Origin of the sequence: Paraburkholderia sprentiae WSM5005, from assembly GCF_001865575.2 — a bacterium.
Lineage (GTDB): Bacteria > Pseudomonadota > Gammaproteobacteria > Burkholderiales > Burkholderiaceae > Paraburkholderia > Paraburkholderia sprentiae.
On the sequence record NZ_CP017561.2, the window covers coordinates 1,309,556 to 1,367,226 of the forward strand.

The 57,671-nt window shown below is 63.9% G+C and carries 46 protein-coding genes and 4 pseudogenes (2 of these 50 running past the window's edge); 34 read left to right on the forward strand and 16 right to left on the reverse strand.

Translation table 11 applies throughout. The features are described from left to right. A protein-coding gene (locus BJG93_RS06000; RefSeq protein ID WP_027197419.1) for an FAD-binding oxidoreductase crosses the window boundary here: on the forward strand, nucleotides 1-905 show its 3' portion. Its footprint begins 673 nt before the window's first position; only the last 905 of its 1,578 coding nucleotides appear in the window; its start codon lies off the left edge, out of view; it ends in the stop codon at nucleotides 903-905. A gap of 56 nt (nucleotides 906-961) precedes the next feature. After that, nucleotides 962-1,393 (forward strand): hypothetical protein, encoded by a 432-nt coding sequence (locus BJG93_RS06005; RefSeq protein WP_027197420.1) that lies wholly within the window; start codon nucleotides 962-964, stop codon nucleotides 1,391-1,393. Here the strand turns inward: BJG93_RS06005 and BJG93_RS06010 are convergent. The 9 genes from BJG93_RS06010 to BJG93_RS06050 all read right to left on the reverse strand — a co-directional run bounded on the left by BJG93_RS06010 (nucleotide 1,390) and on the right by BJG93_RS06050 (nucleotide 14,010). Then, a complete protein-coding gene (locus tag BJG93_RS06010; RefSeq protein WP_027197421.1) occupies nucleotides 1,390-2,310 on the reverse strand; it encodes a DUF1571 domain-containing protein in 921 nt (306 codons plus the stop codon). The two genes, BJG93_RS06005 and BJG93_RS06010, sit on opposite strands and share 4 nt — an antisense overlap. A gap of 65 nt (nucleotides 2,311-2,375) precedes the next feature. Next, nucleotides 2,376-4,175 carry an AMP-binding protein gene (locus BJG93_RS06015; RefSeq protein ID WP_027197422.1) on the reverse strand — a complete coding sequence of 600 codons (1,800 nt, stop codon included), beginning with the start codon at nucleotides 4,173-4,175 and terminating at the stop codon, nucleotides 2,376-2,378. A 35-nt stretch (nucleotides 4,176-4,210) separates the two neighbouring features. Further along, entirely contained in the window at nucleotides 4,211-5,512 is a 1,302-nt protein-coding gene (locus BJG93_RS06020) for an acetyl-CoA C-acetyltransferase (protein WP_027197423.1), read from the reverse strand. Nucleotides 5,513-5,571: 59 nt separating this feature from the next. Further along, nucleotides 5,572-6,507, reverse strand: a complete 936-nt coding sequence (locus tag BJG93_RS06025) for a MaoC/PaaZ C-terminal domain-containing protein (RefSeq protein ID WP_027197424.1) — start codon at nucleotides 6,505-6,507, stop codon at nucleotides 5,572-5,574. Nucleotides 6,508-6,521: 14 nt separating this feature from the next. Then, nucleotides 6,522-7,937 carry a 3-oxoacyl-ACP reductase gene (locus BJG93_RS06030; protein ID WP_071336541.1) on the reverse strand — a complete coding sequence of 472 codons (1,416 nt, stop codon included), beginning with the start codon at nucleotides 7,935-7,937 and terminating at the stop codon, nucleotides 6,522-6,524. 146 nt (nucleotides 7,938-8,083) lie between these two features. Continuing rightward, nucleotides 8,084-10,582, reverse strand: a complete 2,499-nt coding sequence (locus tag BJG93_RS06035) for an acyl-CoA dehydrogenase (protein ID WP_027197425.1) — start codon at nucleotides 10,580-10,582, stop codon at nucleotides 8,084-8,086. Next, nucleotides 10,495-11,367 (reverse strand): TetR/AcrR family transcriptional regulator, encoded by an 873-nt coding sequence (locus BJG93_RS06040; protein ID WP_027197426.1) that lies wholly within the window; start codon nucleotides 11,365-11,367, stop codon nucleotides 10,495-10,497. The genes BJG93_RS06035 and BJG93_RS06040 overlap by 88 nt, the downstream gene beginning before the upstream one ends. 258 nt (nucleotides 11,368-11,625) lie before the next feature. Beyond that, nucleotides 11,626-12,879, reverse strand: a complete 1,254-nt coding sequence (locus tag BJG93_RS06045) for an MFS transporter (protein ID WP_027197427.1) — start codon at nucleotides 12,877-12,879, stop codon at nucleotides 11,626-11,628. Between the two features lie 228 nt (nucleotides 12,880-13,107). Then, nucleotides 13,108-14,010, reverse strand: coding sequence for a YihY/virulence factor BrkB family protein (locus BJG93_RS06050; RefSeq protein ID WP_027197428.1), 903 nt, complete (start codon nucleotides 14,008-14,010; stop codon nucleotides 13,108-13,110). 178 nt (nucleotides 14,011-14,188) lie between these two features. On the opposite strand from BJG93_RS06050, the gene BJG93_RS06055 reads away from it, so the two are divergent. Then, on the forward strand, nucleotides 14,189-15,598 hold the full coding sequence (locus BJG93_RS06055) for a 3-deoxy-D-arabino-heptulosonate 7-phosphate synthase (protein WP_027197429.1): 1,410 nt from the start codon (nucleotides 14,189-14,191) through the stop codon (nucleotides 15,596-15,598). Here BJG93_RS06055 and BJG93_RS06060 read toward each other — a convergent pair. Beyond that, on the reverse strand, nucleotides 15,595-15,963 hold the full coding sequence (locus tag BJG93_RS06060) for a DUF6566 family protein (RefSeq protein ID WP_082194622.1): 369 nt from the start codon (nucleotides 15,961-15,963) through the stop codon (nucleotides 15,595-15,597). The genes BJG93_RS06055 and BJG93_RS06060 overlap by 4 nt on opposite strands. A 221-nt stretch (nucleotides 15,964-16,184) precedes the next feature. Between BJG93_RS06060 and BJG93_RS06065 the strand changes: the two genes are divergently transcribed. The 3 genes from BJG93_RS06065 (at nucleotide 16,185) to BJG93_RS06075 (ending at nucleotide 18,190) form a co-directional block, all read left to right on the forward strand. Further along, nucleotides 16,185-16,559: a phage holin family protein gene (locus BJG93_RS06065; protein WP_027197431.1), complete on the forward strand. Its 375-nt coding sequence runs from the start codon at nucleotides 16,185-16,187 to the stop codon at nucleotides 16,557-16,559. Further along, a complete protein-coding gene (locus BJG93_RS06070) occupies nucleotides 16,556-16,858 on the forward strand; it encodes a hypothetical protein (RefSeq protein ID WP_063828925.1) in 303 nt (100 codons plus the stop codon). Before BJG93_RS06065 ends, BJG93_RS06070 begins: the two co-directional genes overlap by 4 nt. A gap of 210 nt (nucleotides 16,859-17,068) precedes the next feature. Beyond that, entirely contained in the window at nucleotides 17,069-18,190 is a 1,122-nt protein-coding gene (locus BJG93_RS06075; RefSeq protein WP_027197433.1) for a sensor histidine kinase, read from the forward strand. A 56-nt stretch (nucleotides 18,191-18,246) separates the two neighbouring features. On the opposite strand, the pseudogene BJG93_RS06080 reads toward BJG93_RS06075, so the two are convergent. After that, nucleotides 18,247-18,481: pseudogene (locus BJG93_RS06080) on the reverse strand (SDR family oxidoreductase); the annotation flags it as partial. 184 nt (nucleotides 18,482-18,665) lie between these two features. Between BJG93_RS06080 and BJG93_RS06085 the strand changes: the two are divergent. The 8 genes from BJG93_RS06085 (at nucleotide 18,666) to BJG93_RS06120 (ending at nucleotide 26,258) form a co-directional block, all read left to right on the forward strand. Beyond that, nucleotides 18,666-19,598 (forward strand): hypothetical protein, encoded by a 933-nt coding sequence (locus BJG93_RS06085; protein ID WP_027197435.1) that lies wholly within the window; start codon nucleotides 18,666-18,668, stop codon nucleotides 19,596-19,598. A gap of 182 nt (nucleotides 19,599-19,780) precedes the next feature. After that, entirely contained in the window at nucleotides 19,781-20,209 is a 429-nt protein-coding gene (locus BJG93_RS06090) for a YybH family protein (protein ID WP_027197436.1), read from the forward strand. 93 nt (nucleotides 20,210-20,302) lie between these two features. Then, on the forward strand, nucleotides 20,303-20,704 hold the full coding sequence (locus tag BJG93_RS06095) for a GFA family protein (RefSeq protein WP_034479289.1): 402 nt from the start codon (nucleotides 20,303-20,305) through the stop codon (nucleotides 20,702-20,704). Between the two features lie 274 nt (nucleotides 20,705-20,978). Further along, on the forward strand, nucleotides 20,979-22,100 hold the full coding sequence (locus tag BJG93_RS06100) for an AI-2E family transporter (protein ID WP_027197438.1): 1,122 nt from the start codon (nucleotides 20,979-20,981) through the stop codon (nucleotides 22,098-22,100). A 29-nt stretch (nucleotides 22,101-22,129) separates the two neighbouring features. Beyond that, a complete protein-coding gene (locus BJG93_RS06105) occupies nucleotides 22,130-23,671 on the forward strand; it encodes a TolC family protein (protein ID WP_174566108.1) in 1,542 nt (513 codons plus the stop codon). Then, nucleotides 23,668-24,804, forward strand: coding sequence for an HlyD family secretion protein (locus BJG93_RS06110; RefSeq protein ID WP_027197440.1), 1,137 nt, complete (start codon nucleotides 23,668-23,670; stop codon nucleotides 24,802-24,804). Before BJG93_RS06105 ends, BJG93_RS06110 begins: the two co-directional genes overlap by 4 nt. Before the next feature lie 7 nt (nucleotides 24,805-24,811). After that, nucleotides 24,812-25,825: a DUF2955 domain-containing protein gene (locus tag BJG93_RS06115; protein WP_027197441.1), complete on the forward strand. Its 1,014-nt coding sequence runs from the start codon at nucleotides 24,812-24,814 to the stop codon at nucleotides 25,823-25,825. Between the two features lie 52 nt (nucleotides 25,826-25,877). Beyond that, nucleotides 25,878-26,258 carry a potassium channel family protein gene (locus BJG93_RS06120; protein WP_027197442.1) on the forward strand — a complete coding sequence of 127 codons (381 nt, stop codon included), beginning with the start codon at nucleotides 25,878-25,880 and terminating at the stop codon, nucleotides 26,256-26,258. Nucleotides 26,259-26,307: 49 nt separating this feature from the next. On the opposite strand, the gene BJG93_RS06125 is transcribed toward BJG93_RS06120, so the two are convergent. From BJG93_RS06125 to imuA, 3 genes are read right to left on the reverse strand one after another with little or no spacing between them, the layout of a single operon-like run. Beyond that, the gene (locus BJG93_RS06125) at nucleotides 26,308-29,457 is read right to left on the reverse strand and encodes an error-prone DNA polymerase (protein ID WP_027197443.1); all 3,150 of its coding nucleotides are present in this window, start codon (nucleotides 29,455-29,457) and stop codon (nucleotides 26,308-26,310) included. Nucleotides 29,458-29,476: 19 nt separating this feature from the next. After that, nucleotides 29,477-30,946, reverse strand: coding sequence for a Y-family DNA polymerase (locus BJG93_RS06130; RefSeq protein ID WP_174566105.1), 1,470 nt, complete (start codon nucleotides 30,944-30,946; stop codon nucleotides 29,477-29,479). Beyond that, on the reverse strand, nucleotides 30,876-31,583 hold the full coding sequence (gene imuA, locus BJG93_RS06135; protein ID WP_027197445.1) for a translesion DNA synthesis-associated protein ImuA: 708 nt from the start codon (nucleotides 31,581-31,583) through the stop codon (nucleotides 30,876-30,878). The genes BJG93_RS06130 and imuA overlap by 71 nt, the downstream gene beginning before the upstream one ends. A gap of 184 nt (nucleotides 31,584-31,767) precedes the next feature. On the opposite strand from imuA, the gene BJG93_RS06140 reads away from it, so the two are divergent. Next, nucleotides 31,768-32,175, forward strand: a complete 408-nt coding sequence (locus BJG93_RS06140; RefSeq protein ID WP_027197446.1) for a GFA family protein — start codon at nucleotides 31,768-31,770, stop codon at nucleotides 32,173-32,175. A 56-nt stretch (nucleotides 32,176-32,231) separates the two neighbouring features. Here the strand turns inward: BJG93_RS06140 and BJG93_RS06145 are convergent, their stop codons facing one another. After that, nucleotides 32,232-32,927 (reverse strand): TetR/AcrR family transcriptional regulator, encoded by a 696-nt coding sequence (locus BJG93_RS06145; RefSeq protein WP_027197447.1) that lies wholly within the window; start codon nucleotides 32,925-32,927, stop codon nucleotides 32,232-32,234. 270 nt (nucleotides 32,928-33,197) lie between these two features. Here BJG93_RS06145 and BJG93_RS06150 point away from each other — a divergent pair, with 270 nt between their 5' ends. The 18 genes and pseudogenes from BJG93_RS06150 to BJG93_RS36370 all read left to right on the forward strand — a co-directional run bounded on the left by BJG93_RS06150 (nucleotide 33,198) and on the right by BJG93_RS36370 (nucleotide 55,301). Next, on the forward strand, nucleotides 33,198-34,475 hold the full coding sequence (locus BJG93_RS06150; protein WP_027197448.1) for a Zn-dependent hydrolase: 1,278 nt from the start codon (nucleotides 33,198-33,200) through the stop codon (nucleotides 34,473-34,475). 115 nt (nucleotides 34,476-34,590) lie between these two features. Next, entirely contained in the window at nucleotides 34,591-35,937 is a 1,347-nt protein-coding gene (locus BJG93_RS06155) for an NAD(P)-dependent oxidoreductase (protein WP_027197449.1), read from the forward strand. Nucleotides 35,938-35,990: 53 nt separating this feature from the next. Continuing rightward, complete coding sequence (gene preA / locus BJG93_RS06160) at nucleotides 35,991-37,301, forward strand: NAD-dependent dihydropyrimidine dehydrogenase subunit PreA (RefSeq protein ID WP_071336540.1); 1,311 nt, start codon at nucleotides 35,991-35,993, stop codon at nucleotides 37,299-37,301. A gap of 47 nt (nucleotides 37,302-37,348) precedes the next feature. After that, nucleotides 37,349-38,857, forward strand: coding sequence for an NCS1 family nucleobase:cation symporter-1 (locus BJG93_RS06165; protein WP_027197450.1), 1,509 nt, complete (start codon nucleotides 37,349-37,351; stop codon nucleotides 38,855-38,857). 29 nt (nucleotides 38,858-38,886) lie between these two features. Further along, on the forward strand, nucleotides 38,887-40,338 hold the full coding sequence (hydA, locus tag BJG93_RS06170; RefSeq protein WP_027197451.1) for a dihydropyrimidinase: 1,452 nt from the start codon (nucleotides 38,887-38,889) through the stop codon (nucleotides 40,336-40,338). A gap of 88 nt (nucleotides 40,339-40,426) precedes the next feature. Next, entirely contained in the window at nucleotides 40,427-41,005 is a 579-nt protein-coding gene (gene phaP, locus BJG93_RS06175) for a TIGR01841 family phasin (RefSeq protein ID WP_154671816.1), read from the forward strand. A 205-nt stretch (nucleotides 41,006-41,210) separates the two neighbouring features. Continuing rightward, a complete protein-coding gene (locus BJG93_RS06180) occupies nucleotides 41,211-42,323 on the forward strand; it encodes a BMP family ABC transporter substrate-binding protein (RefSeq protein WP_154671817.1) in 1,113 nt (370 codons plus the stop codon). 184 nt (nucleotides 42,324-42,507) lie between these two features. Continuing rightward, nucleotides 42,508-44,904, forward strand: a complete 2,397-nt coding sequence (locus tag BJG93_RS06185) for a phosphoketolase family protein (RefSeq protein ID WP_027197453.1) — start codon at nucleotides 42,508-42,510, stop codon at nucleotides 44,902-44,904. Nucleotides 44,905-44,995: 91 nt separating this feature from the next. Beyond that, a pseudogene (locus tag BJG93_RS06190) lies at nucleotides 44,996-45,352 on the forward strand (PTS sugar transporter subunit IIA); the annotation flags it as partial. Between the two features lie 72 nt (nucleotides 45,353-45,424). After that, on the forward strand, nucleotides 45,425-47,923 hold the full coding sequence (locus BJG93_RS06195; RefSeq protein WP_027197455.1) for a glycogen/starch/alpha-glucan phosphorylase: 2,499 nt from the start codon (nucleotides 45,425-45,427) through the stop codon (nucleotides 47,921-47,923). Then, the gene (locus tag BJG93_RS06200) at nucleotides 47,910-50,000 is read left to right on the forward strand and encodes a glycogen debranching protein (RefSeq protein WP_027197456.1); all 2,091 of its coding nucleotides are present in this window, start codon (nucleotides 47,910-47,912) and stop codon (nucleotides 49,998-50,000) included. Before BJG93_RS06195 ends, BJG93_RS06200 begins: the two co-directional genes overlap by 14 nt. A gap of 89 nt (nucleotides 50,001-50,089) precedes the next feature. Next, on the forward strand, nucleotides 50,090-51,679 hold the full coding sequence (locus BJG93_RS06205; RefSeq protein ID WP_027197457.1) for an aspartate:alanine exchanger family transporter: 1,590 nt from the start codon (nucleotides 50,090-50,092) through the stop codon (nucleotides 51,677-51,679). 73 nt (nucleotides 51,680-51,752) lie between these two features. Then, nucleotides 51,753-52,748, forward strand: coding sequence for a 2-hydroxyacid dehydrogenase (locus BJG93_RS06210; RefSeq protein WP_027197458.1), 996 nt, complete (start codon nucleotides 51,753-51,755; stop codon nucleotides 52,746-52,748). 34 nt (nucleotides 52,749-52,782) lie between these two features. Beyond that, a complete protein-coding gene (locus BJG93_RS06215; RefSeq protein WP_027197459.1) occupies nucleotides 52,783-53,475 on the forward strand; it encodes a potassium channel family protein in 693 nt (230 codons plus the stop codon). Nucleotides 53,476-53,703: 228 nt separating this feature from the next. Then, nucleotides 53,704-54,381, forward strand: coding sequence for a carbonic anhydrase (locus BJG93_RS06220; protein ID WP_027197460.1), 678 nt, complete (start codon nucleotides 53,704-53,706; stop codon nucleotides 54,379-54,381). 113 nt (nucleotides 54,382-54,494) lie between these two features. Beyond that, nucleotides 54,495-54,575 (forward strand): annotated as a pseudogene (locus tag BJG93_RS06225) (IS6 family transposase); the annotation flags it as partial. Between the two features lie 79 nt (nucleotides 54,576-54,654). Continuing rightward, nucleotides 54,655-55,004, forward strand: a pseudogene (locus tag BJG93_RS36365) (IS66 family transposase); the annotation flags it as partial. A 99-nt stretch (nucleotides 55,005-55,103) separates the two neighbouring features. Next, nucleotides 55,104-55,301, forward strand: a complete 198-nt coding sequence (locus BJG93_RS36370) for a transposase domain-containing protein (protein ID WP_231337462.1) — start codon at nucleotides 55,104-55,106, stop codon at nucleotides 55,299-55,301. 88 nt (nucleotides 55,302-55,389) lie between these two features. On the opposite strand, the gene BJG93_RS06240 is transcribed toward BJG93_RS36370, so the two are convergent. Further along, nucleotides 55,390-57,021 (reverse strand): FAD-dependent oxidoreductase, encoded by a 1,632-nt coding sequence (locus tag BJG93_RS06240; protein ID WP_154671818.1) that lies wholly within the window; start codon nucleotides 57,019-57,021, stop codon nucleotides 55,390-55,392. Between the two features lie 427 nt (nucleotides 57,022-57,448). Here BJG93_RS06240 and BJG93_RS06245 point away from each other — a divergent pair, with 427 nt between their 5' ends. Beyond that, nucleotides 57,449-57,671: the beginning of an MFS transporter gene (locus BJG93_RS06245; protein ID WP_154671819.1), read on the forward strand. The gene runs 1,130 nt beyond the window's last position; only the first 223 of its 1,353 coding nucleotides appear in the window; its start codon is at nucleotides 57,449-57,451; the stop codon falls past the right edge of the window.

The following is a 57,671-nucleotide window of genomic DNA, read 5'->3' on the forward strand; positions in this document are numbered from 1 at the left end:
TCGTCACGAAGCTCGGCGTGTGGCTGATGCCCGCGCCGCCGGCGTATCTGCTCGGCGAAATCCAGTTTCGCCGCGAGGCGGATCTGGATGCGATCGTCGAGCTTCTGCGGCCGTTGCGGCTCGACGGCACGATCCGCAATCACGCGGTGATCGAGGGCGGTTTGCGGCGCGCGGCGAGCCTGTCGCCACGCCGGCAATGGTACGACGGCGCGGGCGCGATGCCGGAGAGCGCGGTGCAGGCGATGCTCGACCAACTCGGCGTCGGACGCTGGAACCTGCATTTCGCGCTGTACGGCACGCCGGAGTTGATCGACGCGCGCCATGCGCTGATCGAGCGCGCGTTTGCGCGGGTGCCGCAGGCGCGGCTCGCGGCGGCGCGCTATGCCGGCGACGCACAGCCGACTGGTGGCGGCGACCGCAACATGGCCGGGATTCCCGCGATGACCGCATTTCGCATGCTCGACTGGCGCGGCGGCGCGGGCGCGCACGTCGACTTCGCGCCGATCTGTCCGGCGACCGGGCGCGACGCGATGCGCCAGTACACGATGGTGAAAGCGCGCGCCGCGGAGTACGGATTCGATTACTACGGCGGCTTCACGGCGGGTGCGCGTCATCTCCATCACATCTTCGCGGCGATTTTCGATCGCGGCGACGCGGACCAGGTGGAGCAGGCCGGCGCGCTGCTGCGCTCGCTGATGAGCGATGCGCGCGCGGCCGGCTACGGCGAATATCGCGCGCATCTCGCGTATATGGATTTTGCGGCCGCGCAATACAGCTTCAACGACGGCGCATTGCTGCGTTTCGCGGAAACGCTGAAGGATGCGCTCGACCCGAACGGCATTCTCGCGCCGGGCAAGCAGGGTATCTGGCCGGCGGCGTGGCGCGACCGGCGGGGCTACACGTGAACGGCGAGTGCGCACTTGCACGATCGAACCGCAAACTGAACGGGACTTGCACGCCAATGGATCGACGCACTTTCATGCTCACCGGCGCGTCGCTCGCGACGGCCGCGGGCGGCGCATGGCCGTGGCTCGCGCAAGCCGCCGCGTGCGCTGACGGCGCCCACGCGTTCGCGATCGTCGACTCGACGCTCGAATGCGGCGCGTCGTTCGCGCGCTATGCCGCGCATTGTCGGTTGACGACTTTCGACACCGGCGACGATGCCGGTGCGCTGTGGTTCACGACGCTCGCGCCGCTGCTCGACGACGGCCGGACCCGGCACGCGGTTCCTGCGCTCATCGGCTTCACGCGGGCGTCCGATTACTTCATCCTGCAACACCTCGCGCTTCGCACAGGACGCTTCGTCGAGCATAGTCACGAAGCGCGCGAGGGGCTGCACGCGCAACCCGCGTACGTGGCCTTCGCGCTGACGCCGCGTGTCGCGCGCGGCTAGAACCGATAGTCCTTGTTCTTCGGATCGAAGGTCGAATCGTCGAAGGTCTTCGGCGTGATGTTCTCGAACACGATCTGCTCGAAAATCTTGCCGTCGTTGTCGTAAGACTCGACGCTGCGAAAGAACGGATGCCGCAAATCGAGCCCGAGCGTTTCCTTCTTCGCGTAGAACCGCGGCTGGCCCACCGGTGTTTCGAACGTAAGCGCGACGACGCGCACGCCGTCGATCGTCTTCACTGCGATCTGCGTCGAACGCGGCAAGCCGGCCTCGCTGTACCTCCTGCCTTCGCTCAGATATTGCTCGGCGATGTACTCGGTGCCCAGATCCCGCACGCTGTGATTCGATTGCGAGCGTGCGAGCGCGCCGCCTAGTGAGGTCCACAACGGCATCACGTTCATGATGCCGCCGAGGTGACCGTAGGTTTCGTCGCTGCGTTTCGATTCGTCGTAGATGATTTCCTGGCCCGCGTGTGCGCCGTCGGGCAGCCACTTCGCATAGATCCGCAGCGGGTCGTGCGCGACGCGCACCAGCATGTGATCGGGCTGGTCGGGCCACACGCCGCGAATGCGTTCGGAGCGCGACATCGTGAACTCGTACGACGGGTAGCCGTTCGGCCCTTCCTTGATATAGCGCGGCAGCGTGAGCGGATCGAGCGACTGGAACAGCGCGACCAGTTGCGCGTCGTCGAGTTTTTCGAGCATGCCGCTTTGCTGCGCGGCGCGCAGCCATTTGACCTGGCTGTCGAGCGACAGCTTGCCGACCTGAGCGGCCGGTGTGGCTGGCGGCTTGACGGCGCTCGCGGTGTCGAGCGGGGGCGGGCGGTCGTCGTTCTGCGCGAAGGCCGTCGGCACCGAAAGCAGGGCGGCGCCGGCAACGAGCGCACTCAGCAACGAACTTCCCAACCCGCGGTGCTTCATGAGTCCCTCCAGAAAAGTGTCATGGCCGACAAGGCAATAACGTACCGACGCGGTCGTTATTCCGGTCAGGCAGACTTCTGCTTCGCGAGTTCCTCGTCGCGCAACGCGCGGCGCAGAATCTTGCCGACGTTGGTTTGCGGCAGCTCGTCGCGGAACTCGACGAGCTTCGGCACCTTGTAGGCGGTCAGATTCTTGCGACAGTAGGCGATTACCTGCTCGGCGGTGAGCGTCGGGGTGCGCCGCACGATAAACACCTTCACGCGCTCGCCCTGCGCGGGGTCGGGTACGCCGATCGCGGCAACTTCGCGCACGTCCGGATGCGCGGCGATCACGTCCTCGATTTCGTTCGGATACACGTTGAAGCCCGACACGAGGATCATGTCCTTCTTGCGATCGATCAGCCGGATAAAGCCGCGCGAATCCATCACGCCGATGTCGCCGGTCGCGAGCCAGCCGTCGTCGTCGATCACCTTCGCGGTTTCATCGGGGCGGTTCCAGTAGCCCTTCATGACCTGCGGACCCTTCACGCATAGCTCGCCCGCCTCGCCGACGTTGGCCCAGCTGCCGTCGTCTTTTCTGAAACGCACCTGCGTGGACGGCGCGGGCAGGCCGATCGAGCCTTCGAAGTCGCGCTGCTTGCTCAGCTCGACCGGATTCATCGATACGATCGGCGAGCACTCGGTCAGCCCGTAGCCCTCGACGATCGGCTTGCCCGTCACCGCCTTGAAGCGCTCGGCGACGGCTTTCTGCGTCGCCATGCCGCCCGCCATTGCGAGCTTCAGGTTCGAGAAGTCGCGCCGGCGGAATTCCTCGTTGTCGAGGAACGCGTTATAGAGCGTGTTGACCGCGGTCATGCCAGTGAATTTTTCGTGACGGATGATCATCATCACGCGCTTGATGTCACGCGGATTCGCGATCAGGATGTTGCGCCCGCCGAGTCCCATGAAGATCAGCGCGTTCACGGTCAGCGAGTAGATGTGATAAAGCGGCAGCGGCGTGAGCACCGTTTCACCGTCGCCGGACAGCTGCCCCGCGGCCCACGCCTTCGCCTGCAACAGATTGGCGATGATGTTGCGGTGCGTGAGCATCGCGCCTTTCGCGACGCCGGTCGTGCCACCGGTGTATTGCAGGAACGCGATGTCTTCGGGGGTCGTGCGCACCGGCGTGTGCGGCCGCGAGTAACCGGCCGAAAGCGCCTTCAGCAGCGGCACCGCCTGCGGCAGCTGGTAGGCGGGCACCATCTTCTTCACATGACGCAGCACGAAATTGAGCAGGCGTCCCTTCAGATTCGCGCCGTCGGCGAGCAGATCGCCGAGCCCGGTCACGATCACGTTGCGCACCTTGGTGCCGGGCAAGGCATCTTCGAGCGTCTTCGCGAAGTTCTCGAACACGACGATCGTCTGCGCGCCGCTGTCCTTCAGCTGGTGCGCGAGTTCGCGCACCGTGTAGAGCGGATTGACGTTGACGACCACCGCGCCCGCCTTGATCGCGCCGAATAGCGCGACCGGGTACTGGAACGTGTTCGGCAGCATGATCGCGACGCGCTCGCCCGGCTGCACGCCGATGCTTTGCAGGTACGCCGCGAACGCCTTCGCCTTGCGGCCGAGCTCGCCGTACGTCATGCTGGCGCCGACGCTGACGTACGCGACGCGCTCGCGGAACTGCGCGACGCATTCGTCGAAGAACTGGTCGAGCGACTCGTATTGCGTGACGTCGATCTCGCGCGGCACGTCGTCCGGATACGACGCGTACCAGATACCGTCGGTGTTCGGCGCGGGATTCGGCGCCGGAGTCGGCACTGGGTTTGGCATATGACTGCCGCCTGCGTCCGGCATGTGCAGCGGGGCGGGGATGGGCTGGGTCATCGGTTGTCTCCTGAAATGTTGGTATCGCTGCCGCGCTAGCGTTCCAGAATCGCGACGACCCCCTGGCCGCCCGCCGCGCAGATCGAGATTAGCCCGCGTGCGCTGCCGGCCGGTTTGTCGAGTTGCGCGAGCATCTTCGCGAGCGCGGCGACGATCCGTCCTCCGGTCGCCGCGAACGGATGGCCGGTCGCGAGCGAACCGCCGTTCACGTTGAGCTTCGCCCGATCGATCGCGCCGAGCGCGCCGGCGAGGCCAAGCTGCGTGCGGCAATATTCGTCATCCTGCCATGCCGCGAGCGTGCATAGCACCTGGGCCGCGAACGCTTCGTGGATTTCGTAGAAATCGAAGTCCCCCAACGCGAGGCCCGCGCGCGCGAGCAGGCGCGGCACCGCGTAGGCGGGCGCCATCAACAGGCCTTCCTGCTTGTCGAAAAAGTCGACCGCCGCCGTTTCCGACCAGCTTAGATACGCGAGCACCGGCAAGCCGCGCTCGGCCGCCCACGCTTCGCTCGCGAGCAGTACCGCGGATGCGCCGTCGGTGAGCGGCGTCGAATTGCCGGCGGTCAGCGTGCCGGCGTCACGGTCGAACACCGGCTTGAGCGTGCCGAGCTGTTCGAGCGATAGGTCGGCGCGCAGGTTGTTGTCGCGCGCGAGGCCCTTGTACGGCGTCATCAGATCGTTGACGAAGCCGCGCGCGTACGCATCGGCGAGCTTGCGATGGCTCTCGTGTGCGAGCACGTCCTGCGCCTCGCGCGAGATGTTCCAGCGCTTGGCCATCAGCTCGCAATGCTCGCCCATCGACAGCCCCGTGCGCGGCTCGCCGTTGCGCGGCAATAGCGGCTTGAAGAGCATGCCGGGCCGCAGCCTGCTGAGCGCGGCGATCCGCTGACCGGTAGTTTTGCCGCGATTCGCTTCGAGCAGGATCTTGCGCATGCGCTCGTTGACGGCGATCGGCGCGTCGGACGTGGTATCGACGCCGCCCGCGATGCCCGCGTCGATCTGCCCGAGCGCGATTTTGTTGGCGACGAGGATCGCGGCTTCGAGGCCGGTGCCGCAGGCCTGCTGCACGTCGTAGGCGGGGGTTTCCTTCGCGAGCGTGGTGGACAGCACGGACTCGCGCGTCAGGTTGAAGTCGCGCGAATGCTTGATGACCGCGCCCGCCGCGACTTCGCCGAGACGCACGCCGTGCAGCCCGTAGCGATCGATCAACCCTTGCAGGGCAAAGGTCAGCATGTCCTGATTCGATGCGCTCGCGTACGCGGTATTCGAGCGGGCAAACGGAATCCGGTTGCCCCCGATGATGGCGACGCGGCGCACGGCGGGTTGCGGGTGGGGCATGCTCGGCTCCTTTGGATCGTTCCCAGGTTATCGGCCGGTGCGAACGATGCGCTCACGGCTCACAGCAGCCGCCACTGCATGCGCCCGCGCAAATGCGGCTTTTCTCCGGCGATATCGCGCACCTCGATATCGCGTTCGATCAGCGAAGGCGATGCGCTCCACAGCGACGCTTCGCCCGGCAGCAGCATCGGCACCTTGAACTCGGCGCTGAGCGTCGCTTCGGCGAGCGGCTTCGGCGGCTGCAGCGACGCCGCGGCGCGCGCGAGCGTCCACATGCCATGCGCGATCGCGCGCGGAAAGCCGAACACCCTGGCCGACAGCGCGCTCATGTGGATCGGGTTGTAGTCGCCCGACACGCTCGCGTAGTCGCGGCCCAGTTGCGGCGCGAGCTGCCAGCGCGCGATCCGCTGCAGCGCATCGGGGCCGAGCGTCAACGCTTCGAGCGGATGGCCGAGCGCCGGCACCGCGCGCTTCAGATAGACGCTATCGCCGTCCCACACCGCTTCGCCGCGTCGATAGATGCGCGTATGCACGACGAACGCCTGGCCCTTGTCGTGACGCAGCAGCGCGCCGAATTCGACCTCGACGCGCAGCAGGTCCTTGTGCGCGAGCGGCCGGCGCAGCCGTACGTGATTGGCCAGATGCACGAGTCCGAGCGCGGGCCATGGAAACGCGGGGTCGGTCAGCATCAGCAGATGCAGCGGAAACGCGAGCAGATGCGGGTAGGTGAGCGGCACGCCGTGCTCGGGAATGAAGCCGCACACGCGCGCATAGCGCCACACGGGGCCGGGTTCGAGCGCGACGGCGGGGCGTACGAGCCGCAACGGCGGCAGCCGCGTGTCGCGTCCGCGCTTGACGATGCCCGTCAGCGCGCGTCCATACAGCTTCGCCGGCGCGGGCAGAGTTTCGATGACGACGGTTTTCGGCCGCGCCCCGTCGCCGCCCGGCGCGGGCGCGAGTTGACGGCTGCCGAACGGATCACGCGGTTCATCCATACCCATGCTCCCGTTCAGGCGCCGATCAGGCTTTGACCGCACACGCGCACGACCTGGCCGGTCACGCCGGCCGAGCCCGGATGCGCGAGCCACGCGATGGTCTGCGCGACGTCGACGGGCTGGCCGCCCTGGCTCATCGAGTTCATGCGGCGGCCGGCCTCGCGGAGCGCGAACGGCATTTTCGCGGTCATCTGCGTTTCGATGAAGCCGGGCGCGACCGCGTTGATCGTGATGCCGCGCGCGCGCAGTTGCGGCGCCATGCTCTGTACGCGGCCGATCACTCCAGCCTTCGAGGTCGCGTAGTTGGTCTGGCCGGGATTGCCCGCAATGCCGCTGATCGACGACACCGCGACGATGCGCCCGCCGTCGCGCAGGATCCCCGCCGCGAGCAGCGCGTCGTCGATGCGCTCCTGCGCGCTCAGGTTGATGTCGATCACGCTTTGCCACGCGGCGTCGGTCATTTTCGCGATGGTCTTGTCCTTGGTGATGCCGGCGTTGTGCACGACGATGTCGACGCCGAGCTCGTCGAGCGCGGCGGCGATCTGCGCGGCTGCTTCGGGCGCGGCGATATCGAACGCGAGCGTGCTGCCGTTCAGCTGACGGATCGTCGCATCGAGCGCGTCGCGCGCCGACGGAATGTCGAGGCCGATCACATGCGCGCCCTCGGCCGCGAGCACGCTCGCGATCGCCGCGCCGATGCCGCGCGCGGCGCCCGTGACGAGCGCGCGCCGGCCGGCGAGCGGCTGGCGCCAGTCGAACGCGGCGGCGTCGTGCGCGAGCGCGCCTTGCGCCGCGATGCGCACCACCTGACCCGACACATACGCCGAGCGCGGCGACAGGAAAAACCGCAGCGTCGCCTCGATGCCGCGTTCCGAGCCCGCCTCGACATACACGAGATTGGCGGTAATGCCGCGCCGCGCTTCCTTGCCGAGCGAGCGCACGAGCCCTTCGAGCGCGCGCTGGGCGGTCCACTGACGCGGGTTCGCGCAGGCCTCGGGCGGCCGGCCCAGCACGACGATGCGCCCACACTTGCCGAGCGAGCGTAGCGTGTCGTGGAAAAAGCCGTGCAGCGGTTCGAGCAGGCTGCTGTCGTCGATGCCGCTCGCATCGAACAGCAGCGCGGCGAGCTTGCCCGGCGAACCGGCTTCGGCCGGCTCGAAGCGGCCGGTCATCAGGCCGTGGCGAGTGGCGAGCGGCACCCAGAGCCCGGCGCTTTCATGCGCGACGCTCGTCATGCCGACGCTCGCGATGAAACTCGCGAACGCGTCCAACAGACGCGGTTCGCGGCCCGCGCCGATCGCGATCAGACCGCCGAACTCGGGCCGGTCCGCGCGATAGCGCCGCAGCACCTCGGGCTTCGGCAGGCCGAGCGAGCGCGCGAGACGGCCGCCGAACGGCGAGTTGACGAACTTCAGGTAGGCGTCGTTCATGTTATCGGTTGCTCCGCTGGACCCGCCGCCGCCGGCCTCTGTATTTTGTGAGGCGCGCCGGGCGTGTGTCAGTGTGCCTTGAGTTGCGTGACTCAGGTACGGTTCGCAGCGCCGCGTCGTCAGTTTTCCCGGCGTGAGCGCGCTCATCAGGGCGCAAACTCCAGCGCCTTTTCGAGCGCCTGCTTGCGCTGTTGCAAATTCGCCAGCATGTCGAAGTCGGCGGGGAAATCGTCGACCTTGACGAAGCGCGCGCCGTAGCGCGCGTAGTCGTCGAGCACGCGCCGCTCGTCCGCGTCGATGAGCCCCTCGCGTTGCGCGGCATCGGCCCACGCGGCGAGCTGCGGCAGGCTTTGCGGCATCGGTTCGAGCAGTCCCTGCTTCACCGCGTCGCGCAGCTTCTGCTCGATCCGCGCGAATGGCGGAGTCAGCGCGAACGCCAGCTCGCCGTAGCCGAGCGCATCGACGTCGGGATGCGGCACGTACGAGTCGGCGACGAGCCGCTCGCGCGCGGCGCCGGGCGTTTGCATCAGCTCGGCGATCTCGCTGCCGAGCCGATCCGACGGCTCGCGATGCGGCAGGCCGAACGGGAATGCGACCACGCGCATGAGCGTCGCGGCGACCCGGTTCGGGTAGTTCGCGAGCGCGCCGTCGAGCGCGTGTTGCGCCCGGTACAGCGCATCCTCGACGCCCCAGCGCACAAGCGGCAGGTCGGCCTGCTGACGGCCTTCATCCTCGAAACGCTTCAGCGTCGCGGAGATCAGGTAGAGCTGCGACAGCACATCGCCGAGGCGCCCCGAGATGCGTTCGCGGCGCTTCAGATCGCCGCCGAGCACCAACATCGATACATCGGCGAGCAAGGCGAACACGGTCGACAGACGCGTCGCCGCACGATAGTACGCATGGAGCGGCGCATACGCGCGATGCGGCTTCGCGATCGGCGCGCCGCCGGTCAGCCCGTACACGGCGCAGCGCACCGCGTTCGACACCGTGAAATTCAGGTGAGCGAAGAACGCCGCGTCGAATTCGCGCAAGGCCTTGTGGCGATCGGGCTCGCGCGTCGCGGTGATTTCCTTCAGCACGTACGGATGGCAGCGAATCGCGCCTTGGCCGAAGATGATCAGGCAGCGCGTCAGAATGTTCGCGCCTTCGACGGTGATCGAGATCGGCACCTGCTGATACGCGCGCGCCAGAAAATTCGACGGCCCCATGCAGATGCCCTTGCCGGCCGCGACGTCCATGCCGTCGTTGATGACCATCCGCGCTCGCTCGGTGATGTGATATTTGGCGATGGCCGAAATGACGGACGGCTTTTCGCCGAGGTCGACCGCCTGCGCGGACAGGCGGCGCGCGGCGTCCATCACATACAGATTGCCGCCCATGCGGCCGAGCGCTTCCTGCACGCCCTCGAACTTGCCGACGGCGGTGCGGAACTGGCGGCGAAGCGCGGCATACGCGCCGGTGCCGCGCACCGCGAGCTTCGCCATCCCGACGTTCGACGACGGCAACGAGATCGCGCGGCCCGCCGCCAGACAGTCCATCAGCATGCGCCAGCCGTTGCCGACCTGGGCGCGTCCGCCGATCACCCAGTCGAGCGGAATGAACACGTCCGTGCCCGAGTTCGGGCCGTTCTGGAACACCGCGTTCAACGGCCAGTGACGGCGGCCGATGTCGACGCCGGGGTGGTCGGTCGGAATCAGTGCGCAGGTGATGCCGGGTTCGTCGTTCGCGCCGAGCAGATGGTCCGGATCGAGCGCGCGGAACGCGAGGCCGAGCACGGTGGCGATCGGGCCGAGCGTGATGTAGCGCTTGTCCCACGTGACGCTGAAGCCGAGCGTCTCGCAGCCCTCGTGCATGCCCTCGCAGACGATGCCGACATCGGGAATCGCGGCGGCATCGGAACCGGCATACGGGCTCGTCAGCGCGAAGCAGGGGATGTCCTCGCCGCGCGCGAGACGCGGCAGATAGTGGTTCTTCTGCGCGTCGGTGCCGTAGTGCATCAGCAGCTCGGCCGGGCCGAGCGAGTTCGGCACCATCACCGAGACGGCCGCGGCCGAGCAGCGCGTCGCGAGCTTCATGATGACCTGCGAATGCGCGTACGCGGAGAACTGTTTGCCGCCGTACTGCTTCGGAATGATCATGCCGAGAAAGCCGTGCTGCTTGATGAACTGCCACGTTCGCGGCGACAGGTCCTGCCAGACCATCGTGGTTTCCCAGTCGTTCGCGAGATCGCACAACTGCTCGCATTCGACGTCGAGGAACGACTGCTCTTCGGCGGTGAGCGTGGCCGGGCCATAGCCGAGCAGCGTGTCCCAGTGCGGGCGTCCCGAGAACAGTTCGGCGTCCCACCACACGGTGCCGGCCTCGATCGCGTCGCGCTCGGTCGGCGACATCTCCGGCAGGATCTTGCGGAACGTGTCGAGCACCGGTGTCGCGAGCCATGCGCGGCGCAGCGGCTTGATCGTCAGCACGACGGCGGGGGACACCAGCACGATCGCGAGCAGTGTCGTCAGCAGCGGGCCAGCCGCGCCGCCGACGTGCGCGGCCGCGACCCAGACGATCAGCGCCGCGAGCCACCATGAGGCGCGAGCCTGGCCGTAGACGAGAGCGAATGCGGCGATGACGAGCCCCAGGATGAACCACGGCATGACGTTTCCTCCTCCATCGTTGCGGCCGTCTCGCCGCGCGCAACTTGCTGCGCACGAACGGCCGCGTGTTGCGTGCCGCCTTCGGTCGCATCGCCGAGCACCGCGGCGAACGTGGCCAGTTGCGTGCCGTCCGGCAGCGGCGCCTTCAGCGCGGCGACCATCAATGACGCAAGGCGCGCGATCAGCTGCGCATCGTTCATCGACTTGCGTTGCGAGAACTCAGCAATCAGGCTGTCGGTATCGGTGCCGGCGAGCACGCCCGACAGCGCACCGATCGCGAAATGGAGCCGCCAGCCGAGCTCCTCGCGCGGCAGATGCGGCAGCGCGCGCTGGAACGCGTCGAAGAAGCGCACGGCCAGCGACTCGTAGTGCGCGTTCAGAAACTCGCGAATGAACGTCGACGGATCGGTGTAGGCGCGCCCGAGCAGCCGCAAAAACGCTTTGCCGCCGACGCGCGAATCGCGCGACAGACGCAGCGCTGGAATGAACATCGCGCCGAGCACGTGCTCGCAGGTGAGGCGCGCGCCGAGCATGGCGTCGAAGCGGTCGAGCAGCTTCAGGCGCTCCTGGTTGAGCCGATCTAACCGGCGCGACAGCATCGCGTGAATCAGCGATTCCTTGCTGCCGAAGTGATAGTTGACCGCCGCGAGATTGACTTCGGCGCGCGAAGTGATCTGGCGCAGCGACATGGCCTCATAACCGCATTCGATGAACAGCGTCTCCGCGGCGTCGAGAATGCGTGACTTCGTATCGCCGGCATGCCGGCCTGCTGTGCGAATTGCCACGTGGCGTCTCCTGATTGCCGGTGCTGCCGGTTCGCATACACGCGATTCAAATGGATTTTTGAAACAACCGTTTTTTTCAGGATAAGGAAGGATGGCCGGTGCGAGCAAGACGTCGGCTGGACTAACTCCTCTAGAAGAGCTGACGGAAGTCGTGCCGCGCGGAAAACAAAAAGGCCGTTCCGACGAATCGGAACGGCCTCGTATTGCGTGGCGATGCAGTTTATCTCGGCATCGTGGCGGTTCGAACACCTGAAGCGGTTAAACGTGTTGTCCTCCGACCGCGCCGCCAGGCGAACCCGCGCCGACGACGTCACGCGCGGACTGCGTCATGTCGATGCCGCGGCGCTCACGGCTAAAGGGAATCAGCGCGCAGATCACGATCGCGACGATACCGATCACAACCGCCATCACGAGCGCGTAGTCGTTGTTGTGCACTTCCGCGATTTTCGCTTGCAGCGGACCGTTGACCGACGCGATCAGATTGCCCAACTGGTACACGAGACCGGGGAAGGTCGCGCGGATCTCATCGGGCGAGATTTCGTTCAAGTGCACCGGAATCACGCCCCAGGCGCCTTGCACCGAGATCTGCATCAGGAACGCGCCGAGTGCGAGCAACATCGGCGTGGTGGAGAATGCCCACAGCGGCAGCACCGGCAGCGCGATCAGCGCGGCGATGAAAATCGCGCGCTTGCGGCCGATCTGCTCCGACAACCAGCCGAAGAACAGACCCCCGCAAATGGCGCCGATGTTCAGCGTGATGGTGATCCACGACACCGTGTGCGCGTCGAATTTGTGCTGGACGCGCAGGAAGGTCGGATACAGATCCTGCGAGCCGTGCGAGAAGAAGTTGAACGCGGTCATCAGGATGATCGCGTAGATCGACAGGCCGACGTTCTTCTTGAGCGTCGCGACGAGGCCGGGACGTACCTTCTTTTCGAGCGTCTGGAACGCGGGCGACTCCGGCACGTGCGCGCGAATGTACAGCACGAGCAGCGCGGGCACCACGCCGACGAAGAACATGCCGCGCCAGCCGATGTATTGATAGAACAGGCCGAACACGATCGACGCGAGCAGGTAGCCGCTCGGGTAACCGGCCTGCAGCAGACCCGAGACGATCCCGCGCGACTTCGGCGGCACGGTTTCCATGGTCAGCGCGCCGCCGACACCCCATTCGCCGCCCATCGCGATACCGAACAGCGCGCGCAGCACGAGCAGCGTCATCAGGTTCGGCGACAGGCCGGACAGCAGTTCGAGCAGCGAGAAGCACGCGATGTTGATCATCAGCGTCGGACGGCGGCCGTATTTGTCGGCAAGCCAGCCGAAAATCAATGCGCCGAGCGGGCGCATCATCAAGGTCAGCATGATCGCGACGGCGACCGACGGAATGTCCGTATTGAATTCCTGCGCGATGTCTTTCAGCACGAACACCATCAGAAAGAAATCGAATGCGTCGAGGGTCCAGCCGAGATAGGCGGCGATCGTGACGTTTCTCTGTTCCCGAGTCCAGCTCATTGATTGTTCTCCTGAATCTCCATAAACCCGCGTTTGAACGCGAGCGCTTCATTGCCCTTGCGTCTTATGGCAAGCGCGTTCCGGCGAGTGTACGCCGAGCGTTAAGCGTCTGCATGGTTGAAGCCGGTTTTCTCCGTGTTAGTCCGGACAGCAATTTTTGTGCTGAATTCGCCATGCATGTTTCATGTCAGGAAAATGTAAAGTCCGTGGCGAACGCGCGGACCCGAATCATGCTGGCCGAAGATCGGCATGCGCGCGCGACGCCGTCTCGCGATACAACGACGCGCTGACTTCCGCGCCGAACAGAAACACGACCGCACAGAAATACAGCCACATCATCAGCACCGCGAGCGAGCCGGCCGCGCCGAATACGCCCGCCGTGCCCGCATGCACGAGATAGAAGCCGAACAGATGTCGGCCCGCCGTGAACAGCAGGCTCGCCACGGTGCCGCCCACCAGCGCGGGTCGTACCGGCACCGCCGCGTCGGGCAGCCACTTGATCAGCGCGCCGAGCCCGACGGCCAGAATGACAAAACCGAGCAACGATTGCAGCACATCGGCAACGACGCCCAGCGCCGGATTGCCGAACAGCGCACCGCCGAGGGTCTGAATCGCGGCATCGACGACGAGCGACACCACCAGCAGAAAGCTGAGCCCGAATAGCAAGCCGATGGACACGAGTCGCGCCCGCAAGACCAGCGCGAGCCCGGCGATGCCTTTGCGCGGATGGGCGGCGAACACGATGTCGAGCGCGGTATTGAGCGATGAAAACGTGGCGGACGCGCCGACCAGCAACAGCGCGATCGACAACGCCGCGGCCATGCCGCTGCCGCCCGCGCGGTGCGCGTGTGCGACGATGTCCTGCATCGCGTGCGCCGCGTCGTTGCCGACCAACTGCCGCGCCTGCTCGAAAAGCCGTCCCTGCGCGGCATCGCGGCCGAAGATCCAACCGATGACCGCCAGCACCAGCAGCAGCGTCGGCGCCAGCGAGAACGCCGAATAGAACGCGATGCTGGCGCCGAGCATCGCGCATCGGTCCGACAGAAAACGATTGGCGGCATCGCTCGCGACGTTGATCGTCCGGCGCCAGCGAGCCGGCTTCGCTGCGGTTTTCGGTTGCTGTCGTGACATGGCGTCCTCGGCCTGCCGCCGTGCGCGAACCTGCGCCTCGCGCTACCGCGACCATGATGGGGCTGCGTCGCGCGCTAATGCAGCATGGCGCGCGCCAGCCACGAGCGGCGCGTCCGGGTCCGCGCGCCGCACCGAGCGTTCAGGTACAGTTACCTCGCCAACTTATCGACATATCGCTATGTCCGTGACGCCATCGTCTTCGTTGCTCGCCGAGATACTCGACGCTGTCGCGCGCCGTTATCGCCTGCCGGCGCTCGCGGCCGTCTGCGCGCCGGCGCCGCAAGCGAGTCCCGCGACCGTGCTCGCGCTCGCGATCGAGCAGGCGCGCGAGGCGAGCGCGCGTGGTCAAGCCCCGGACGCGGCAAGTCAGCGGTTCTTCATCGAGGCGCTCGCGCGCATGATTCGGGAGGCGATGCGCGACGAAGCCGGCGACCCGGTGTTTCAGGCGATGCTGCTACGGCATCGCAGCGCGGTGGTGCGCGAGTACGCGTCGCTGGCCGCGCATGCGAGCGTCGATCGCCGGTTGATCTACGCGGCCGTCAATGCGATCGCGCATCCGGCCAAACAGCAGCGGCTGCTACCCGGCCTGCAACGCGACGCGTTGGCGCGGCTGCACGCGCTCGCGCTTGCCGAAGCGTGGCCCGAACTGGGCGAGGCCGTGCAGGCTTGCATCGATACGCCGCAGATCGCGCACGACGCGGCGCTGCAACGCGGCCTCGCGCAATTAATCGACAGTGCCGCGTTGCAGCGCTTGCGACGGCTTGACGCGCTGACGTCCGACGAGCGCGTGTGTCACTACCGGTCGCTATGGGATCGCCAGGGGCCGCGACCGGGAAGCTCCACTGCGCTCGCGCGAGGATTGAGTTCGAAGCAGCGCGGCGCCGCGGTCGAAGCGTCGGCAACCGATGCGCTCGAGGCACTCGCGCGGCGCCTCAACGACGCGCAGGGAGCGGAAGCCGCGTACCGTGTCGTGAACTCGATGCGCGTGCCGGCCACGATACCCGCGAGCCACGAGCGCGCGAAAACCGAATGGGACGTGGTGCTATTGCGCGAGGCGCAGCCTCCGGCAGACGCGGCGGCGTGGGACGTGTGCCTGCTCGTCGAAGCGAAGGCATCGGTCGACGCGGCCACCACCGATCTGCCGCGGCTCGTGCGCGGGCTGACGCTGCTCGCGCACGCGGACCCGCACACCGTCTACTCGTTCCGCACGCAGCAAGGCGCGGTGCGTCTGAGCGGCGCGTCGCTCGCCGCGCTGACCAGCGACAGGGCCGGTCTTCGCAGGACCGTGCTGTATTGCTGCGATGCGCCCGTCGAAGCGGCGCCGCGCGTGCTGAGTCCGGCGAGCCGGATGCAACTGCTGTCGGCTCACGCCAGCCTCGACTTCGCGAGCGCATTGGCGGATGGGCGCGACGCCGATTGCGCGGAACTCGAACCGGTGTGGCGTCACTTGCTCGAATCGCCGCGATGGCGCACGGTGCTCGACCAGTACGCGACGCTGCGCGAGGTCCGCGAATTGATGGTTCATCCGGACGACTTGCGGGCCGCGATCGGCGTCGCGGACGCAAGCCGGGTGAGTGCCGCGCGCTAGGAGCTATCGCCGAGCGCCCGGTCGATCAGATAGCGTCCATGTTCGATGCCGGCGCGCAACGCTTCCGCTTCAGTGAGCCATTCCGGCGTCACGGGCTCGACATTGGCCAGACCCGCGGGTAGGTCCATCGGCCGGCCGTCGCGGGAAATCGACACGTCGGCGATCCAGGCGTCGCGGGCATTCTGATGCGCGGTCACCGTGATGAGGGCGCCGCGGTACACGTCATGCATCGCGTGCTGCGAGCCGCGCTCCTCACGCGCGGCGGGCAGCGCGCGTCCGTCCGGGGTAGCCATATCGGAGCCGGTGTCGCCGATGCTATCGCCGGCGCTGCGCTCGCTGTCATCGGGTGGGGGGCGCGGGGTCATGCTGTCCTCGCAGAGCGAATGGTCTGCTTCGGTCCAGCAAGGGCTGTGCCGCCAAGCCGACCACCTCGGGGCGTCCGCGCGGGAACGGGCACGCGGCGTGCGATCGGTTAGCGCGGGTCCGGCTCTTGCGCTGGGTTCAACGCTGGCGTCGCTTCGCTCTATCGGCCGATGGACGGAGTCTGTGCATATTGCGGCCGGCGCAAACAAATCGTGAGGACAGAATGACAATCCATGCGAAGGTCACGAGATGGCGCAACGTCGGTCGATTCTGTGTCGAGCGTGTCACCGACTATAGCGAGCTGATCGCGTTGGAAGTCGAGGAGACGCGAAAGCGCCTGGTGCGCGAGTTGAGCGCGCTCGTGGCGTTGGCGGTCGCGGGCCTGTTCACGCTGTCCTTCATTTGCATCGCGATCATCGCTACTGCATGGCAGACGGCCTACTTTCTTGCGGTGGTGTGGGGCGTGGCCGCCGCGTGGCTGCTGGTGTGCATCGTTTCTTTCCTCGTCGTGCGGGCGCAGAAACCGGCGCAATCGCTTCACGTCCTCAAGGCCGAGATTCACAGCGATCTCGACGCGCTCAGGGAGTCGCTCAAATGAGTCAACCACATCGCGCGCATGAGCTTGCCCGGGTGACCATTCTGGAACGCATGGAGGCATCGCGAACCGCCTTGGTCGTGGCGAACGGGACTGCCGCATTGCCGGCGGCGCGGCCGGCCTGGCGGTCATCCGCCAGCAATGTGCTCGGGTCGCTCGCCGAGGCGCCGCATGTCGCGCTGCTGCTCGCGCTGGTGGTCGGCGGCATCGTGCTTGGGCCGCGCCGCACGCTGTCGATCGCGGGCCGCTCCGGTCTGACGGCGTGGATCGCCCGCAATGTGCGGCGGGCGATCACGCAGTGATAGGGGCCCAGCGCGGCTCAAGCGCCGATCGGTTGCGCTTACCTGGCCGCGTCGCGCGGATTCTCGAGGTTGTCACGCTAATGGCGAACTAGCCATACCTGCGGCTTGCGCTGGACGCAGCGTAAACACCGAGGGAAACCCTCCATGCATTCGTGCGTAATACGCATGTAGCTAAATATCTCCTTCATTCCTCTGTTCTGCGGAGCGGGCATGCGATTGGCGGATTTTATCCGGCGGGACACCGAGCCAATCCTGCGGCAGTGGGAGGCGTTTGCTGCCACCCTGTTGCCGGCGGCAGATAACATGGGTTCGCTGGCCTTGCGCGACCACGCGCCGCAGCTTCTCGAAGCGATCGCGAGAGACCTTCGGAGTTCGCAGACCACGAAAGCGCAACACGGAAAATCGCTGCGGCGCGCTCCCAAACTGAATAATGCGCCGGAGACCGCCGCGCAGACACATGCCGTCTTGAGGGCGCGAGGCGGCTTCGACAGCAACCAGCTGGCCGCGGAGTACCGTGCGTTGCGCGCCAGCGTGCTGCGGTTGTGGATGGACGAGTGTCATCCCGAGGCACCTTGTCTGGATGACGTCATCCGCTTCAATGAGGCCATCGATCAGGCGCTTGCCGAATCGCTCGGCTTTTTCACCCTGCAAGTGGATCAGGCGCGCAATCTGTTGCTCGGGATGCTCGGCCATGACATGCGCAGCCCGCTTCAGACGATCCAGATGACGGCGTCGTATCTGTGCGCGCTGAATGCTGGGGAGCGCGTTTCAGAAGCCGCCACCCGTCTGGTGCGCAGCGGCGCTCGGATGCAGGCACTTCTCGATGACTTGTGCGATTTCAACCGGACCAGACTCGGGCTTGGAATCAACGTCTCGCCCACCACCGTTGATCTCGCGGAGGTCTTCATTGACGAACTGGACCAGTTGCGCGCAATTCATCCCGACCGGCAAATCGAGCTGGAGGTACAGGGTGACGTGCGGGGCGTCTGGGATGGCCCGCGTTTACAACAGCTGCTGGGCAATCTGGTTCTCAATGCCATCAAATATGGATCGCCCGACGCGCCAGTGCGGGTCGTGGTGACTGGCGACCAGGCCGAGGTGCGTTTCGAGGTTACGAACAGCGGACCTGCCATCGAAATGTCGTTGCTCGAGTGCATTTTTGATCCACTTCAGCGCGGTCCGGATCTGCAGAACGCTCAAGACGGCCGCAGCGGTCTTGGCCTCGGACTCTATATCGCGACCGAAATCGCCAAGGCGCACAACGGCGCGATCGAGGCGCGCTCAGGCGCGGATGAGACGACGTTCGCCGTACGTCTGCCGCGCAACAGCTAACGGCCGAGGCGCCGGCACGAACATCCGCATCCGCGCTGGCGCCGTGTTCTAAAAGCTCATGTGCGGGTGATCGAAACCCCACCGTCGACCAACGAAGCCGTACCCGTCACGAAGGACGAATCGTCGGAAGCGAGATAGAGCGCCGAGCGTGCAATCTCTTCCGGCTTTGCCACCCGCTTGAGCGCGTGCAGGCCTGTCACGAACGTCTGCGATTCGGTCGTATCGAGTCGAGGTGAAGATAATCGACCCACCGCCATGCTTGATCATCTCGGGAATCTGATGCGTGAGCCCAAAACTTCGTGCCCGGAATGGCTGCCGGGTCAGCGATGAGCGCTTCGCGTTCCGCGACCTGTATTTGCGTATGGCCGCGTGACGGCGGTGACGATGCACTCGCAAACGAATGCAAGCGCAACGAGGGCGCCACGATCGGATCGGCATCTTGTGCGCCGCAACCGAGCCGAAAAGGAGGATGACCATGAGCAGGCTTGCGAAATCCGCGGCGGGCAACCGGTGCGCGCGATCATGGTGGACGGTCTTGATCACGACGACGTTCTGTTGCGTGTGCCTGAGCGCCTTCGCGCAAGCGGACGACGGCGCGGCTCGCCTGCGCGAGAAATATCAGAGTCTGACGCAGCAACTCGCGCACAACCCGTTTCAGCGACCGTTGTACCTCGAGTCGCAGGAGTTGCCGTCGGCGCTCAAGGGCGATATTTACGGTGTGCTCAACTATCCTTTCGCGGTGGTCAGCGGCGCGCTCAACGACCCGGCCCGGGGTCCGGCCAACTGGTGCGACGTGTTGATCCTGCATCTGAACACCCAATACTGCCATGCGTCGACCAGCGACAGCGGTACGGTTCTCACGGTGAACATCGGCAAGAAAACCGAGGAATCGCTGTCGTCGTCGTACCGCGTGCAATTCAACTATCGCCCGGTAGCAAGCACCCAGGATTATTTTCGCGTCGAGCTCAGCGCCGCCACGGGTCCGCTGAGCACGAAAGACTACCGTATCGTGCTGGAAGCGATACCCGTGGGGGATAGCCGCACCTTTATTCACCTGACTTACGCGTACGGATACGGCGCGGCGGGACGGTTCGCGATGAAAACCTACCTGGCGACGATCGGTAGCGGCAAGGTTGGCTTTTCCTCGACGCCCGATCCGTCGACGGGCGAGACGCGATATATCGGCGGCGTGCGCGGTCTGGTCGAACGCAATACCATGCGCTATTACCTCGCCATCGATGCCTATCTTGCCGCGCTTTCCAGCCCACCCAACGCACGCCTCGACAAACGCCTCACCGACTGGTTCGATGCGACCGAGCAGTATCCGCGGCAATTGCACGAGGTCAGCCGCGCCGACTATATGCAAATGAAGCACGACGAGTATCAACGTCAGCAGATTGCTCAGTAATCCGCGCAGCCCGCGGCGATCCGATCAATGCAATGCAATATCGCGTCGAAGGTTTTTTCGGGGAGATGTCGATCCGATGGTGCGTCGATCGTCGTTAGCTGGTAAGACAATCGGTCAGGAACCTTGGATCTGCCGTTCGCGCCAGGTCTGGCCGCCACCGTCATCCGACCCGGGAGCACACTGTGAACAGACTCGACAATCCGATCCTGCAAGTCCTGGAAAGCTACAAAGCCGCGGTATGGGCAAAAGACGTGAACGCGTTGGTTGCGCTTTACGACCGCGATGCGGTGGTCTTCGACATGTGGGGGACATGGTCGTACAACGGCATCGCATCGTGGCGCGCCATGGTGGAGGGCTGGTTCGGTTCGCTGGGTACGGAACGTGTGATAGTCGATTTCAGCGAGGCGCGAACGATCGTCGCCGCGGACCTCGCCGTGGTTCACGCTTTCGCGACATACAAGGCCGTCGACGCCGACGGATTGGAACTGCGCGCCATGGACAATCGCCTCACCATGACGCTGAGGCAGCAGGCCGACGGATGGAACATTGTCCACCAGCACACTTCCTCTCCGATCGAGGCCGGCACGGCGCAGGTCATTTTCAGGCGCTAGCGCTCTGGCGGTTCGACATCGGGCGTCGACTCGCGAATAATCACGGCTGCGTGACTTGCCAATTTGCGACGTACCCTCTGTTTAAAAGCAGCCATGAAACCATTGCTTGCCGGCCGATGCCTTTGCGGTGCCGTCCATTACTCGGTTAGAGACGAATTCGTCTATGCGTTGAACTGCCACTGTTCGAACTGCCGGCGCGCGACCGGCTCGGCGTTCAAATCCTTCGCGGGAATCGAGCGCGACAAGTTGCGCATCACTCGGGGCGAAGACAGCCTGTTGATTTTTGGCGATGAACGCGCGTCGCATGACGTGCGCTGCAAAATATGTGGAAGTCTGATGTTCTCGGTGGTTCGTCAGGGCCAGTACGTCCACGTCACGCTGGGAACGCTCACAGACTCGCCCGCCCTGTCTCCCACTGCCCACAATTTCGTAGGTTCAAAGGCACCGTGGTACTCGATCACTGACCAATTGCCGCAGCACGACGAATTCGGGTGAGTTTCGTTCCTATCGCCAACATCGATTCGAAAGATCGCACCGGGTCCATGAGACCAAAGTCCAATTGAATATTTCAGGTGCGGGTCCAATAGTAGTGAAACGCCGCGTTCTGTCGACGACAAAGCCGGCGCCATCCTCTTCCTAAGATGCCGGAATCGCAGGCAGGCCTTGGTGTTGCCGTCAAGAACGATCCAGTGGGTATGAGTTTTCGCGATTGCAGGCCTATCACGATGTCGCCGCCGAACCGCGACGCGACCTGGCGGGAGAACAACTTATGCTGCTCACACCGATTCCCCAACGCACTCCGTCCCGAGAGATGCTCGACGTGCTGATCCGCGCCGGACTCGTCGCGGTCCTGGCCGTATTCTGTTTTCGGATCTTCGCGCCGTTTCTTAACCTGATGGTCTGGTCGGTGATTCTTGCGATCACGCTCTATCCGCTGCAGGTCCTGCTTCGCTCCATGCTCGGCGGCAAGGATGGCCTGATCGCCACGCTGATCGTCCTTGTCGCGTTTGCCGTGATTCTGGTGCCGACGTATGCGCTGGGTCTCGCGGTAGCCGATTCGGTCGAGAAATCGATAGCCATTGCCAGGAGCGGTAGCTTCCGGATTCCGCCTCCCGCGGAGTCGGTGGCGGGTTGGCCGTTGGTCGGCCAGCGTGTGTACGACTTCTGGCAACAGGCATCGACGGACCTGACCGGTCTTGCGCACAAGTTCGCCCCGCAGCTGAAGGAGGCCGGGCTCGCTGTGCTTGCGACGGTGACGGGTCTCGGTGCCGGCCTGGTGATATTTTTCGTCGCGCTGATCGTCGCGGGAATCCTGATGGCCCACGGTGAGAAGGGCTATCACAGCGCGGTGCAGATCGCCTCGCGCATCTCGGGCCCCGAGAACGGCGCTCCGATCGCCGACCTGTGCACGGCGACGATTCGCGCGGTGGCCCAAGGGGTAGTGGGCATCGCGTTTATCCAGATGCTGCTGATCGGCATCGGCTTCGTCGTAAAGGGGATACCGGGCGCGGGGTTGCTCGCGCTGGCCGTGCTGCTGCTCGGCATCATGCAATTGCCGGCCACGCTGATCACCATTCCGGTGATCGCCTTCGTGATCGTCACGGACGGCGTGAACACCGCAAACATCATATTCTCGGTTTACGTGTTCGTCGCGGGCCTGGCCGACAACGTGCTCAAGCCATTGATGCTGGGCCGTGGCGTCGCGGTGCCGATGCCCGTCGTGCTGATCGGAGCGCTCGGCGGCATGGTGACGGGCGGCGTCATCGGGCTATTCGTTGGGCCCGTGATGCTGGCCGTCGGTTATCAGCTGTTCTGGCGCTGGGTCCGAGACCAGGCTCGACCCGAGCAACCCACGCAATCCACGCGGACCCACGAACAGAAGCAGACCTGAAGCTCGAGGATGGCTCCGTGTCACCGTTGATGCGTCCGTACGGGATCGCAGTGCTTTTCGGGGCGGCGGTCGGCCTGAGCGGATGCATGCGGGTGGGCCCGGACTTCAAGCCGCAGCATGAAGCGTGGAGCGAGCACTGGCGTAGCGAATCGATCGCGCGGGCCACGCAACAGAGTGCACAGCCCGATCTGCGCCAGTGGTGGCTGATCTTCGACGACAGGAATCTCGAACGTCTGATCGCCGAAGCCGACGCGAACAACAGCGACCTGAAGATCGCCGGACTGCGCGTGCTCGAGGCGCGCGCACAGCTCGGCATCGCGCTCGCGGGACGCTATCCGCAGGTGCAGCAGGCGAGTGCCGATGGACTGGCTTCGGCGCGCAAGCGTTCGGACGGTTCGAATCCGCGCTCGGGCGCCTTCGTGCAGTACGGCGCGGGTTTCAGCATCGGCTGGGAACTCGATTTCTGGGGACGTTTCAGCCGCGCGATCGAATCGGCCGACGCCGCGTTCTTCGCCGCGCAAGCCAACCGCGACGATGCACTGGTTCTGTTGCACGCGCAGGTCGCGGATACCTATTTCACGCTGCGGGTCGCGCAGGCGCGGCTAGGTATCGCTCGCGAGAACGCCCAGTTGCAAAAACGCAGCTACGACATCGCTCAAAAGCTCTTCAAGGCTGGCGAATCCGATGAACTCGACTTCCAGCAGGCGAAAACGCAGTACCTCGGGACGCTGAGCAGCATCCCCGATCTCGACAGCCAGATCGTGCTTGCGCGTCATGCGCTGTCGGTGCTGATCGGGCGAGCGCCGGGTCCGCTGCCGGAACTCGACGTGCAGACCGGCAAGGAAGGCGTGGTGCCGCTGGTGGATCATGCAGTGCTGCAGGACGTGCCGGCCGATCTGCTGCTGCGCCGCCCTGACGTTCGCGCGGCCGAGTACCAGATGGCTTCGCAGTCGGCGCTGATCGGCGTGGCAAAAGCGGATCTGTACCCGTCGGTATCGTTGCTCGGCACGCTGACGTGGACCGCCAGTTCGCTCGCGGGCGCACCGAGCACACTGCTGTTTGCCGCGGGCCCGAGCGTGACGTGGAACGTATTCGATCACGGCAGGATCACGAACAACGTGCGCGTCCAGGACGCACGGCTGCAAGAGCTGACCCTCGCTTATCAGAACACGGTGCGCGAGGCGGCGCGCGAGGCCGACGACGCCGCGACGGCGCTGCTCGCCGCGTTGCAGCGCGACACCATTCTGAATGACGCGCAGGGCGCGGCGCGGCGCTCGCTAACGCTCGCCAATACGATCTATCGGGAAGGCTATTCGGACTTCCAGCGGGTCCTCGATGCGCAGCGCGCGCTGTTCGCGCAGCAGGACGCGTACGTGGTCAATCGCAGCAATGCGCTCGGCAGCGTGATCGCGCTTTACAAGGCGCTCGGCGGCGGCTGGGAAACCGAACAGCCGCTCGTCGACGCGGCGACGCGCGCGCAGATGCGGCAACGCACCGATTGGGGCGACCTGCTCGACGAAACGGCGCCGTCTTCCGGTACGCCGGGGCAAGCCGAAGGGGCGTCACGATGAGCGATACCCAGGATACCCGCGAGCCTCGAGCCGCCGCCCCGCCGAAGTCGTCGACGCCTGCTGCCGACCCTTCGGGCAGGGCGGTCAAATGGGTCGTCTGTCTGATCGTGGTGAGCCTGATCTGGTATCTGCTCGCCGACCGTTTCACGCCGTATACGCAGCAGGCGCGGATTCAGGCCTATGTCGTGCCCGTCGCCGCCGAGGTGTCGGGACGTGTGACGCGGGTGTTCGTCCATAACAACCAGGATGTCGACGCGGGGGACGTGCTGTTCGAAGTCGATAGCGAGCCCTACCGCATTGCCGCTGACCGGGCGCGCGCCGATCTCGAGTCCACGCGCCGGCAGGTCGGTGCCAGCACGGCCGGTATCGAATCGGCCCTCGCCGCGCTGCGGGCCGCCATCGCGAACGAGGTCAAGGCGCGCCAGGACAGCGACCGTCTCGAGCGGCTCTATCGTGAAGACGAGGGCACCGTCTCGCTGCGACGCCTCGAAGTCGCGCGGGCGACGCATGCACAGGCGCTAAGCCAGGTCGACGGGGCCCGTGCCGAAGTCGAGCGGGCGCGGGAGCAGCAGGGCGGCAGCGAGACGGAGAATGCGCAGTTGCGCAGCGCCGCTGGCGCGCTCGAGAAGGCCGAACTCGATCTCGCCAACGCGCGGGTCAGAGCCCGCTCGAGCGGCGTCGTGACCGACCTGCGCACGGAAGTCGGTCAGTTCGCCGCGGCGGGCAATCCGGTCATGACGCTGATCGCGATCCGCGACGTGTGGGTCAGCGCCGATATGACGGAGAACAATCTGGGCCGTCTCAGACCCGGCACGCGCGTCGAGATCGCCTTGGACGTGCTGCCCGGCGAAGTGTTCGGCGGGCGGGTTCGCAGTGTCGGCTATGGCGTGAGCGTGGGGCAGAGCACGCCGGCCGGCAGCCTGCCCACCGTGCAAAATAGCCGCGACTGGCTGCGTCCCGCGCAGCGTTTCCCGGTAACCGTCGAATTCGACGACAGCGAGCGCGCGCGTCTGCGCGATCTGCGGGTGGGCGGGCAGGCCGAAGTGATGGCGTTTCCGACCCAGGGCAATCCACTCAATCCGCTGGGACACGCGTTCATCCGGCTGATGAGCTGGCTTTCCTACGTCTATTGAGAAGCCCATGCAGCCCGTGACCCAGCGCCTCGGTTATCGCGCGATACGGGTGGCCATCGGAACGGCGATCGCACTTACCGTCAGCTTTGGACTCGATTTCCCGATACCCGTCGTCGCGCCGGTATTCACGGTTTTTCTGCTGGTCATGCAGAATCACCCGCTGTCGTTGAGGGCCGGCGTGATTCTTTCGCTGGTCGTGGCGTCGACCACAGGCAGCGGCCTGCTCGTCGTTCCGTTGCTTCGTCACTATGCGTTGGCCGGCATCATGATCGTCGGCCTCATGCTGTTTTTCGCGTTTCGTTACGGGCTGCGTGGCGGCAACCATCTCGTCGCGACTTTTCTGGTCGCGGGACTGACGATGATTTCCGCCGCGGGCACGGCCGACTTCGAACTGGCCCTGACGGTCGTCGGCGCGCTGGCGAAGGGACTTCTGCTTGCCGTGCTGGTGTCGATGCTGGCGCACAGGTTGTTTCCCGAAAGCATGGGCGCGCGAGAAGCGCCCGCCGCGGCAGCGATGGCGGCAGACGAGGCGGCCTATATCGCGCTGCGTGCGGCGCTGGTCGTCATGCCGGCCTATCTGCTCGCGATGACCGATCCGGCGAACTACATGCCGATTATCATGAAGTCCGTCAGCCTCGGCAGACAAACCTGTACGACCTCGGCCCGCGGCGCCGCGCGCGATCTGATCGGCTCGACGCTGCTCGGCGGGCTGCTCGCCATCGCGTTCTGGTTTGCGCTGAGGCTGTTCGTGCATCTGTGGATGTTCTTTCTGTGGATGCTGTTGTTCGGCCTGCTGGTGGCACGCAAGCTGTACGGCCTGCAACCCACGCGGGGTTCGCCGGGCTTCTGGCTGAACAGTCTCGTGACGATGATCATTCTGCTCGGGCAATCGGTGCAGGACAGCGTGGCGGGCAAGGATGTCTACACCGCATTTGCCGTGCGAATGGGGCTCTTTCTGGCCGTAACGGCCTATGCGTATTTGATGCTTCTGCTTTTCGAGCAGCACCGCCGGGTTGAGTGAGGCGGTGCGGCATGCTGCAAAGCGGACCCGGTGATCGCCACAGGAGCGTGCAATGGGAAATGCGACAGGTGATGGCGCGGCCCGTCCTCGGACCGGTGAAATCCTGAAGGAAATGGCGATCACCGCGTGGTATCTGAGAGCGGTTCTGATCGGCCTGCTGCTACTGTTCGTCCTGCTGACGATTGGCATGTACTACTGGGGTGCGCCCGTCGAGACAGCGAACCGGACACCGTCACGGCTGGGTGAAACCGTGTACTTCTGCGCAATCACCGCGCTCACCATCGGGTACGGCGATGTCGTGCCCACTTCGGCGTTCGGCCGGATCGACGCCGCATGCCTGGGGCTGATCGGCGTGGTGTTCACCGGCTTGATCGTGGCCGCGGCGGTACGAGGTGTGCAGGAGGCCGCGCATCGGGCGGAAAGGACGGGATAGCGAGGCAAGGTTCTGCGTGCGGGCAGAGTTCGCTACGTCACGGGACGGCTCAGCAGAAGTTTCTGCTCGATGTCTGCAAGCCGCCCAGCAGATGAGACATGTCGACCAGCCGCTGCGCCACGAGATGCCGTACTTCTCCCTGACACTGCCAGGTGCCGTACACGGCGAGCAGTGCGGCGCCCAACGCTTCTTTCCGCTGTTTTTCGAGCAGGCTCGGCCAGATGATCACATTGACGTTGCCCGTCTCGTCTTCGAGCGTGACGAACACGACGCCCTTGGCCGTGCCGGGACGCTGACGGACCGTCACGAGTCCACAGCCGCGCGCGAGGCGGCCGTTGCGATAGGTCCGCAGCGTCGAGGCCGGCATCAGCCGGTTCGCGAGCAACTGCGGCCTGAGCAGTTCCAGCGGATGGCGGTTGAGCGTCAGGCCGAGCGAGCGATAGTCGGCGACGATGTCGTTCGCCTCGGTCGGTGCGCCCAGTTCGGGCGTTTCGTCCTGCGTCGCCGCGGCCGCGAGCATATCCTTGTCCGGCACCGCGACGACCGACTGCCACAGCGCTTCGCGGCGGTTTCCCGCGAGCGATGCCAACGCATTCGCGTCCGCTAGCGCATGCAGGTCTTTGCGGTCGAGTTGCGCGCGGCGCGCGAGATCGTTGACGCTCGCGAACGGACGAACCGCGCGCGCGTTCTCGATCCGTTCCGCGGCGCCGTCCTTCATGCCGCGCAGCAGCGAAAGACCGAGACGCACGGCGGGGCGTGTCGCGCCCGCACGGTGTTCGAGCGATGAATCCCAACCGCTGATCGTCACATCGGCCGGCAACACCGTGACGCCATGCCGCTGCGCATCCTGAACCAGTTGCGACGGCGAATAGAAGCCCATTGGCTGGCTGTTCAGCATCGCGGCGAGAAAGGCCTCCGGTTCGTGACACTTGAGCCAACTGCTCGCATAGACGAGCAACGCGAAACTGGCCGCGTGACTTTCGGGGAAACCGTATTCGCCGAAGCCCTTGATCTGCTCGAAGATCGCTTCCGCGAAGGCCAGATCGTAGCCGCGCTCCTGCATGCCGAGCACGATGCGGTCGTAGTATTTTTCGAGTCCGCCTTTGCGTTTCCACGCGGCCATCGCTCGCCGCAGCTGGTCGGCTTCGCCGGCGGTGAAGCCGGCCGCGAGAATCGCCACCTGCATCACCTGCTCCTGGAAGATCGGCACGCCGAGCGTGCGGCCCAGCGCGGTCTTCAAGTCGTCGCTCGGATAGGTCTCGGGCTCGAAGCCCTGGCGGCGCTGCAGATACGGATGCACGGCGCCGCCCTGAATCGGACCCGGCCGCACGATCGCGACTTCGATGACGAGGTCGTAGAACGTGCGCGGCTGCATGCGCGGCAGCATGCTCATCTGTGCGCGCGATTCGATCTGAAACACGCCGACCGTATCGGCGGCCGAAATCATCGCGTAGGTCGCCTCATCCTCGGATGGAATGTCCTGCATCTCGAAGCGCTCGCCGCGTTCTTCCGAAACGAGGTCGAGCGTGCGCCGGATCGCGGACAGCATGCCGAGCGCGAGCACGTCGACCTTGAGCAAGCCCAATGATTCGAGATCGTCCTTGTCCCACTCGATCACCGAGCGGTCCGCCATCGCCGCGTTTTCCACCGGCACGAGCCGCGTGAGCTTGCCGCGGCTGATCACGAAGCCACCCGAATGCTGCGACAGGTGGCGCGGAAAATTCAGCAGTTGCGAGGCGAGCTTCGCCCATGCCTGAATCAAGGGCTGGTCCGGATCGAGGCCGGATTCCGCGAAGCGTGCGAGCAGATCGCGGCTGGTATCGAACCAGTGATGCGACTTCGCGACCGCGTCGACGATCTGCGGATCGACCCCGAGCGCCTTGCCCGTTTCCCGCAGCGCGCCACGCGGACGATAGGTCGACACCGCCGCCGCGATCGCGGCCCGGTCGCGGCCGTACTTGCGATAGATGTACTGGATCACTTCTTCGCGCCGCTGATGCTCGAAGTCGACGTCGATATCGGGCGGCTCGCCGCGCTCCTTGCTGATGAAGCGCTCGAACAGCATGTTGCCGCGCGCGGGGTCCACTTCGGTCACGCCGAGGCAGTAGCACACCGCCGAGTTCGCGGCCGATCCGCGTCCCTGACACAGAATGTGCTGGCTGCGCGCGAAGCGGACGATGTCATAGACCGTCAGGAAATACGGCTCGTACTGCAAGTCCGCGATCAGTTCGAGTTCGTGCTCGATCTGCTGCTGAACGGGATGCGGAATGCCCGCCGGAAAACGCCGCTGCGCGCCGATGTAGGTCTCCTGGCGAAGATACGAGGCCGCCGTATGGCCGGCCGGCACCAGCTCGTCGGGATACTCGTAGCGCAATTCGTCGAGCGAAAACGTGCAGCGGCTCGTGATGTCGAGCGTCGCGGCCAGCGCGTCTTCCGGATACAGGTTGGCGAGCCGCAAGCGCGAGCGCAGATGCTGCTCGGCGTTCGGCGCGAGATCATAGCCGCACTGATGGACCGGTTTGCCGACCCGGATCGCGGTCATCGTGTCCTGCAGCGGCTTGCGCGAGCGCACGTGCATCACGACTTCGCCGAGCGCGACGACGGGCACATCCCGGCTGCGCGCGACGAACTCGACCGCGCCGCGATGCAGATCGTCCATCGCGCGTTGATGAAGCACGAGGCCGACCCATGCGCGGCCGGTGAACGTTTCGTCGAGCCATTCGACCTGCGCGTCGAGCGCGTCTTCGCTGGCCGGAAAATCCGGCACGAGAATCGCGAGGCAATCGGGCATGCCGCACAGGTGGCGATACGTCTTCTCCGGCCGCGACAGATCCTGCGGCGTGAGCCGGTATTCGCCCTTGGGCGCGCGCATGCGCGCCAGCGTGATGAGCTCGGACAGGTTGCCGTAGCCGTTGCGGTTGCGGGCGAGCAGGATCAGGCCGAACGCCGGCGAACCATCGGCATTGACGAGCCGGAAATACGAACCAACGATGAACGGCAGATTCGCGTCCTTCGCCGCGACATGCGCGCGCACGACACCTGCAAGCGAGCATTCATCGGTGATCGCGAGCGCGGAGTAGCCGAGTTGCGCGGCACGCTCGGCCAGTTCCTCAGCGTGCGACGCGCCCCGCAGAAACGTGAAGTTGGAAAAGCAGAACAGCTCGGCATACGCCGGCAGCATCGTGAAGGTGGTGTCCATGGCCGCTCATCCGCGCCTGTCAGCCGAACAGGCCATGCAGGAACCAGCGTTGCTCTTCTTCCGCGTCGCGGCTGCTCACGCGTTCGCGGTAGATCCAGTAGCAGCTCTGGTCTTCTGCCTGCGCGACGAAGTAATCGCGCGTGACGAGCTCGCCGTCGAACCAGCCGCTCTCGATGCGCTCGCCCGGCGACACCATGCGCAACGGCGAGCCATAAAACGGGCGGTGCTGGCGCATCAGCAGGCGCACGGGCGTGTCGAGCATCCACGTCGGGCGGGGCAGATTCCGCGGCAGCGCGCCGGGCTTGATCGGCTGCGAGACCGGCAGCCAGCGGTTCGCGATCTCCGGCCGATGATCGGCGCTCGGCGCGGGTTTCAGCACGTTCTCGTCGCCCAGCCGCGCGGCCAGCAGTTCGAGCAGGCGCTCGTGGTCCTCTTTCGAGCCGCCCGGTTCGGGAAACAGCGTGTCGGACGTGGGCGCGGCCGGCTCGACCTTCGATGCATCGAGCCGCAACGCAATCACCGGCGCGGCGAGCTCGATACGATGCAGCCGCTCCTTCAGCAGGCGAATCAGATGTTCTTCGCGCCAGCTCGGCTCGCCGAGTGCGATGTCGAGCGTGGTCGGCTCGATTGCATCGCGGCCTCGCTCGTGTTCGAGCGACAGGCGAATGCCGGTGAGCGCGAGCTGTTTCGCGCACAGCCATCCGCACAGTTGCACGACGAGCCGCTGCGCGCCGAACACCGCGCCATCCGCGTGTTCGAGCCGGTCGGGCATCTCGATGCGCGCCGAGAACGTGGGCGGCAGTTCGAGCCAGTCGAACAGTTCGGGCGCGGTCCCGAACGCGCGGTCGAGCGAGTCGAGCAGATGTTCGCCGCAGCGGCGCTGCAAGCCGGCGCGGGGCAGGCGGCGCAGATCGGCGATGCGCTCGCAGCCGAGGCCCGTGAACCAGTCGGCGAACGGGCGCACTTCGGGCACGGCGAGCATCGGCAGGGCGCACAGGCGCCGTTCGAGCGACGCGAGCTTCAGCACGCGGCGGTTGCCATACTTCGCGAGCAGCCACGCGCCCTGGCCGGTCGGCGCGGCACTGATGCGCGCGCTGAAACCGAGCGCGTCGAGGATGGCCTTCGCATCGCGGCACAGCGCGAGCAGGCCGCCAAAGAGCCGCAGACTCGCGCCGATCTCGACGACGACCGTCGCCTCATCGAGCAGCGCGACTTCGGGCGAGAAGCGCATCAGCGCGATGCCCACCTCGCGATGGGCCGCCGCCTCGCGGCCGCTATCGCGCTCATACATGGCCGTCTGCGGCGACAGCGTCAGCACGCCGCCGCGCTTCATGCCGGGACGCACGCCTGCCGAGCGCGCGGCGGGGTCGGCCATGACCACCTTGTCTTTCTCCAGCACCGCGCAGCCATGCGCGGGCTCAGGCGACCACTTCGGTCTGAAGACCTCGAGCGGCAACTTTGGCAGATGAACGGCGAGAAAGACGCGCATGTCGGGAAAGCAGAACGGGGGTGGGTTGAAGGGGAATCGACAGGGGCTCTGCGCGAGCGGGCCCTCGTCGTTTCACGATGTCGATGGTGAGACCTTCGGCCGATGGCCTGAGCGCGAGCCGCAGCAGCGCGGGCGATGCATCCTGCGCGGTGGCGAGCGGCCGCACCATGATGAAAAGTGTCTCCGACGATTGCGCGGCCAGATGCAGACGGCGCAGCGACGACGCCTGCGCGTGCTGCGCCCAGAAGATCAGCGCGCCGCAACTGCCGGCGCGCAGGATCTGCTCGGCCGACCACAGCGCGTCGGCGGTTTTCGGCGCATTGATCCACAGCACCTGCTGCAGCGACAGGCCGATGTAGTTGAGCCCGAGGCCGTCCGGTGTATGCGGCGGTTGCACGAAGGCGACCGGACGCTCGCCGACGGCGCTGAGCGCCGGCTGCAACAATCGCAGTTCGCCGACGCCGGCCTGCTGCACGAGCAGATCGACCAGCGCGCCGAGTGGCCAGCCGCCGCCGGGCAATTCCGCCGACAAGGCCGGATAGCCGGTATCGACGCTGCGGCCGCGGCCAGCGGCCAGCTGGGACGCCCGCCACAAGGACGGATGAATGGCTTCCGGTGCTGGCAGGGCGGCTATCATTGACGAAAATACCTGTATGGATATACAGTATCCTACATGTTTTTTACGAGATAGCGAACAGGCACTTTTTTAGAGGCGGGTTCATGGACAGGGGTACGGCGACGCCGATTGCAACGGCTCATGCATTGGCAGCGCGAAGTCATGCCGTCCATAATTGCAGCGGCCCTCAACCCCGGAGACCCCCATGCTGCGCACGTACCTCGGAAGTTGCCATTGCCAACTCGTCAAGTTCGAAGCGCGCATCGACTTCGACGAGGGCACGTCCAAATGTAATTGCAGCTACTGCAGCAGGCTGCGATTCTGGCACGTGCAGGTTCGCCGCGAAGACTTCCGCCTGCTCTGCGACGAAGCCGTGCTGAACGAATACCAGGGTAACAACCTGGTCGCGCATCACCCGTTTTGCAAACGCTGCGGGGTCCACGTATTCGATCGCATCGACATGCCCAACGGCACAGGGTATCCGTATATCAACGTGAACATCATGTGCCTCGATGAACTCGATCTCGACGCAGCGTTGAATGCGCCAGTCACCTATCGGGACGGACTGCACAACGACTGGGGCAATCCGCCGGTGCAAACGCGGCATCTTTGATTGCGCCGGTCGGCGCGCTCTTCGGGCGCGATGGGAAAGGCTCGCCAAGCAGCCTGCTAGGTCTTCTTCGCAGACGGAGACCTAGCGCCGCACGCACGGATCACAAGTTGCACGACGTGTTCAGTGACCGAACCGAAAGCCTTTCGCGACAGTGCACGCTTGCCGCTGAGCGCGCGTATCTGCGCATCGAAATCCGCGTAGTGCTGCGTCGTGGCCCAGATCATGTACATCAGCGTTTGCGCATCCACGTTCGCGAGCAGGCCGCGCGCGACCCAGTCGTCGATGACGGTCACGCGCGTGTCGAGCCACGGCTTCACGCGTTGCGCGAGGATGTCCTGCATGTGCCCGGCGCCGTGAATGATTTCGTTCGCCCATACCTTCGATCCGAGCGGCCGCCGTCGCGACAACTCCATCTTCGCGCGCACATAGCCGCCGATCGCTTCCACCGGGTCGTCGCTCCCTTCGAACGTATTCGCCGCGCGATGCCAGTCTTCGAACAGGTCTTCGAGCACGCGACGATAAAGTGCGAGCTTCGTCGGGAAGTAGTAGTGGACGTTGGCTTTCGGTAGGCCCGCGCGTTCGGCGATCATTGCCGTGCTCGCGCCTTCGAAGCCGCGCTCCGCGAACACGGCCTCCGCGCACGCCAGAAGATGCGCTTCGTTGCTCTCGCGAATCCGAGCCTTGCGACGCCGCAAAGGTGGCGCTGCATCGTCGTTAGCCGTTTCGCTCAACAGTGTGTCGTGGTGTTTCATCGTTAGCCCTGGCGCCGCGTCGCGCTTTATTCTAGCTGCTTTGCGCCCGCGTCCACCGGGTCATTCGCGCCGTGTTGTGGTGCGGGAAGAAGACCGGCTTCATTGCAATGGCATGCTTCTCGCTCTGATCGCCAACTGTTTGGGCTCGCACGAAAGACATTGATTTCATGATTTTAGTCAGCTACAACCTGTCCAACTGGACAGGATTGGAAGCAGGCATCGCGTCGGGGTTTACCACGCAAGGCGTCTCGATCGAGAGGAGCAAGACGAATGAATGCGACACCCGAAGGGTTGAAACAAGGACTCGATACGTCGATCCGGGTCAACGGCAAACGGCTGTGGGATAGCCTGATGACGATGGCGAAGATCGGCGCGACGATGAAAGGCGGCGTCTGCCGTCTCGCGCTCACCGATCTCGACAAGGAAGGGCGTGACCTCATCGTCAGTTGGGCGAAGCAGGCGGGCTGCACCGTGAGCGTCGATCAGATGGGCAATGTGTTCATGCGGCGCGCGGGCTCGAACCCGAATGCGTTGCCGGTGATGACGGGCTCGCATGCGGACTCGCAACCGACGGGCGGCCGCTTCGACGGCATCTACGGCGTGCTCGGCGGACTCGAAGTGATTCGCAGCCTCAACGACCGCAACATCGAAACCGAGCATCCAATCGAAGTCGTGATCTGGACCAACGAAGAAGGCTCGCGCTTTGCGCCCGCGATGGTCGCGTCGGGCGTGTTCGCGGGCGTCTTTACGCTCGACTATGGGCTCTCGCGCAAGGACGTGGACGGCAGGACGATCGGCGCAGAGCTCCAACGTATCGGCTATGCCGGCGACGTGCCGTGCGGCGGCCGGTCGCTGCACGCGGCGTTCGAATTGCATATCGAGCAGGGGCCGATACTCGAAGCCGAGCAGAAGACGATCGGCGTCGTCACCGATGCGCAAGGTCAGCGCTGGTACGAGATCACGCTGACGGGCCAGGAAGCGCATGCAGGCCCGACGCCCATGCCGCGCCGCAAGGACGCATTGCTGGGCGCGGCGCGCGTCGTCGATCTGGTGAACCGTATCGGCCTCGAGCACGCGCCGCTCGCGTGCGCGACGGTCGGCATGATGCAAGTGCATCCGAACTCGCGCAACGTGATTCCGGGCCGGGTGTTTTTCACGGTCGATTTCCGGCATCCGGACGACGCCGTGCTCGCGAAGATGGATGCCGCGTTGCGCGACGGGGTGGCGAAAATTGCCGGCGGCATCGGCCTCGACACCCAGCTTGAACAGATCTTCTACTACGAGCCCGTCAAGTTCGACGCGGCATGCGTGAAGTCCGTGCGCGCCGCGGCGGAACGCTTTGGTTATTCACATCGCGACATGGTATCGGGCGCGGGTCACGACGCATGCTATCTCGCGCAAGTCGCGCCGACATCGATGGTGTTCGTGCCCTGTGTCGATGGGATCAGTCACAACGAAGTCGAAGACGCGACGCCCGAATGGATCGAGGCGGGCGCGAACGTATTACTGCACGCCATGCTGGAGCGCGCTTGCGAGAGCGACTCCTAGGCGCGCGATGATGCTGTAGCGCCGCAACGCTTCACCCACAAAATACGCTGCCCCGGCTTCGTTCGCGCGAAGCCGGCAGGCACGACTACGTCCTCACTTTGACGAAGGAACGTCTATGGCCATCAAGCAAACCGGCGACATCGCGGCGCACCGGCTGTCGTCCGAACAGCTTTCGTGCGAATTCGGCGATATTGCGCCGCTGCTCGATCCGACGGCCGCCGCCGCCGCTGCGAGCCGCTGTCACTACTGCTACGACGCACCGTGTGTGCAGGCCTGTCCGACGCAAATCGACATTCCAGGCTTCATCCGCAAGATCGGCAACGGAAACCTGAAGGGCGCCGCCACCGATATTCTTTCCGCGAATCCATTGGGCGGCATGTGCGCGCGGGTGTGCCCGACGGAGATCCTTTGCGAAGGCGCGTGCGTGCGCAATCATCAGGACGCGCAGCCGGTGGCGATCGGCGCGTTGCAGCGGCATGCGACGGACTGGGCGATGGGGCGCGAGGCTGTGCAGTTCAAACGCTCGACGGACAGCGGGCGTCACGTGGCCGTCGTCGGGGCGGGTCCGGCGGGACTTGCGTGCGCGCATCGTCTGGCGGTGGCGGGGCATCGCGTGACGATCTACGACGCCCGCGATAAAGGCGGCGGCCTCAACGAATATGGCATCGCAGCGTATAAGAGCGTCGACGACTTCGCGCAACGGGAAGTGCGATGGCTGTTGTCGGTCGGCGGAATCGAGCTGGAGACCGGTGTCGCATTCGGTCGCGATATCGCGCTCGAGACGTTGCGGCAGCACCACGATGCCGTGTTTCTTGCGGTCGGACTCGCAGGTGCGCGCGCGTTGGAACTCGAAGGCGAGTCGCTGGACGGCGTCATGAACGCGGTCGAATTCATCGAGCAGGTGCGTCAGGCGAAAGACCTGTCGACGGTACCGGTGGGGCGGCGCGTGATCGTGATCGGCGGTGGCAACACCGCTGTCGATGCCGCCGTGCAAAGCCGCAAGCTCGGCGCGACGAGCGTGACGATGGCGTACCGGCGCGGCCTCGAATCGATGAGCGCGACCTGGGCTGAGCGCGAATTCGCGCAGAAGCAGGGCGTGACGCTCATCACGCATGCGAAGCCGGTCCGCTTGATCGGCGGCGATCGATCAGTGTCAGGCGTCGAATTCGAGCGCTCCGTAAAGGGCGGCACGGAGCGCTTCACGCTGGAAGCCGACATGGTGCTCAAGGCCATCGGTCAGACACTGGTTGCGCTCGGGCTCGAGCGTGAGCTGTTGACGTTCGATCAAAGCCGGATTGCCGTCGATGCCGACATGCGTACGTCGTTGGACAAGGTTTGGGCGGGCGGCGATTGCGCGGCATCAGGCGGCCTCGATCTGACTGTGCAGGCCGTGCAGGACGGCAAGCTCGCGGCCGCATCGATCGATGCGGCTTTTGCGCTCGCCGCCGTCAAGGCAGCCTGAAAACGCAGACGCACGCAACGTCATCCGCAAATCGAATCCCTACGGAGCCGAACATGGCCGATCTACGCTGCACGATTGCCGGCATCACTTCGCCGAATCCCTTCTGGCTCGCGTCGGCGCCGCCGACCGACAAAGCCTATAACGTGAACCGTGCATTCGAGGCGGGCTGGGGCGGTGTCGTGTGGAAGACGCTCGGGCTCGATCCGCATGTGGTCAACGTCAGTTCGCGTTACGGCGCGGTGCAATGGAACGGCCAGCGCATTGCGGGTCTGAACAACGTCGAACTGATCACCGACCGTCCACTCGATGTCAATCTGCGCGAGATCAGACAGGTCAAGCGCGACTGGCCGGAGCGCGCGTTGATCGTCTCGCTGATGGTGCCTTGCAACGAGCGCGACTGGAAGTGGATTTTGCCGCTCGTCGAGGACACCGGCGCCGACGCCGTCGAACTGAACTTCGGTTGTCCGCATGGAATGAGCGAGCGCGGCATGGGTTCGGCTGTCGGCCAGGTTCCCGAGTATGTCGAGATGGTCACCCGCTGGGTCAAGGAAGGCACGAAGCTACCCTGTCTGGTGAAGCTCACGCCGAACGTCAGCGACATCCGCATGGGTTCGCGTGCCGCCTACAAGGGCGGCGCGGACGGTGTGTCGCTGATCAATACGATCAACTCGATCGTCGCGGTCGATCTCGACCAGATGGCGCCGATGCCGACCGTCGACGGCAAGGGCACGCACGGCGGCTATTGCGGTCCCGCGGTCAAGCCGATTGCGCTGAACATGGTCGCTGAAATCGCGCGCGACCCGCAAACGCCGAATCTGCCGATCTCCGGCATAGGCGGCATTTCGTCGTGGCGCGATGCGGTCGAGTTCATGGTGCTGGGCGCCGGCAGTGTGCAGGTATGCACGGCAGCGATGCACTACGGCTTTCGCATCGTGTCCGATCTCGCGGACGGTCTGTCGAACTGGATGGACGAAAAAGGCTACGCGACGCTCGACGATATCCGCGGCCGCGCCGTGCCGAACGTCACCGACTGGAAGTACCTGAATCTCAAGTACGACATCAAGGCGCGCATCGATCAGGACACTTGCATCCAGTGCGGCCTCTGTCATATCGCCTGCGAGGACACCTCGCACCAGGCGATCACGCGTGAGAAAGACGGCAAGCGTCATTTCGAAGTGATCGATGCAGCGTGCGTCGGGTGCAATCTTTGCATGCATGTGTGTCCGGTCGAGCAATGCATCACGATGGAGCGTGTCGATAGCGGCGAGTACGCGAACTGGACCACGCATCCGAACAATCCGGCGCATGTCGTTGCAGGCGCAGCGGAAACGGCTGATGCGGAGCAAGCGGCCAAAGTAGCCTGAAAAAGGCGGCACCCACAATCAACGGACAATCAAGTGGAGATCCATCGATGAAGCAGACAGCGCAATCCGCCGACGCGTCGCATGCGACCGGCACGCACGGCGGTAGTCTCTATAACGACGACCTCGCGCCGACGGGCCCGGCGCAGCGCACATGGAGGTGGTATCACTTCGCGGCGCTGTGGGTCGGCATGGTGATGAACATCGCGTCATACATGCTCGCGGCCGGCTTGACGGAGGCGGGCATGTCGCCGTGGCAGGCGGTGTCGACGGTGTTGCTCGGCAATCTGATCGTGCTGGCGCCGATGCTTCTGATCGGACACGCGGGCGCCAAGCACGGCATCCCGTACGCGGTGCTCGTGCGCTCGTCGTTCGGCACCCAGGGCGCCAAGCTGCCCGCGATGTTGCGAGCGATCGTCGCGTGCGGCTGGTATGGCATCCAGACGTGGCTCGGCGGGAGTGCGATCTATACGCTGCTCAACATCCTGACGGGCAATGCGCTGCATGGCGCGGCGCTGCCGTTCCTCGATATCTCGGCCGGACAGCTCGCCTGCTTTATGGCGTTCTGGGCGTTGCAGATCTACTTCATCGTGCATGGCACCGATTCGATTCGTCGGCTCGAAAGCTGGTCGGCGCCGATCAAGGTCGTGATGTGCATTGCGCTGGTGTGGTGGGCGACATCGAAAGCGGGCGGCATCGGCTCGATGCTGTCAGCGCCGTCGCAGTTCGTAGCGGGCGGCAAGAAGGAAGGGCTTTTCTGGGTGACGTTCTGGCCGAGCCTGACCGCCATGGTCGGCTTCTGGGCGACGCTCGCGCTGAATATTCCCGATTTCACGCGCTTTGCGAAGACCCAGCGCGATCAGATCGTCGGCCAGTCGATCGGATTGCCGGTGCCGATGGCGCTGCTGTCGGTGATCTCGGTCGTCGTTACCTCGGCCACGGTCGTGATCTACGGCAAGGCCATCTGGGACCCGATCGATCTGACGAGCCGCATGACGGGCATCGGCGTCGGCATCGCGCTCGTCATTCTCACGCTCGACACGATGTGCTGCAATCTCGCCGCGAATCTGGTCGGCCCTGCCTACGACTTCTCGAGTCTGTGGCCGAAGCGCATTTCGTACCGCACCGGCGGCTTCATCACGGCAAGCATCGCGATCGGGATGATGCCGTGGAAGATTTTGGCGACGACGCAGGGCTACATCTTCACCTGGCTCGTCGGCTATTCCGCGCTGCTGGGTCCGGTCGCAGGCATCCTGATGGTCGACTATTTCTTCATTCGCGGCACGCGGCTCGAACAGCGCGACTTGTTCGACGAAAACGGCGAATACAGCTATACGGGCGGCTGGAACCTGGCCGCCGTCGTCGCGCTGGCGATCGGCGTGCTACCTAATCTGCCGGGCTTTTTGCACACGGCGTTCCCCGCATCGTTCCCGAACGTGCCGGCCTTTCTCAACACGCTCTACACGTATGCATGGTTCGTGGGACTGGCGCTCGCATCGATCGTCTACGGCACATGGATGAAGCTGCGCAGTGCGGGCACGAGCATGGCGAACGCTTGAATTTCGTGATTTGAAGGAGGAGGCAACCGATGACAACCCTGATTCGCGGCGGCACGGTGATCGATTCCGACCGCACGCATAGAGCCGACGTGTTGATCGCGGACCCGCAGGACGGCGGCACGATCCTGCAGATCGACCGCACCATCGAGCCGCCCGATGGCGCGAAGCTCGTCGATGCGCACGATCAGTACGTGATGCCCGGCGGCATCGATCCGCACACGCATATGGAGCTGCCGTTCATGGGCACGACGGCCAGCGACGATTTCTATACGGGCACGGCCGCAGGCCTGTCGGGCGGCACCACGAGCATCATCGATTTCGTGATTCCGAGCCCGAAGCAGCCGCTGATGGATGCGTTTAAGGAGTGGAGGGGCTGGGCGGAAAAGGCATCGTCGGATTACGGCTTTCACGTGGCGGTGACGTGGTGGGACGACTCGGTCTATCGCGACATGGGCACGCTCGTGCACGAGCATGGCGTGTCGAGCTTCAAGCACTTCATGGCCTACAAGAACGCGATCATGGCCGACGACGAAGTGCTCGTCAACAGCTTCTCGCGATCGCTCGAACTCGGTGCGCTGCCAACCGTGCATGCGGAGAATGGCGAACTGGTGTTCCAGTTGCAAAAGCAGCTATTGGCGAAGGGCTTCAAGGGACCGGAAGCCCATCCGCTGTCGCGTCCGCCGCAAGTGGAAGGGGAGGCGGCCAATCGCGCGATTCGCATCGCGCAGGTGCTCGGCGTACCCGTCTACATCGTGCACGTGTCGGCGAGAGAAGCGGTCGAAGCGATTTCGCGCGCGCGCAACGAGGGGCAGCGGGTGTTCGGCGAAGTGCTGCCCGGGCATCTGGTGATCGATGAATCCGTGTATCGCGACCCCGACTGGACGCGGGCCGCCGCGCATGTCATGAGTCCGCCGTTTCGCACGAGCGAGCATCGCGAGGCGCTATGGCGCGGCCTGCAATCGGGCCAGCTGCATACGACTGCCACCGACCACTGCGTGTTCTGCGCGTCGCAAAAGGCGATGGGACGCGAGGACTTCACGAAGATACCGAACGGCTGCGGCGGCGTCGAAGACCGGATGTCAGTTCTATGGCACGAGGGCGTGAATCGCGGACGCATCACGCCGAATGAGTTCGTGCGCATCACGTCGACGAATGCCGCGCAGATTTTCAATTTGTATCCGCGCAAAGGGGCCGTGCAGGTCGGCGCGGACGCGGATCTCGTCGTCTGGGACCCGGCTGCGACGAAGACGATCTCGGTGAAAACGCATCATCAGAAGGTCGACTTCAACATCTTCGAGGGAATGACCGTGCAGGGCGTCGCGATGCACACGTTCACACGCGGCGCGCATGCGTGGGCGGACGGCGAGCTGCGCGCGCAGCGTGGCGCGGGGCAATACCTGAAGCGGCCGCCGAACGCTGCGTACTACGACGCGGTGCGTGTCGCGAACAAGCTGAAGGAGCCGCATCCCGTCGAACGCTGAGGTACTGATCGGGCGACCGGCCCCTCGGCGCGGCTGAGGCGACGTGTCACGCGCGCGCGACGAATCGGCGGGAACGGTGCTTGCGGCAATGCAGCAGGAAGTCCGTGCACCCTTGGCCAACCGACGTGGAAAGATCCACGGCTCAACCCTCGAGGAGTCGAAGATGACTGAACATGCCATTGCATTGCCCAACGACCTTCATAGCAGAGCGTCCCAACGTGCGGCATCGACTGCTGCCGGAATGAACGATCTGGCGGAGCTCTGCGTCGGCACCGCCGAGCGCATCGCGGAACTCAACAGCCGGGCGATACACACGACAATCGACGAGCAGCGTGCGATCGCGCTGGAAGCCACCGACGAATGCTCACCGTTCGGCGCATGGCGCTTGCAGACGAGCTACGCGCTCGCGGGCACGGCGAAGGCGGTGGCCTATTGGCGGCATTTCAATGCGATCGTACTGGACGCCGTGGTCAACGCTGTCAACGTTGCAGAAACCCGAGTGAATAGCAATTTCATGGCGTTGAATGGCGCCTTCGAGGACACCGCGTCAGGCGTCGCTTCGTCGATTCTGACGGGCGATCCCGCCCCGGCAGTTCGAGGCGTGGATCAGGCCGTGCAGATTCTCGACACCGACGGCAAAGCAGTGGTGCCGCCTCGTTCGCACTAGGCGCCCGGACGCCTACCGCGCGGTCCGGCAGTCGAGTCTGCAAAGGGCCGCGCCCACGCTTCATATCGAAACCGTTATACCGCCCATAACGGAGTTTGTTTTCGGCCGGGATATTGGCTCCGCACCATTTCCGCTGACATGACGCGCCAAGGCCCTCCGCTGGTGGGCCGGCCGCGTTATCCGTTTTCCCGTCCCCGGAGATTTCATGACAATAAAAATGGTTCGCGCCGCCGTCCGCTCGCTGTCTTACCCCGCCACGCTGCTAGCCGTACTGGGCGCCTCTGCGGCGTTGAACACCGCCGTCATGGCCGCCCAGCCGATGGGTGTCGCGTTCGTCTATCTCGGCAACCCCGGCGATGCAGGCTGGACCTACGCGCACGAGCAAGGCGTCAAGGCGATCGAAGCGCAGTTCGGCGACAAGATCAAGGTCACTCGCGTCGAGAACGTGCCCGAATCGGCCGACTCGGAGCGCGTGTTCCGCGACCTGGCGAGCAAAGGCAACAAGATCATCGTTGGTTCGAGCTTTGGCTTCCAGGACTTCGAACTGAAGACGGCGAAGGATTATCCCGACGTTGTGTTCGAGCATGCGACCGGCTACAAGAAAGCCGCAAACTTCGCGACGTATGACGTGCGCACGTATCAGAGCGCGTATCTGGCGGGGCTCGTCGGCGGCTATACGACCAAGACGGGCACGCTGGGCTTCGTAGGATCCGTTCCTGTTCCTGAAGTGGTGCGCAACATCGACGCATTTACGATGGGTGCTCGCTCGGTCAATCCGAATGCGAAGGTGAAGGTGGTATGGATCAACAGCTGGTTCGATCCCGGCAAGGAGAAGCAGGCGGCTGAAACGTTGATCGGGCAGGGCGCCGACGTGCTGATTCAGAACACCGATTCGACGGCGACGATGCAGACGGCCGAGCAAAAGAAGGTGCATGCGTTCGGCTGGGACTCCGACATGAAGAAGTTCGGCCCGAATGCGCAACTCGGCGCATGTGTGAGCAACTGGGGCGTCTACTACTCGCATCTGATCGAACAGGTGCAGGCGGGCAGATGGACCAACGCGCCGACGTGGTGGGGCCTCAAGGAGAAAGCCATCGACCTTGCCAGCATCAACCGGGACGCCGTCTCGCCGGGCGCGCAAAAGGCGCTGGCGCAAAAACGCGACGACATCATAGCCGGCAGGTTCGATCCGTTCGCCGGGCCGATCAAGGATCAGAGCGGTGCAATCAAGGTCGCCCTGGGCAAGTCGCTCTCCGACGCCGAACTGCTGCGGCTCAACTGGTTCGTAGAGGGCGTCGATGGCTCGCTACCGAAGTAGCGCCTTCAACGTCCGATTAAAGCGTCGAGACGAGACGCCCTAGGACCAAAGTCTCATGTCGTTTGACGCTTGCACGCGCTAAGCTGGCAACCGGTACACCGCCTCGGGCGTCCATCCATGTCGCCGTCAACGGGGTCGACACCGTTCACTTGTGGTCGAGGCTACAAGGACAGGAGGCGCCAGCATGAACAACGATCGCGCATCGGATGCTTCGCATCACGCCACGCTTTCAGGCGAGGAACTCGGGCGCATCGACGCCTGGTGGCGCGCCTGCAATTATCTTTCGGTTGGAATGATTTATCTCAGAGACAATCCGCTTTTGCGTGAACCTCTGAACGTCGCACACGTTAAGCACCGTCTGCTCGGACATTGGGGCGCAAGCCCCGCGCTGTCGTTCGTCTGGGCTCACCTGAATCGCGTGATCAAGCGCGATGATCTCGACGTGATCTTCATGGCCGGCCCCGGACACGGTGCGTCGGGCGTACTGGGCCCCGCTTATCTGGAAGGCACCTACTCGGAGGTGTACCCGGACAAGAGCGAGGACGCCGAAGGCATGCAGAAGTTCTTCAAGCAGTTCTCGTTTCCGGGGCATATTGGCTCACATGTGACGCCCGAGACGCCCGGCTCGATTCACGAAGGTGGTGAACTCGGCTACAGCCTTTCACATGCTTACGGCGCGGCGCTCGATAACCCCGATCTGATCGTCGCCTGCGTGGTCGGCGATGGCGAGGCCGAGACCGGCCCACTCGCCACCGCGTGGCATTCGAACAAGTTCATCAATCCGGTGCGCGATGGCACCGTCCTGCCGATCCTGAACCTGAACGGCTACAAGATCGCCAATCCGACGATCCTCTCGCGCATCAGCCATCAGGAACTGAAGGCGCTATTCGAGGGCTATGGCTATACGCCGTATTTTGTCGAGGGATCGGAGCCGTCGGAGATGCATCAGAAGATGGCCGGCACGCTCGACACGGTCATCAGCGAAATCCGCGCGATTCACGAAAGGACGCGTGCCAACGGTAACCCCGAGCGTCCACGCTGGCCGATGATCGTGCTGCGTACGCCGAAGGGCTGGACCGGACCCAAGGAGATCAAAGGCCACAAGGTCGAGGGTTCGTGGCGTTCGCACCAGGTGCCGTTTTCCGATGTGCGCGGCAACCCCGCGAATCTCGAACTGCTGGAAAGCTGGCTGCGCAGCTACAAGGCCGACGAGTTGTTCGACGACAACGGCCAGTTGATCGCTGAGCTGCGCGAGCTTGCGCCGCAAGGGCCACGCCGCATGAGCGCCAATCCGCATGCGAACGGCGGCGTGCTGCGCCGCGAGTTGAAGCTGCCGGACTTCCGCGACTACGCGGTCGAGGTCGCCCATGCCGGCAAGGTGCTGCGCGAGAATACCCAGCCGCTCGGCCAGTTCCTGCGCGACACGATGCGTTGCAATATGAACACGTTTCGCGTCTTCGGCCCCGACGAGACCGCGTCCAATCGTTTGCAGGCCATCTACGAGGTGAGCAGGAAAGTATGGATGGCCGACATGCTGCCGGAGGACGACGACGGCGGCGAACTCGCACGCGACGGCCGCGTGATGGAGATGCTCTCCGAACACACGCTGATGGGTTGGCTCGAAGGCTATCTGCTGTCCGGCCGTCATGGCTTCTTTCACACTTACGAAGCGTTCGCCCACGTGGTGGACTCGATGTTCAACCAGCACGCGAAGTGGCTGGACGTGTGCAAGAACCATGTGCCGTGGCGCGCTTCGGTGGCCTCGGAGAACATCCTGCTTTCGTCGACGGTATGGCGTCAGGATCATAACGGCTTCTCGCATCAGGACCCCGGTTTCATCGACCTCGTGACCAACAAGAGCCCGTCGGTCACGCGCGTCTATTTACCGCCGGACGCCAACACGCTGCTCGTCGTCGCGGATCGATGCCTGCGCTCGACCGACTGCATCAATGTGATCGTCGCCGACAAGCAGAAGCATCTGCAATTCACCACCATCGACGAAGCGGTCGTGCATTGCGCAAAGGGCATGGGCGTATGGCGGCGTGCGAGCAATGACGAAGACATGGAAGCCGATGCGGTGATGGCTTCATGCGGCGACGTCGCCACGCAGGAAGCACTCGCGGCCACGGCTATCTTGCGCGAGCGTCTGCCCGAGCTGAAGCTGCGCTTCGTGAACGTGGTCGATCTGTTCAAGATGCAGCCGGTGACCGAGCATCCGCACGGCTCGACCGAGCGCGAGTTCGACAGTCTGTTTACCGTCGACAAGCCCGTGATCTTCAATTTCCACGGCTACCCGTGGCTGATCCACAAGCTGGCGTATCGCTTTCGCAATCACGAGAATCTGCACGTTCGCGGCTACACCGAGAAAGGCAACATCAATACACCGCTCGAACTGGCGATCCTCAACAAGGTGGACCGCTTCAATCTGGTGCTCGACGTGCTCGACCGCGTGCCGCGCTTGCAGGGCAGAACCGCGCATCTGCGCGAGGACATGAGGAACGCAATCATTCTCAACCTGAACTACGCGCACGAGCACGGCACCGATAGCCCGGAGATTTCCGAATGGGTGTGGCCGTACTGACCGGTTCGTAGTGGGCGCCGTGCATCGCTCGCTCGCACGGCTCGGATCGACTGCATTCAGGCGAGCGTCGAAAGCATGAGGGGTCGTCGCAATGAAAGCTCCTGAGCATCCTCTGCGTATCGCGCTGATCGCGCCACTTTCAGGCGTCATGGGGCCGCTCGATAGCGTGCCCGATCCGGTCTTCGCGCAGAAGATGGGCGACGGCGTGTCGATCGATCCGACTTCGGACGAGTTGCTCTCGCCGCTTGCCGGCAAGGTCACGCAGCTGCATCAGTCCAGCCACGCGGTGGCGATCATCGGCGAAAGCGGGCTAGAAGTCCTGCTCCACATCGGACTCGACGCCGTGCTACTGCGCGGCGAGGGCTTTATGCCGCTGGTCAACGAAGGCGACACGGTCGCGCTCGGCACACCGCTGATCCGTTTCGACCCGGTGGTGGTCGGCGCGGAGGATCTCGCGAATGCGCTGCGCTGGACACCGGCAATCCATCCAACCCCGGCATGACAGGCGAGGGCAGCGATCATGAACGATATTTCCACAGCAGAGGCCGCGTCGAACGCACAAGCCGCGTCGCAGGATGTGAGCGGCTACGCGTTTCAGCACGACGTGGTGAGGAATCTGATTTGCCGCGTGGGGCGCTATCCAGACATTGCGAGCCCGCAAAACTGGTACATGGCGCTTGCCTACAGCGTGCGCGATCGGATGCTCGCGCGCTGGTCCGCGTCGACGAAAGTCTATGCGGAGAAGGACGTCAAGGTCGCCTGCTACCTTTCCGCGGAGTTCCTGATCGGCCCGCAACTCGGCAATAACCTGCTCAATCTCGCCATGCAGGACGAAGCGCGTGAAGCGATGCACGCGCTCGGCCAGGATCTCGACGCGCTCCTTGCAATCGAGGAAGAACCCGGGCTTGGCAATGGCGGACTCGGACGCCTGGCCGCCTGCTATATGGACTCGCTGTCGACGCTCGAAATTCCGGCGATCGGGTACGGCATCCACTACGAGTTCGGCATCTTCGACCAGCAAATTCGCGACGGCTGGCAGGTCGAGGTGACCGACAAGTGGTTGCAGAACGGCAATCCTTGGGAAATCGTGCGGCCGGACGTGAGCCATTACGTCGGCTTTGGCGGACACACGCAACACCAGATCGACGACCAGGGACGCCTGCGCGTGAGCTGGATTCCGGCGCGGCAAGTGAAGGGCGTCGCGTGCGATCTGCCGGTGCAGGGCTATCGCGTCGATACCTGCAACATGCTGCGGCTCTGGAAGAGCGAAGCGGTCGAATCGTTCGACTTTCAGGACTTCAACGCCGGCCAATACTACGAGGCGGTGCAGGAAAAAGTCGTGTCGGAAACCTTGTCGAAGGTGCTCTATCCGAACGACGAACCCGAAGCGGGCAAGCGCCTGCGGCTCGCACAGCAGTACTTTTTCGTTTCGTGTTCGCTGCAGGACATGCTGCGGCTGATGGTACGAAAGGGCACGTCGCTCGAGCATTTCGAGGACCTGTTTGCCGTGCAACTCAACGATACGCATCCGTCGATCGCGGTGGCCGAGCTGATGCGTCTGCTGCTGGACGTGCACGGACTTGCGTGGGATACCGCATGGCAGATCACGCAGCGCACTTTCGCGTACACCAATCACACGCTGTTGCCCGAGGCGCTGGAAACGTGGAGCCTGCCGCTCTTCCAGAGCCTGCTGCCGCGCCCGCTGGAAATCATCTACGAAATCAACCGCCGTTTTCTCGACGACGTGCGGCGCGAGTTTCCGGGCGACGACGCGCTCGTCGCACGCATGTCGCTGATCGACGAACGCGGCGACAAGAAAGTGCGCATGGCGCATCTCGCGACGGTGGGCAGTCATGCGGTCAACGGTGTGGCCGCGTTGCATTCGGATCTGCTGCGCCAGACCGTGATGCACGATTTCGCCGAGATGTATCCGCAGCGCTTTCTCAACGTGACGAACGGCGTGACGCCTCGCCGCTTCCTGATGTTGAGCAACCCACGCCTCGCGGGCCTTATCGATCAAACGATCGGCGCCGACTGGCGCACCGATCTCACGCGGCTCGACAAGCTCGCCGCACACGCCGACGATGCCGGCTTTCACGAAGCGTGGCGCGCGAGCAGGCGCGACAACAAGGCCGCGCTCGCGGCACGGATCGCGAGCGCAACCGGCATCGACGTCGATCCGGACGCGCTGTTCGACATTCAGGTCAAGCGCATCCACGAGTACAAGCGGCAGCATCTGAACGCGCTCTACATCATTAGCCTCTATCACCGGCTATGCCGCAATCCCGCGCTCGACATTGCGCCGCGCTGTTTTATCTTCGGCGGCAAGGCCGCGCCTGGCTACGCGATGGCCAAGCTGATGATTCGACTGATCACCGGCATCGCTGAAGTCGTCAACCATGACCCGGTCATCGACGGCCGGCTGAAGGTGGTGTTCTATCCGGACTTCAACGTGAAGAGCGGGCACTGGGTCTATCCCGCCGCGGACCTGTCCGAGCAGATTTCGACTGCGGGCAAGGAAGCATCGGGCACGGGCAACATGAAGTTCATGATGAACGGCGCGCTGACGATCGGCACGCTCGACGGCGCCAATGTGGAGATCCGCGAAGAAGCGGGCGCCGACAACTTCTTCCTGTTCGGCTTGAGCGCGCAGCAGGTCGAAGAGTTGAAACGCAACGGCTATCGCCCGTCCGACTATGTGGACTCCAACGAGGACTTGCGCGAAGCACTCGCGCAGATTGCGCAAGGCCGTTTCTCGCGCGGCGATCCAGCTGTATTCAGGCCGCTCGTCGACAATCTGTTGCGCTCGGACCCGTTCCTCGTGCTGGCCGATTTCGCGGACTACGTCGCGTGTCAGGATCGCGTGAGCGACGCGTGGCGCGATGCGCGGCGGTGGACGCGCATGTCGATCATCAACACGGCGCGCTCCGGCAAGTTCTCGTCGGATCGTGCCATCGGCGAGTACTGCGAGCGCATCTGGAACGCGCGAGCAGTGAGGATAGGCCGTGCTCAGCCCTAACGTCGAAAGCACGCGCAGTTATCGGGCATGCCCCGGCTCGCGATTTCCGCCCGGTGCGTCGGTCGTGCCGGACGGCGTCAACTTCTGCATTTTTTGTCGGCATGCGACTCACCTCGATCTGCTGCTTTACGCTTCGACAGAGAGCATCGAGCCGTTTCAGATCATCGCACTCACGCCCGAAAGAAACCGCACCTTCTATTTCTGGCATGTGCTGGTCGAAGCCCTTCCGGTGCCGTGCTGGTATACGTGGCGCGCCTACGGCCATCATGGCGTGCCGCAGGTCGACGACGAAGCCGGCAGTCGTTATGAGTTGCTCGATCCCGCCGCGCGCGCGGTCAGCGACCGCCACTGGCATCGCCAGGCCGCTGCCGGTGGGCGCGAACCGGGGCATGCGTCCTTTCGAGCCATCGTCACCGAACCGCTGCCCGAACGCGAAGACGTGGCCGAGCGCACGCTCGACGACGCGATCATCTACGAACTGCATGTGGGCGGTTTCACGCGCGATCCATCGAGCGGCGTTCGGGATCCCGGCACGTTCGCGGCGCTGATCGAGAAGATTCCTTATCTGAAGGAGTTGGGCATCACGCACATCGAGCTGCTGCCGGTGATGGCCTTCGATGAGCAGGACGTGCCTGCATCGGCGGCCGCCAATGGGTTCGTCAATTACTGGGGCTACAGCACGCATAGCTTCTACAGTCCGCATCCGCGCTACTGCGTCGAGCCGGAACGCGCGCCGCAGGAATTTCGTGCGTTGATCGACGCGATGCACGTGGCCGGTATCCGCGTGCTGCTCGACGTGGTGTTCAATCACACCGCGGAAGCGGGCCTGAGCGGTCCGGTCATTAATTTCAAGGTGCTTGCCAACGAAGTCTTCTATCACGTCGATCCAGCCAATGGCGGACGCTATCTCGACTACACGGGCTGCGGCAACACGGTCAACTGCAATCATCCGCTGGTGTCGGCGTTCATCCTGCACTGCCTCGAGTACTGGGTGCGGGAACTCGGCGTGGACGGCTTTCGCTTCGATCTCGCGAGCGTCTTCACGCGCGGCGAAGGCGGCGCGTTGCTGGGCACGCCGCCGCTGCCTTGGGCGATGGAAGCGTCGCCGGTGCTGGCGCGGGTGCCGCTGATCGCGGAGGCGTGGGACGCGGCGGGCCTGTATCACGTCGGTGCGTTCCCGGGCATGGCGTGGGCCGAATGGAATGGCCGCTATCGGGATGTGATCCGGCGCTTCGTGCGCGGCGACCCCGGAATGATCGGCCAGATGTGCACGGGCCTCGCGGGTAGCGCGGACCTTTATGAGGCGGACGGCAGACTGCCCGTGAACAGCATCAACTTTGTGACCTGCCACGACGGCTTTACGTTGCGCGATCTCGTCAGCTACGACGCGAAACGCAACGACGCAAATGGCGACGACAACCGCGACGGCAGCAACGACAACCTGTCGTGGAACTGCGGCACCGAAGGCGACACGGACGATGCGTCGATCGCACGCCTGCGTGCGCGGCAGGCACGCAACTTCATCGCGATCCTGCTGCTGAGCCAGGGTGTGCCGATGCTGCTCGCCGGCGATGAAAGCCTGCGAAGTCAGCGCGGCAACAACAACGCGTACTGCCAGGACAACGCGCTGTCATGGATGGACTGGCGTTTTTCCGCTGACGCGCTCGACATGCTGCGTTTCGTGCGCGGGATGATTGCGCTTCGCAAGCGTCACCCCAGTCTGCGCCGCCGCCGGTTCCTGACGGGCGCTACGGCGCAGGGGCGGACGCATCCCGACGTCGCCTGGCATGGCGAGCGACTCGGATCTCCCGCATGGGACGACCCAAACGCTCGCCTGGTCGCGTTCACGCTTGCCGGGCTTGCGCCTGGCGAGCCCATGTTGCACGTGATTCTCAACATGAACCCGGAGGCGCGCGATGCAGAGCTTCCCACCCTCGACGACGCGAACTGGCGGCGCATCGTCGATACGGCTGGGCAACCGCCATCGGACATTGTCGTGGCTGTTGAGAACGCCCGCGGCGAATGCGATAACTGCCGTGTCGAAGCGCGCAGCGTCGTCGTGTTCGAATCGCGATGAACGGTCGCAATCGCGCTGGACGGTGCGCAGCAAAGCGACTTTAATATTGATGTACTGCTCTGTTGCTTTGTCGATCATTAGGGGGCGGCATGGATGCAGTCAGAACGTTTATTGAAAGTCAGCCGCTATTCGCGCTCTTCTTGACCATTGCGGTGGGCTACCTGATCGGCGAGATCAATGTGAAGGGCGTGGCTCTTGGCTCCGGGGCCGTGCTATTCGTGGGTCTGGCGCTCGGCGCGTTCGCTCCGAAATCGACGCCGCCGGCATTGCTGGGCACGCTCGGTCTGTTGATGTTTCTTTATGGCATCGGCATTCAGTATGGTGCGCAGTTCTTCCGTGGGCTCACGAGCCGCGAGGGCATGAAGGCCAATGCAGCCGCGAGCCTCGGTGTGATCGTTTCGGGTCTCGTCGCGTGCGGTTTTATCCGTTTCGGCGTATCGCTTGCCGATGCCTTGGGGATCTTCGCGGGCAGCGGCACGAGCACGGCGAGCCTGCAGGTTGCCATCGCGTCGATGAAGAGCAGCGATGCCGCCGTGGGCTATAGCGTTGCCTACCCATTCGGCGTGGCAGGGCCGATTCTCTTTATCTATGCGCTGAAGCTGGCCCTCAAGGTAAACATACGCAAGCCGCCTGCGAAGTTGCTGGAGACTGCGGAAATCGCGCTACGCAACGACAGCTTCGTCGGTCTCAGGGTGTCGGAGCTGTTGACACGCCTGCCTGCCGGCGTGGCGATCGCGGCGGTGCGACGCGCGCATCGCAACCAGCTCGTCACCGACGAATTCTTGCTGCGTAGTGACGACGTCCTGCTCGTCACCGCGACGGACCTGCGCCTGCTCGACGAAGCAACGGCGCTTTGCGGCGAGTTGCAGCCCGGGCGTATCTCCAGCCATCGGGAAGACCTCGACTACATGCGCGTGTTCGCATCGAATCCGTCGGTCGTCGGGATGTCGCTCGGCAGTTTGCGCTACCCGGAGGGCGTGAACTGCGCGATCGCGCACGTGCGGCGCGGCGACACCGATCTGCTGTCCACGCCTGAGCTCATTCTCGAAGCGGGCGACCGGGTCGGCCTGCTCGTCAATCGCGCGCATCAGGCGAGCGTACGCGCGTTCTTCGGCGATTCGATCAAAAGCACCGCCGACCTCAGCTTCATCTGTCTGGGCATTGGCGCGGCCGCAGGGCTGCTGGTCGGCGCGATCCCGCTGCGCTTTCCTGGTCTCGGCGCGTTCAGCCTGGGTCTCGCGGCGTTGCTGCTGGTCGCGCTGTGCCTCGGTAAGGCGCGCCGCAGCGGGCCGTTCGTCTGGGTGATGCCGCTTTCGGCGAATCTCGTGCTGCGCAATCTTGGGCTCACGATTTTCCTCGCGCAGGTGGGCATCGCTTGCGGACCCAAGTTCGTCGCGACCGTGGGCACCGCCGGGCCGCTGCTGCTGCTTTATGGCGCGATCACGCTGCTGGTGCTGGTCGGCGTGACGGCGATATGTTGCCTGTGGATCTTCAGGCTGTCGTTCGATGCGTCGGTCGGCGTGATCTGCGGCGCGACCGGCAACCCGGCGATTCTCGCCTTCGCCAACCGCGTCGCGCCGACGGACCAGCCCGACATCATGTACGCGATGATTTTTCCGTCGATGACGATCGTCAAGGTGCTGTTCGTGCAGATCGCGATAGCGATTGCGGCGGGCTGAACGTGCCGGCATGGACCGGCACGCACTTGCGCCGCAGGCGAACGGAAGTCCAATCCGGATACAGGAGCCCATCATGAAAGTGGCGATCTTCAGCTCGACGCGCTATGAACGCCGGTATCTCGACAAGGCCAATACAGGTGGCGAGCACGAGCTGCACTATTTCGATGTTTTGCTGGATATGGACACCGTCGGTCTGGCCGCCGGCTTCGACGCAGTCTGCATCTTCGTCAATGACAAGGCGGATGCGCCAGTACTGAGCGCGTTGCACGAGGGTGGCACGTGCCTGCTCGCGTTGCGCTGCACGGGCTTTAACAACGTGGATCTCGAAGCGGCGGCCAGGCTCGGCATGAAGGTCGTGCGCGTCGTGACGTATTCGCCGAACTCCGTGGCGGAGCACGCGGTAGCGCTATTGCTCGCGGTCAATCGCAAAGTGCACCGTGCCTACAATCGCACCCGCGACTCTAACTTTTCGCTCGACGGACTGACCGGCTTCGACCTTTTCGGCAAGACGGTCGCGGTGGTTGGAACGGGCAAGATCGGCTGCGTGTTCGCGAAGATCATGCTCGGCTTCGGCTGCAGGGTGATTGGTTTCGACCCGCAACCCTCGGCGGCATTCGAGGCGCTCGGTCTGAGCTATGCGAAGCCTGGCGAGATCGGGGAGAAAGCCGACATCATTTCGCTGCATTGTCCGCTCACGCCCGCGACACACCACGTCGTCAATGCACAAACGCTCAAACGCGCGAAACCAGGCGCGATACTGATCAACACGAGCCGCGGCGGGCTGATCGACACCGAAGCCGCCATCGACGCGTTGAAGACCGGGCAGCTTGGCGGACTCGGAATCGACGTGTACGAACAGGAGGGGAGTCTCTTCTTTCGCGATCTCTCCAGCGAGATCATCACCGATGACGTCTTTCAGCGCCTCGTCTCGTTTCCAAACGTCATCGTCACCGGGCATCAGGCCTATCTGACGCATGAGGCATTGACGACCATCTGCGAAACCACGCTCGAGAGCGTCTCGGCGTTCGAGAAGAATCTGCCTTTGCAGAACGAGGTGAAGGTCGGATAGTTGGCATACCCTACGAACCGGGCGAGAGGTCAATATGGGTATCGGTGCCACACGCGACGCCCTGCCGCATGTTTTTTTTCAGCGCTGCTTCTGGCTGTTTGCCGTGCTGCTCGTTCTCATCGGCGCGGTGTCGTTTGTCCCTGCGACCGACCACGGCCGCCTGGTTCTAAGCAGTGTCAACATGTTGCTCCTGATTGCGACGGTCGCAGCTGTCGGGCGCACGACACGGTCGTTCGTCATCGGTCTGGCACTCGCCATTTCCGCAGTGTGGTTCCAGTATCTCGGTCTCTGGCACGACAGCGATATCGATCTGACGTGGTCGTGGATCTTCAGCGCCGCACTTTATTTCATGACCACCGCGTTTCTGCTTCGCTACGTCTTCCAGCCGAAGATCATGACGCAGGACAAGCTCTTTGGCGCTGCGGCTGCATTTCTGCTGATCGGTGTGCTCTGGGCGTACCTTTACCCGATCGTTGGATTCTTCTACCCGCAGTCGTACATGATCGTCGGGCAACCGGGACGACTCGTCTATGCCGATGCCCTTTACCTGAGCATAACCGTACTCACCAGCACGGGCTTCGGTGACGTGACGCCGCTCACGCGCCAGGCGCGTGGCCTGTGCATGCTCGAGCAGATAACAGGGGTTTTATTCGTCGCGATACTCATCGCCCGCCTGGCTGGCGTCTATCCGCCGCGAGACAGCTACATCGATGACGGCGTACCGTAGGCGTCAATGATGTGCCTGCGCGCGTAAGCAGCCTGCGGAGGTCGGCTTAGCCGCAATTGGAATAGTCACGTGCCGCCGGTCGTAGCAAGGCGAAAGAGATACCGCACGGTCCGTCGAGGCATCTGCTTGCGCGGGACGGGACTCGCCTGTGTCCCGGCCGTATGAGAGCCGGGAGAACGTCGGGCATCGACAATACACGACTATTTCTTTCTGTTTCGGAGGTGCGCCATGCGCAAACTCATCATGGGCATTGTTGAATTCCGCGAGAAAATGCTGCCCCAATATGCAGAGCAGTTCAGTAAGATTGCGCTTGCCCAGACCGCTGACACACTCTTCGTCACCTGCTCGGACAGCCGGGTTGTGCCGGACCTGCTCGCATCGACTCATCCGGGCGATCTTTTCACGATGCGCAATGTCGGTAATCTGATACCGCCGGCGACGCCCGAAGGAGACTCGACCGGCGACCTCTCCGAAGCAAGCGCGATCGAGTACGCCGTGTTGTTCCTGAAAGTCGCCAATATTGTTGTGTGTGGGCATTCCGAATGCGGCGCGATGAAAGCCCTATATGCACGCAACCCAAAACTGAAAGCGCCGAACCTCGATAAATGGCTGTGCCATGCCAGTAGCGCTGCGTTTCGCCTCGAATATGAAGGTCCACTCAACGACAAGCTGAAGCCGCACGACCAATTGTCGCAACTCAATGTCCTTGTGCAGCTTGAGCATCTGATGACCTATCCGATCGTCCGCCAGCAAGTCACCGCGGGGGCGCTGGTATTGAGCGGCTGGTGGTTCGACATCGCGAGCGGCAACATGTACGCCTATGAGCGGGCGAGCCGCTCGTTCGAAGTGATCGACCGCGCGCTGGCTGAGCGGCTCGCTGCGCGCCTGGTTTCGCGCGCACGGTGAAAGTCGGCGCAGTTCCTGACGCGCAGACTCGAGCGTCTTGCGGGCTTTCACCCGTTGTCCGCATCCTGCCTGACCCAGCCGATCCAGTGGTTCCGCGCAGCGGGTGCGAGTGCTTGAGCCTGCGCGACATCAAGGAGTTGTTGCTCGAGCGCGGTGTCGTGGTCACGTACGAAACAATCCGTTGCTGGTGCGAAGGATCTCCTGAAAGAGTTCAACTGAACGCTTCAGGCGGACTCGTTCGCCGGGTACAACGCGATCTACGATGACTGCCGCATGAGAGAGGCTGGATGCATGGCGCACGCACGCCGCAAATTCCATGATCTGTTCGTCGCACGCGGAAACGAGGTCAATTCCGAAGCGCTACACCGGATCGGCGAGCTGTATGCAATTGAGTCCGCGATTCGCGGCAAGCCACGGAGGTGTGAAGACGTGTCTGGCAGGAATAGGCGCGTCCGCTACTCGACGCCCTCGAGACCTGGCTGCGCTCGACATTGAGTCATGTGTCGCAGAAAGGCGATACCGACAAAGCCATCAACTACGCGCTCAACCACTGGCCTGCGCTCACAACGCACGTCGACGACGGGACCGTCGAGATCGACAACCATGCTGCTGAACGCGTCCTGAGAGCGGTAGAGCAGGGAAGGAAAAACTTCCTGCCTTTCGGCTCGGACAATGGCGGCGAAACGGGTGCCGCAACCTACACGCTGGTCGCCACGGCAAAGCTGAACGGCCTCGATCCCGAAGCGTATCGGCGCTACGTCATTGCTTGTGTCGCCGATCATCCGGTCAATCGCGTCTGCTTCCGTGGGTCGCTGCCGATCACATCAAGAACGACCACCCCTGAGAATCCTCATGCACTCACCGGTGTCAAGAACGGCCTGCACCGGACGCTTACGTTGAGTTTGAGCTTTTCGTCGTGATTCGCCATCAAAAAGACCCACGGAGCCGATCGGGACCGACTCTGGGGTTTCAGTTCAATGACGGGGCTTTTTCTATCGCCGCGATACTTTAGGGTGTCGCGGAACGTACCGGTTGCTTGGAAACACTAATATTGCCGGTGCTGTCGCGGGATAGGCAGACGTGCTGGACCCACCGATCGTCTGTTTCGGGAAAGTCTGTGCGCCCGTGGCCACTGCGCGTTTCCTCCCGCGCGAGTTTGGCGCGAGCCACGAGTTCGGCGGCCAACGTCAGATTCGCCGCCTCCTCAGCGGCGAACAGGCTTTGTTTGCTGATCAGGTTTTCTGCTGAACTGCGTAGGGCACCGATCTTCGCGATAGCATCGGTGAGACGGTCATTGTTCGACACGACGCCCGCCTGTTCCCACATCACCGACTGCACGCGTGAGATGATTTCCGCCGGATCCTGCGTACCTTCACCTGACAGTCGTGCCTGTTCCGCCAGCACCTGCGTTTCGTCGATTTCCAGCGCCTCGTGATCGCTTGCGAATCTCGCAGCATTTTGACCGGCAACCAGGCCGAACGTTTGCGTTTCCAGGAAACCACAGCCTTGCATACGGTCGCCGCCCAAAACCCCGCCGGAAGACTCGCCGGCTGCGAAGAGAGCTTCAACGGTTGTAGCCGCGTTGGAATCGATCCAGGCACCGCCCGTGGATCGTTGGAACATTAGCGTAATGGGCACGGTCTGACCGCCTTGATACTGATGGCCGACAGGTGCACGGGAGCGAGCAACTTGCCCGTCCTCGACATGCCAGACGACGGGGCCGCGCCCTTCGAAATTTTCTTGATACACCGCACGCGCCATCATGTAGCGGGGTGCACATTCCAGATTGACCGGATCATAACGTTCCATGATGCGCTCGCCCAGCGCATTCACATACTTGGCACCAAAAATGGGACCGGCAGGCGGTGAATCACGGAACTGTGTGAATTCGACATCAACGATCGTAGCCCCGGCCTCGAATGCCAGTCGCCAACCATCGCCAGTAGTGCGGCTACGTTCGTCTTTAACCTCGTCGCAGAGCACAGAATAAAGGCGATTTGCACCACCAGCCGCGAGCACAACTGCCTTCGCCTTGATGATGATGGGTTCACCGTCAGCGGTGACGGCGTAAGCACCGTTGACGCGTCCCTGATTCGACAGTAGACGTGTGACCATCACACCTTCAAGCAAATCCACGTTGGACTTGATGACTGCCTCGCGTACGGGCAGCATAACGTTGGCATGTACGCCGGGGCCCAGGCCACGGGCTTGGAGCGTGCGACGTACCGAGTGACCAGCACGTTTCGATATGAACCAACTCCCGTCGGGGTTGGTGATGAACGGCACGCCCAACTTTTCCATGTCTTCCGCAATCTGTCGGCCATAACGGGCGCAGGCGGCCACCAGATCAAGATCGCAAATGCCGCCTGCGGCTTTGAGCCAGTCTCCGATAAAGAGGGCGTCGGTGTCCTCCGGGTCCAGGAGGGGAACGCTGAAGCCAACAAGAGCGCTCGGGCTTGAGCCGCTTTCACTGATTCTCCCCTTATCGACTAGCAGGACGCGGGCGCCTGCCTTCTTCGCTTCGATTGCTGCACGGCAAGCTGCGGAACCACCGCCGATAACAAGCACTTCACAACTTAGCGTTTCCATCTTCCAATCCTGTTGTTTTTGATGAGTCATCGAAAGTGAATCGATATTCAAACTCGCCCAACTGCTTGGTTGCACGCATCCGGCATTCGCAAAAATAGCAGGTTAGGGCTTGTCCGATCTCGAGATAATCGCCTAGGCGGCAACCCGAATATTTTTCGCAGCGAGGGCAAGTGAATCGGTACCCGGGAAGCGGACCGCAATGTCCACCCCCGCAGCAATAGTCTGGTTCAAGTTGCAGATCGAAGGTATCGGCAGGAGCATCTGATGCCATGAAATTGAAGTTCCGTAATTCTAAATAATATTCTAAACAGTATGCGGAGCGGCCGGAAACCGCTATCGGTGTTAACCATTAAGCGTGTTAGCCCTTACTCGTAAGCACTAATGCAATAAGTTATCCAAAAAAGAATACATTGCAACGGGATTAAAAGATCCGTGGCGACACTGGATCGTCGGACGGAATAACGAAAGGAGATCAGCGTTGGAAGATGCGAGCGCAACAAGGTCAGTTAATTTGACGCAGTACATAGACGAAACACCTTGGACTACGGCTCAGAAAATGATGATAGTCATGATGGCGCTCGCCTTCATTATCGATGGGTGCGCGAATCAGGTACTTGGTCTTGCTATCCCTTCAATCGTTGCTGAATGGCATGTTCAACGGGCGGCGACTGCGCCTATCGCTGCGATTGGCTTGTTGGGTA

Coding starts and splice junctions, on each gene's coding strand:
- BJG93_RS06005 (WP_027197420.1), top strand. CDS start 962: ATGGATCGACGCACTTTCATGCTCACCGGCGCGTCGCTCGCGACGGCC.
- BJG93_RS06010 (WP_027197421.1), bottom strand. CDS start 2,310: ATGAAGCACCGCGGGTTGGGAAGTTCGTTGCTGAGTGCGCTCGTTGCC.
- BJG93_RS06015 (WP_027197422.1), bottom strand. CDS start 4,175: ATGACCCAGCCCATCCCCGCCCCGCTGCACATGCCGGACGCAGGCGGC.
- BJG93_RS06020 (WP_027197423.1), bottom strand. CDS start 5,512: ATGCCCCACCCGCAACCCGCCGTGCGCCGCGTCGCCATCATCGGGGGC.
- BJG93_RS06025 (WP_027197424.1), bottom strand. CDS start 6,507: ATGGATGAACCGCGTGATCCGTTCGGCAGCCGTCAACTCGCGCCCGCG.
- BJG93_RS06030 (WP_071336541.1), bottom strand. CDS start 7,937: ATGAACGACGCCTACCTGAAGTTCGTCAACTCGCCGTTCGGCGGCCGT.
- BJG93_RS06035 (WP_027197425.1), bottom strand. CDS start 10,582: ATGCCGTGGTTCATCCTGGGGCTCGTCATCGCCGCATTCGCTCTCGTC.
- BJG93_RS06045 (WP_027197427.1), bottom strand. CDS start 12,879: ATGAGCTGGACTCGGGAACAGAGAAACGTCACGATCGCCGCCTATCTC.
- BJG93_RS06050 (WP_027197428.1), bottom strand. CDS start 14,010: ATGTCACGACAGCAACCGAAAACCGCAGCGAAGCCGGCTCGCTGGCGC.
- BJG93_RS06055 (WP_027197429.1), top strand. CDS start 14,189: ATGTCCGTGACGCCATCGTCTTCGTTGCTCGCCGAGATACTCGACGCT.
- BJG93_RS06060 (WP_082194622.1), bottom strand. CDS start 15,963: ATGACCCCGCGCCCCCCACCCGATGACAGCGAGCGCAGCGCCGGCGAT.
- BJG93_RS06065 (WP_027197431.1), top strand. CDS start 16,185: ATGACAATCCATGCGAAGGTCACGAGATGGCGCAACGTCGGTCGATTC.
- BJG93_RS06070 (WP_063828925.1), top strand. CDS start 16,556: ATGAGTCAACCACATCGCGCGCATGAGCTTGCCCGGGTGACCATTCTG.
- BJG93_RS06075 (WP_027197433.1), top strand. CDS start 17,069: ATGCGATTGGCGGATTTTATCCGGCGGGACACCGAGCCAATCCTGCGG.
- BJG93_RS06085 (WP_027197435.1), top strand. CDS start 18,666: ATGAGCAGGCTTGCGAAATCCGCGGCGGGCAACCGGTGCGCGCGATCA.
- BJG93_RS06095 (WP_034479289.1), top strand. CDS start 20,303: ATGAAACCATTGCTTGCCGGCCGATGCCTTTGCGGTGCCGTCCATTAC.
- BJG93_RS06100 (WP_027197438.1), top strand. CDS start 20,979: ATGCTGCTCACACCGATTCCCCAACGCACTCCGTCCCGAGAGATGCTC.
- BJG93_RS06105 (WP_174566108.1), top strand. CDS start 22,130: ATGCGTCCGTACGGGATCGCAGTGCTTTTCGGGGCGGCGGTCGGCCTG.
- BJG93_RS06110 (WP_027197440.1), top strand. CDS start 23,668: ATGAGCGATACCCAGGATACCCGCGAGCCTCGAGCCGCCGCCCCGCCG.
- BJG93_RS06115 (WP_027197441.1), top strand. CDS start 24,812: ATGCAGCCCGTGACCCAGCGCCTCGGTTATCGCGCGATACGGGTGGCC.
- BJG93_RS06120 (WP_027197442.1), top strand. CDS start 25,878: ATGGGAAATGCGACAGGTGATGGCGCGGCCCGTCCTCGGACCGGTGAA.
- BJG93_RS06125 (WP_027197443.1), bottom strand. CDS start 29,457: ATGGACACCACCTTCACGATGCTGCCGGCGTATGCCGAGCTGTTCTGC.
- BJG93_RS06130 (WP_174566105.1), bottom strand. CDS start 30,946: ATGCGCGTCTTTCTCGCCGTTCATCTGCCAAAGTTGCCGCTCGAGGTC.
- imuA (WP_027197445.1), bottom strand. CDS start 31,583: ATGATAGCCGCCCTGCCAGCACCGGAAGCCATTCATCCGTCCTTGTGG.
- BJG93_RS06140 (WP_027197446.1), top strand. CDS start 31,768: ATGCTGCGCACGTACCTCGGAAGTTGCCATTGCCAACTCGTCAAGTTC.
- BJG93_RS06145 (WP_027197447.1), bottom strand. CDS start 32,927: ATGAAACACCACGACACACTGTTGAGCGAAACGGCTAACGACGATGCA.
- BJG93_RS06150 (WP_027197448.1), top strand. CDS start 33,198: ATGAATGCGACACCCGAAGGGTTGAAACAAGGACTCGATACGTCGATC.
- BJG93_RS06155 (WP_027197449.1), top strand. CDS start 34,591: ATGGCCATCAAGCAAACCGGCGACATCGCGGCGCACCGGCTGTCGTCC.
- preA (WP_071336540.1), top strand. CDS start 35,991: ATGGCCGATCTACGCTGCACGATTGCCGGCATCACTTCGCCGAATCCC.
- BJG93_RS06165 (WP_027197450.1), top strand. CDS start 37,349: ATGAAGCAGACAGCGCAATCCGCCGACGCGTCGCATGCGACCGGCACG.
- hydA (WP_027197451.1), top strand. CDS start 38,887: ATGACAACCCTGATTCGCGGCGGCACGGTGATCGATTCCGACCGCACG.
- phaP (WP_154671816.1), top strand. CDS start 40,427: ATGCAGCAGGAAGTCCGTGCACCCTTGGCCAACCGACGTGGAAAGATC.
- BJG93_RS06180 (WP_154671817.1), top strand. CDS start 41,211: ATGACAATAAAAATGGTTCGCGCCGCCGTCCGCTCGCTGTCTTACCCC.
- BJG93_RS06185 (WP_027197453.1), top strand. CDS start 42,508: ATGAACAACGATCGCGCATCGGATGCTTCGCATCACGCCACGCTTTCA.
- BJG93_RS06195 (WP_027197455.1), top strand. CDS start 45,425: ATGAACGATATTTCCACAGCAGAGGCCGCGTCGAACGCACAAGCCGCG.
- BJG93_RS06205 (WP_027197457.1), top strand. CDS start 50,090: ATGGATGCAGTCAGAACGTTTATTGAAAGTCAGCCGCTATTCGCGCTC.
- BJG93_RS06210 (WP_027197458.1), top strand. CDS start 51,753: ATGAAAGTGGCGATCTTCAGCTCGACGCGCTATGAACGCCGGTATCTC.
- BJG93_RS06215 (WP_027197459.1), top strand. CDS start 52,783: ATGGGTATCGGTGCCACACGCGACGCCCTGCCGCATGTTTTTTTTCAG.
- BJG93_RS06220 (WP_027197460.1), top strand. CDS start 53,704: ATGCGCAAACTCATCATGGGCATTGTTGAATTCCGCGAGAAAATGCTG.